The following is a 53,921-nucleotide window of genomic DNA, read 5'->3' as shown; positions in this document are numbered from 1 at the left end:
TTTCCGGTCCGCAGCCACGCCGCCGATGTTCTGGACGCTGAGATTTCCCTGCCGGTCGGTGACGATCGTGCCGCCCTGTTCCTTGGAGCGGCCGCCGGGGAAGCTCCGGCTCCATGAGACGTCGAACTGGCCTTGCAGCGTTGGCGAGAACTGGATCGCCCCTGGCGCATCGGCCGGTGTCTTCCGGGTGGCGAAGTCGGCGGCGGTGGCGACGTGGGTCAGTGTTTGCTGCGAAGTCTGATGTGGACCTGACGAAGGCTTAGCCGATTGAGCGGGAGGCCGGTCATGATGTGCGGCCGCGCCCATCTTCCCGTCGGCGAAGCGTCCATCCTGCGCGCGAGGTTGGCCATCATATTTCGCCAACACGTCATCCACGCGGGCGATGCGCGCGGCGCCGTCCGCGTCCAGTTCGGATAGTTTCAGGAACATCGCCGTCATCGCTGCCTTGGCCAGGTTCCCCGCGTTCAGGGCGTCGGCGATGGAGGCTAGGCTCAAGGACAGGAACGGCGCCTTGTCCGCGGGATAGGCGGCCTTCAGCAGCAGCTCGATCTCGTCGGCGGGGCGCGGAACGAAGGCGTGGCCACGCTTGTGCAGCAGGGCCACCCCCGCCAGCCGCAATCCGGCGGCGTCGCAGTCCACCCCCAGGCCGCCCAGCCGGTTGATCCGATGAACGCGGGAATCGGGCTGGTTCAAGGGGCGCCTCCATGGACAGGAGGGGAGCGTGCGTTCTCTTTACGTTCGCGTCAAGACCAAATGTGCATTCCGCACATTGGAGGCGTTCGCCCGCTTCAGAGCGCCAGCCGATAACCCCCTGCGTCGGTGAGCAGCAGGCGTGCGCCGCCGGCCTCGGGCTCGATCTTCTGGCGCAGGCGGTAGATGTGGGTCTCCAGCGTGTGGGTGGTGACGCCGGCGTTGTAGCCCCACACCTGGGTCAGCAGCTCCTCGCGCGAGACCGGCTTCTCGCCGGCGCGGTAGAGGTATTTCAGGATGTTGGCCTCTTTTTCCGTCAGCCGGATCTTCTTCTGCTTCTCGTCGATCAGCAGTTTCTGAGCCGGGCGGAACTCGTAGGGGCCGATGCGGAACACCGCGTGCTCGGACTGTTCGTGGCTGCGTAGCTGGGCGCGGATGCGCGCCAGCAGCACGGCGAAGCGGAACGGCTTGGTGACATAGTCGTCTGCGCCGGCGTCCAGGCCGCGCACGGTGTCGTCGTCGGTGGCGGCGCCGGTCAGCATGATCACGGGAGCCAGCACGCCGTCCTCGCGCATCTGCCGGCAAGCGTCGCGGCCGTCCATGTCGGGCAGATCGACGTCGAGCAGGATCAAGTCGGGGCGGACGGCCTTGGCCGTGGCGACGCCCTCGCCGCCGGTCCTGGCCTGGACGGTCTTGAAGTCGTCCTCCAGGTCGATCTGCTCGGCCAGCGCGCCCCGCAGGTCCTCGTCGTCGTCGACGATCAGTATCGTTCTCGTTTGGGCCATAGCCGACATATGGCCTTGCAAATGCGCCGGTGCAAAGGCTCTCAGGTGCAAAGCTTCAGCGGAATGGACGCCGCCCCATGATCTTCACCGCCTATGCCGACGGACGCTGCCGGATCGGGGACCGGGTCGTCTCCTGCGCGCTCGGCCGCTCGGGGGTGGTGGAGGCCGGCGACAAGCGCGAGGGGGACGGCGCGGCGCCGCTGGGGACCTGGGCCCTGCTGCGGGTGCTCTACCGGCCCGACCGGGGTGCAGCGCCCCGGACCCGGCTGCCGGTCGAGGCCATTGGGCTGGACGACGGTTGGTGCGACGCGCCGCAGGACCCGGCTTATAACCGCCCCGTGACGTTGCCCTACCCGGCCAGCTGCGAGCGGATGTGGCGGGAAGACGAGCTGTACGACATCGTCTGCATCCTGGCCCACAACGACAACCCGCCTATCCCCGGCATGGGGTCGGCGATCTTCCTGCACGTGGCCAAGCCTGGTTATCCGCCCACCGAGGGGTGCGTGGCCCTGGCGCGTGCGGACCTCGAAGCCTTGCTGGCGGTGGCGGGTCCGGGAGACGCCCTGGCGATCGAGCGGGCTTAGCGGGTGAGCGGCCCCCGCACCGTGGCGTTGAGGTCGGTGATCAGGCCGCTGCCGATCGAATAGCACCAGCCGTGGATGGTCAGGTCCTCGCCCGCCGCCCAGGCGTCCCTGACCAGGGTGGTGGCGGCGACATTGCGCACCTGGGCCAGGACGTTCAGCTCGCACAGCCGGTCGTGGCGGGCCTGATCGTCGGGCAGGGCGTCAAGTTCGGCTCGGCTTTCGAAGGCCAACTGGCGGATCGGGGTCAACCAACCCTCCACGGGCCCTTGAAGCGGCGGCTGCAGCGCGGCCAGCACGCCGCCGCAGCCGTAATGGCCCACGACTAGGACGTGGCGCACCTTCAGCACCTGCACTCCATACTGCAGCACCGACAGGTAGTTGGCGTCGTCCACCGGGGCCAGATTGCCGACGTTGCGATGGACGAACACCTCGCCGGGATCGAGGTCGACGATTTCCGTGGCCGGCACCCGGCTGTCGGAACAGCCGATCCACAGATAGGCCGGACTCTGCTGGGCCGTGAGGCGCTTGAAGAAGCCGGGATCGGCGCTGGTCTTGCGTTCGGCCCAGGCGCGGTTGCGGGTGAGCAGGGCCGCGATCGGCGCGTCGGGGCCGTGGGCGCAGGTCCCGTCCGGGGAGGGTGAATTGCAGTCGGATGTCATGACTGCGAGGTATCGCGTTACGACGCCGCTGTGAACGCCTGTGTGGCGCGGATGTTACATGGCTTTCACTTGCGTCTCCGCCTCGCCCCGTGCAGCGTCGCGGGACTATCGGGGCTGAAGATGCTGCAGATCAACGACCTGACCCATGTCTACTCCAATGGCGTGCGGGCGCTGGATGGCGTGACGCTGAACGTGCCGCGCGGCATGTATGGTCTGCTGGGTCCCAACGGGGCCGGCAAGTCGACCCTGATGCGATGCATCGCCACCCTGCAGACCCCGACCTCCGGCGCCATCCATTTCGACGACATCGACGTGCTCAAGACGCCGGAGCGGCTGCGCCAGACGCTCGGCTATCTCCCCCAGGACTTCGGGGTTTATCCCCGCGTGTCGGCCTACGAAATGCTGGACCACATGGCCGTGCTGAAGGGGATCGCCGATCCGAAGGCGCGCAAGGCCGAGGTCGAGCGCCTGTTGGAGCAGGTGAACCTCTACGGGGTGCGCAAGAAGGCGCTGGCGGGGTTTTCCGGCGGCATGCGCCAGCGTTTCGGCATCGCGCAGGCCCTGATCGGCGGCCCGGCCCTGATCATCGTCGACGAGCCCACCGCCGGCCTGGATCCGGAGGAACGCAACCGCTTCCTCAACCTGTTGGCCGAGATCGGCGAGAACGTGGTGGTGATCCTGTCCACCCACATCGTCGAGGACGTGTCGGACCTCTGCCAGGCCATGGCGGTGATCGCCGGCGGTCGCATCGTGCGCCAGGGTGCGCCGGGGAGCCTGACGGCTGAACTAGACGGCCGCATCTGGAGCAAGGCGGTGGATAAGGGCGACATCCCCACCCTGCGAGAGCGCTACGACCTGATCTCCACCCGGCTGTCGGGCGGGCGCACCGTGGTCCACGTGCTGAGCGACGCCGATCCCGGCGATGGGTTCGCGCGCCACTCGGGCGGTCTGGAGGACGTCTATTTCTCCAGCCTTCACGCCGCCCGCAAGGCGGCTTGAGGCGTCACGATGTTCCTGAAGATCGCAAGCTTCGAGCTGCGCTACCAGCTCAAGAACCCGGTGTTCTGGGTGGCGGCGGGACTGTTCTTCCTGCTGACCTTCGGCTCGGTGACCAGCGACACGATCCAGATCGGCGCCACGGCCAACGTGCACGTCAACTCGCCGAGCGCGATCGCCCAGACGTTCCTGATCTTCAGTCTGTTCTTCATGTTCGTCAGCACGGCGTTTGTAGCCAACGTGGTGGTGCGCGACGACGACACCGGCTTCGGCCCGATCCTGCGGGCCACCCGCCTGCGCAAGCTCGACTATCTGTACGGACGCTTCGTGGGCGCCTTCGCCGCGGTGCTGCTGTGCTTCCTGTCGATCCCGCTGGCGATGATGGTGGGCTCGGTGATGCCCTGGATCGATCCGGAGAAGCTGGGGGCTTTCCGGCCGGACGCCTACGCCTACGCCTATGTCGTGCTGGCGGTTCCCACCTTGTTCTTCATCTCGGCGGGGTTCTTCGCGCTGGCCACGGCCACCCGTTCGCTGATGGCGACCTATCTCGGCGTGGTCGGTTTCCTGATCCTGTATCTGGTCGCCATCGCCCTGGCCGCCAAGCCGCAGTTTCGCGTGGCGATGGCCTATCTGGAGCCGTTCGGTATCGGAGCGTTCGGCAACGCCAGCCGCTATTGGACCGCCACGGACCGCAACACCCTGCTGGCGCCGCTAGCCGGGCCCCTGTTGTGGAACCGCATCATCTGGACGGTGGTCGGCGCGGCGTTCCTCGCCGGCGCGTCGGTCCTGTTCCGGTTCGAAGTGCGCGGTAAGAAGCTGAGCCGCCGTGAAGCCGAACGCCAGGCCGCCGATATCGCCCCTGAGGCCGCCCAGCCGCTGACGCCGCCTGCGCCCGGCGCCTACGCCGACCCTGGCGGGGGTCGCGCCGTCTGGGCCCAGCTCGTCGCCCGCACCCGGCTCGACATGGGCCAGGTGTTCAAGAGCCCGGCCTTCTTCGTGCTGATGGCGCTCGGCCTGTTCAACAGCATGGCCGGCATGTGGTTCGGAACCACCAACGGCGTCTATGGCGTCAACGCCTATCCCGTCACGCGCAGCCTGATCACGGTGTTGCGCGGCGCGTTCGGGATCATCCCGCTGGTGGTGTCGATCTACTATGCGGGCGAGCTGGTCTGGCGCGAGCGGGACCGGCGCACCGAGGCCCTGGTGGACGCAACCCCCACGCCGGACTGGGTGTTCGCCGCGCCCAAGATCGTGGCCATCATCGGGGTGCTGTTCGCCATGCTGGCGATCAGCGTCGTGGGCGCGATGCTGATCCAGACCTTGAAGGGGTTCACCCACTACGAGCTCGGCAAGTATCTCGGCTGGTACCTGCTGCCCGAGACGGTGAATGCGGCGCTGATCGCGGTGCTGGCGGTGTTCCTCCAGACGCTCGTGCCCCACAAATTCTTCGGCTGGGGGCTGATGGTGATCTACATCATCGCCACCATCGTGCTGCCCAAGCTGGGCTTCGAGCACAACCTGTACATCTACGGCGGCTCGCCGGACGTGCCGTTGTCGGACATGAACAACCAGGGCCTGGCCGGCCTGGCGAGGAACTGGTTCCAGCTCTACTGGAGCCTGGTCGCGCTCGGGCTCGCGGTCCTGACCTACGGGTTGTGGCGGCGCGGCTCGGACGCGCGCCTGAGGCCTCGCTTCCGGCGGCTGCCGCATCGCCTGGCCGGACCGGCCGGAGGACTGCTGGGCGTGGCTGTCGTCGGAGCGCTGGCGGTCGGCGGCTATATCTATCTGAACACCAACGTCTGGAATCCCTACCGCACCCAGCTGGCCGACGATCGCTTCCAGGCGGACTACGAGAAGGCGCTGCTGCCTTTCGCCCGGGTTCCCCAGCCCAAGATCACCGATGTGAAGCTGGCGGTCGATCTCTATCCCGACGGTCCCCAGGCCCGGGCGCACGGCGTCTATGTCCTGCAGAACAAGACCTTGGCTCCGATCCGCACCTTGCACGTCCGCTTCGAGCGCGACCTGAAGGTGCTGGCCCTGTCGGTGGAAGGCGGGCGGCCGCTGAAGACCTACGATCGTTTCAACTATCGCATCTTCACCTTCGATACGCCGATGGCGCCGGGCGAGAAGCGCAGCCTGTCCTTCACCGTCCGCAGGGGCCAGCACGGCTTCAAGAACCGCGGCAACACCACTCGTATCGTCGACAACGGGAGCTTCCTCAACAGCTTCGAGATCGCGCCCATGATCGGCATGGACCGCACTGGCCTGCTGACCGACCGGGCCAAGCGGCGCAAATACCACCTGCCGGAGGACCTGCGCCCGCCCAAGCTCGAGGACGACAGCGCGCGGCAGTTCAACATGATCACCCACGGCGCGGACTGGGTGAACACCGACATCACCGTTTCCACCACAGCCGACCAGACACCCATGGCGCCGGGCTACCGGGTGGCCGACCGGATCGTCGGCGGTCGCCATATTGCGGAGTTCCGCACCGAGGCGCCGATCCTGGATTTCTTCTCTATCCAGTCCGCGCGCTATGCGGTCAGGCGCGTGCCTTACAAGGGCGTGAACCTGTCGGTCTACTACCACCCGGCGCACGCTTGGAACGTCGACCGGATGATCGCAGCGCTGAAGTTCGGGCTCGACTACGACCAGGCCAATTTCAGCCCCTACCAGTTCCGCCAGGTGCGCATCCTGGAGTTCCCCGACTACGCCCAGTTCGCCCAGTCCTTCGCCAACACCATCCCCTATTCCGAGGGGATCGGCTTCATCATGGACGAGCGGGACCGCTCCAAGATCGACTTCGTCACCTACGTCACCGCCCACGAGCTGGGCCACCAGTGGTGGGCGCACCAGGTGATCGGGGCGGACATGCAGGGCGCCTCGATGCTGGACGAGACCTTCGCCCAGTACAGCGCGCTGATGGCGATGAAGCACCTGTACGGCGACGACCAGATCCGTCGGTTCCTCAAATTCGAACTGGACAACTACCTGCGCTCGCGCGGCGGCGAGGCGGTCGAGGAGTTGCCCTTGGACCGGGTCGAGGACCAGGGTTACATCCATTACCGTAAGGGTTCGCTGGTGATGTACCGGCTGCAGGACGAGCTGGGCGAGGCGGCGGTGAACGCGGCGCTGCGCCACCTGCTGAAGGACTACGCCTTCAAGGGCGCGCCTTATCCGACCACGCGCGATTTCCTGGCCGACCTGCGCGCCGAGGCCCGGCCGGACCAGCAGCAGCTGATCACCGACCTGTTCGAGAAGATCACCCTGTACGACCTGCGCGCGGTCCACGCCTCGTCGAAGAAGCGTCCCGACGGGCGCTACGACGTCGCCTTGGAGGTGACGGGCAAGAAGCTCTACGCCACCGGCCAGGGCAAGGAGAGCGAGGCGCCGATGGACGAGGCCTTCGACGTCGGCCTGTTCACGCGCGAGCCCGGCAAGCCCGACTTTGCGGCCAAGGACGTCATCCTGCTGAAGCACCTGAAGGTGCGCAGTGGCAAGCAGGTGTTCCGGTTCGTGGTCGACCGGGCGCCCAGGTTCGCGGGCGTCGATCCCTACAACAAGGCCATCGACCGCAACTCCGACGACAATGTCACGGCGGTGGGCGGCTAGGGCGCGTCTACCCGCCGCGTGTCCTTCAGCTCATATGGCCACGGATGTCGCGCGCCATGGCCAGGTGACGCCGGACCACCGGGACGATCCGATTGGCCGTGCGTTGCAGGGCGAGGTTCTGACCGCCGCGGGCGTAGCCTGCGTGGACTTCGAGCGCCTTCATATGGGCCTGGACCTGCTGGTCGATATAGACGCGGTCGAAGTTCGGGCCTGACCCGCGCAGTGTGGCGATCATCTCTTGTTGGTCGGCGCCGAGCCCGGGCGGCGGAGGGACGGGGCGGCCGGTTTCGGTCAAGGCGGCCTTGATCATGGCGGTCGACTTGGAGTGGTCGCGGATCATCATCTGCGCGAAATCGCGGACGTGCGGGTTCGAGGTGCGGTGCAGGGCCATGCGCGCCTCGGCGATCTCGAACATGTCGCTGCGCGCGGCGGTGGCCACGTAGTCCGGCGTCGACAGCGCTGGGCCTCCCATCGACGGGCCGGCCATATCCGGCCGCATCGCTTGGGCGCTGACGACTCCAGCCGAACTCAGCGCCAGCGCCGCCGCCACGCCCAGGGTCAGAATACGGAGCATGCATTTCCTCCAGCGGCGCCGAGCGCGCCGTTCACGGACTCGCGTAACCGGAGGGGGCCGACCGGAGTTCCTGGCCCCCGCCGCAGCGATCGCTAAAGGTTCAGGTCGCGGGTGCGTGTCTCGGGCAGGAACAGCAGGGTGGCGACGATGCTGATCACGGTGCCGATGATCGGATACCAGAGGCCGAAATAACTGTCCCCGCTGGCCGCCACCATGGCGTAGGCGGTGGCCGGCAGGAAGCCGCCGACCCAGCCGGTGCCGATGTGATAGGGCAGCGACAGGGCGGTGTAACGGACCTTGCTGGGGAACAGCTCGACCAGGCACGCCGCCTGGGGCCCGTATAGGGCGGTGGCCCCTACGGCGAACACCAGCAACACGGCCAGGATCAGCGGTGCATTGGTCCGCGCGGGATCGGTGCGCAAGGGATAGCCGGCCTTGGACAGGGCCGCGGCCAGCCGCGCCGATACCGTCGCCCGCGCCGCCTTCAGCGCGGGGGCCGACAGCGTGCGGCCGTCCACCGAGGCGACCGTGGCGTCGCCGATCTTGGCCACCGGCGACGCGCCGGGCGCTGCCTTGACGTTGTGGTAGGAGACCCCGGCGTTGGTCAGGGCGCCCTTGAGGATGTCGCAGGCGGTGCGGAACTGCGCCTTGCCGACGGGATCGAACTGCAGCGTGCACTGGGCCGGATCGGCGATCACCGTCACCGGCGCGCGCTGGGCGGCTTCGGCGAGGGCGGGATTGGCGGCGCGGGTGATCAGGTGGAAGCCCGGCCACAGCGCGGCGGTGAACAGGATCATGCCGCCGGCCATCACCGCCTTGCGTCCGATCCGATCCGACAGGGCGCCGAACACGATGTAGAGCGGCGCCGACAGGACCACGAGCGCGATCATGATCGCGTTGACCGTGTTGGGCGCGACCTTGAGGATCTTCTCGATGAAGAACTGGGCGTAGAAGAAGGTCGTGTACCAGACCGTCCCCTGGGCCACCATGACCGCGAATAGGGCCAGCAGCACCCGCTTGAGGCTGTGCGGCTCCAGGAAGGCGTCGGCGTAGGGGCGGGTTGAGCGGCGGCCCTCGGCGTGCATCTTCTGGAACACCGGGCTTTCCGACAGCTTGAGCCGGAACCAGACCGACACCGCCAGCAGGATCACTGAGGCCAGGAACGGGATGCGCCAGCCCCAGGCGTTGAACGCCATGTCGCCCAGCACCGTTCGCGTGATCAGGGTGACGATCAGGGCCCCGCCCAGGCCGAACGCGGCCGCTGCCCCGATCCAGCTGGTGAAGAAGCCGCGCTTGTTGGGGGGGGAGTGCTCGGCGATGTAGATGGCCGCCCCGCCCCACTCGCCGCCCAGCGCGATCCCCTGGATGATGCGCAACAGGATGAACAGGCTGGGCGAGATCAGGCCAGCCTGGGCGTAGGTCGGCAACAGGCCGATGCAGAAGGTGGCCGAGCCCATCATGATCACGGTGATCAGGAAGGCGCCCTTGCGGCCCGCCCGATCGCCCACCCGACCGAAGATCAGCGCGCCGACGGGGCGGAAGGCGAACCCGGCCGCGAACGATCCGAGTGCGAAGACATAGGCGGCCGTATCGTTCAGCCCGGCGAAGAAGGTCTTGGAGATGATGGTGGCGAGCGGGACGAAGACGAAGAAGTCGTACCACTCGAACGCCGTGCCGGCCGATGACGCCGCCACCACGACGCGGATATCGCTCGGCGCGCTTGTCGCGCCGCCGGATGTCGAACCTGCCAAAAGCCGTCCCCCTAATCTTTAGGGGCAAGCTAGAGCGGATTGCTCGCGGCTAGAAGCCGTCCCGAGCGCTCCGGCGTGCAATCATGTTGCGCCCGATGGACCAAAACGAAAAGGCGCCCCGCGGACTGGCCGAAGGGCGCCTTTCCTGGAACCTGCAATAGGCCTTTCGGCTTAGTGCGGGGTCGCGTCCTTGGCGGTGCCGGTCACGGCGTTGCCAGTGGCGGAGACGTCCTTGCCGGCGCCCGCGATGGTGTTGCAGGCGGCGACCGAAACAGCGGCGGTGGCGGCCAGCAGGATAAGAAGCTTACGCATAAAGAGGTCTCCCCAGAAGAAACGGATAGAAAGGCGAAGCTTGAACGGTCAAGCCGCTATCGGGTTCCCGTCCGATCCGATTTGAGGTTCCGAGCTGGGCGGACGGGGTTTGGGGAAGGTCAGGCGCACGACCACGCCGCCCTCCTGGGCCGTGATCACTTCCAGTTCGCCGCGCAGTTGCCGGGCGAAGGCGCTCATCAGGGTGCGTCCGACGCCGGTGCTGTCCGGCGGTCCGGGATCGCCCTTGCCGTTGTCGGCGATCTCGAGCACGGCGTGGGTCTCGCCCACATGGAAGCGCACTTCGATCAGGCCGCCCCGCTCGTCGAAGGCGTGCTTGCGGGCGTTGGTGATCGCCTCCACCGCGAACAGGGCGAGCGGCGCCAGCTGATCGGGATCGATCTCCAGATCGTCGGCCTGGAGATCGGTGCGGATCTTGGAGACCCTGCCGCCCTCGCCGGCGCTCAGCTGGCCGACCAGCTCCTCCATGAACTGGCGCAGGTCCACGCGGCGCAGATCGGGGCTCTGGTACAGCGCCCGGTAGATCAGGGCCAGCGCGGTGATCCGCTGGCGGGTGTCGGACATGGCGGTGCGCGCCGCCGGATCGGTCAGGGCGCGCTGCTGCAGGTTCAGCAGGCTGTTGATGACCTGGAGATTGTTTTTCACCCGGTGATGGATTTCTCGCATCATGGTGTCTTTTTGCGCGAGGGAATCCTTCAGCCGCTGGTCGCGGGCCACCAGGCCGTCGGCCATGAGGTCCAGGGTGTGGGCCAGGTCGCGGATCTCGCGCGGCGCGCTTTCCGCCTGCACCGGGCGCACGGTGAAACGGCCCCGGGCGTAGATGCTGGCGATGCGGTCCAGATAGGCCAGCCAGCGGACCACGACCCGCTCGGTGACGATCCACACCGCCGTCCAGGCCGCCAACCACGCCAGGACGGGATAGACGATGGAGCTGAACGGGTTCAGCCGCGCCCAGTAGAACAGGTCCGGCGCCGGCGCGGAGAGCACGACATAGGCTTCGCTGCGCAACAGCGGGGCGACGGCGAAGTCTCGCACCGCGCCGGTCCCGTCCTTGGCCGTGAACCGGTCGATCTTGCGCCAGTCCTTCGGCAGGGGGGCGAAGGCGCGGGGATTGGTCTGGACCATGTATCGGCCATCCCCGCCCAGGACCGCGATGGCGGTGCCTGCGGGAAGGGTCGGGTCCGACAGGTCGGGTCTGAGGCCGTCGAGGTCGATGAAGGCGACCAGCGCGCCCTCGAAACGCCCGTCCCTCCCTTCTGCGCGGGTGGCGGCGATCAGGGTCGGGGCCGTGGAGGACAGGGATTTGGCGACCACGCTGGACGCGCCGTCCCGTAAGTGCGCGAACCAGGGCAGCTTGGTGCGATCCGCCACCACCGGCATGCTGGCCGCGGAGCACTGCACCCGCCCGTTCGCGTCGAGCCGCACGAGGTTGCGATAGTCACGAAGCTGCTGCAGGGCCGCCGCGAGCCGTGGGGTGCAATCCGCTCCCACCACCTGTGGGGTCAAGGTCTGCAACAGGGCGACGGCCGCCTGCATGCGCGCGCGTGCGGTGGTCGAGGCGCGGTCGGCGGCTTCGATCAGGGTTTCCTGACGGACGTGCGCGTCGCGATGGAACTCCGTCACCACCTGCAGCACGCCGAGCGCGAGCACCGGGCAAAGCGCCAAGGCTAGCGCCAGTCCCAGGCGGAAACGGATGGTCATGCCGCCATGGGGCCGCGGCATCAACGTGGTCCGCTCAGACGCTCCGCATCTGCCAGGATGGTCTTCATGGCTTCACCCGCCGGCGAGCCGTCCCGGTCGTAGGCGCCGCGCTCAAGGATGTTCAGCAGCGCACGGCGCGCGCGGCTGACCCGGCTTTTCACCGTCCCCACCGCGCAGCCGCAGATTTCCGCCGCTTCCTCGTAGGCGAAGCCGCCCGCGCCCACCAGGATCAGCGCCTCGCGCTGCTCGGAGGGCAGCATGCGCATGGCCAGCCGCATCTCGTCGAGCGCGACGGGCGCCTCGGGGTCGTCGGCGGCCACCAGCGTCCGCTCCGCCGCGTCCTGGTCGAGCTGGGTCTGCCGCCAGGAGCGCCGCTTTTCGGAATAGAACTGATTGCGCAGGATCATGAAGGTCCAGGCCTTCATGTTGGTGCCCATCTGGAAGCTGGAGCGCGCGTCCCAGGCTTTGAGGACCGCGTCTTGCGCGAGGTCGTCGGCCGCGGCGGCGTCGCCGCACAGGGTGCGTGCGAAGGCGCGCAGATGCGGGATCAATGCGACCAGGTCGCGCTTGAACACCGTCTCGGAGGCGGCATCGAGAATGTTACGTTGGACCATCAGTCCTGACCGGCGTCTTTATTCTTATCGTCGGCGCGCCTGAGTATATCAAGGAATTCCTCAGGAACGGGCTCGTTTACGATCTCGTCGAACAGATGCCTTAGCTTGGCGCCGATCGCCTGTTGGCGAAGACGCGCTTCCTCCAAGGCCGGTTCCGTATCGGGAGCTAGGTCCCGATGTGTTCGTTCGTTCATGACCAATGGGAGCGTCGCGCCGGGCGCGCCTTCAACGAATTCCAATCGCCGGAAACTCCGCTAAGCGTTGGCGGTTCCGTCCCTGCGGCCATATATCCGACGATATGCAACGACAAGCCCCCGGTTGTCGGAACCGGGGCGGTAGGCGTACGTTGCGCCCGCTGCGGCGCGTTGGGCGGTTGCAAGGCTCTTCGCGAGCTTCACGGAGGCAGTATGGGTCTGTTGGAGCGGCTTGCGCCGCATCTTCCGTATATGAGGCGCTATGCGCGCGCCCTGACCGGCGAGCAATCGGCGGGGGACGCCTATGTCCGCGCGGCGCTGGAAGCGCTGGCCGCCGGCGAGCGTTCTCTTCCGTCGCATCTCACCCCCCGGGTGGCGCTCTACCATGTGTTCCATGCCATTTGGGACAGCACCGGAGCGCGGCTGGAGACACGGGGTGAAGTCGATCCCGGCGTTGGGGACGATGCGTCCCGCCGGCTGATGCGCATCGCACCGCGATCGCGTCAGGCCTTCCTGCTGACCGCGCTCGAGGGCTTCAATCCCCAGGAGGCCGGCCAGATTCTCGGCGTGTCGCTGACCGAGATCGAAGCGCTGATCGCCGAAGCGCAGAGCGAGATCGATTCCGAGCTCGCGACGCAGGTGCTTATCATCGAGGACGAGCCGGTGATCGCCGCCGACATCGAGGCCTTGGTGAGGGAGCTGGGCCACGAGGTGCTCGAAGTGGCCGCCACCCGTCGCGAGGCGGTCGAGGCCGTCGCGCGCAATGCGCCGGGTCTGGTGCTGGCGGATATCCAACTCGCCGACGGCTCTTCGGGCATCGATGCGGTCAAGGATATCCTGGGCAGCCACGACGTGCCGGTGATCTTCATCACCGCCTTCCCCGAACGCCTGCTTACCGGCGAGCGGCCCGAGCCAACCTTCCTGATCACCAAGCCGTTCCAACCGGAAACGGTGAAGGCGGCGATCGGGCAGGCGCTGTTCTTCCACCCCGCACGACCCCGTAACCCGTCTTGAACCGAGCGCGTTGAGGCAAGGTCGGGCCGGTCGGGGAACTCCCGCACCGGCCCGACGTTCCCAGCGCGGCGAACCGTCCGAAAGAGAGCTGACCCGATGTCCGCCAAATCCACCCTCGATCCGGTGCTCGGCAAGGCCGACCGGGCGGCCGACAGCGTGCGCGAAACCGTACGCAACGCCCGCGACGCGGTCGAAGAGAGCCGCCGCGCCTTTCCCGAACTCGCGCGCAACGCCCAGAAGGTGTTCAGCGACGGTCTGGAGCAGCTTCGCGGTCAAGCGACCAGCGAGCAGCTCGACACCGCGCGTCTCTACGTGGTGGACCGGGTGCACGAGCGCCCGCTCACCGCCACCCTCGCAGCCCTTGGCGCGGGTTTCGTCCTGGGCCTTCTGTTCGCCGGCGGCCGTCGTTGATCCGCCGGCTCATCACCCTGATCGTCGCGGTGGTGGCCATGGCCACGGCGGCGGGCGTGGTCGTCGTGTCCGCATCCTTCGCGCTCTACGCTCTGGTGCGCACCTATATCGGCCCGGCGGGTGCTGCGGCCGTGGTCTGTGGCTCGGCGGCGGTGCTGATCCTGCTGATCGCCCTGGTGGCGTTCCGCAAGGCGAAGAAGCCCGCGTCCAAGGCGACGGCCGCGACGGGCAAGTCCGCCCTGGCCGACCGGCTCGCCGACGTCCTGCGGGAGCGCCCGGTGGCGGCGGCGGGGGCTGCGGCCGCGGCCGGCCTGCTGGCTTGGCGCAACCCCCAGCTCGCCACTATTTTGCTTCGCCTGTTCGACCCCGCCTCCGGGCGGAGCCGTCGCCCGTAACCGATCGAACCCCTTGAAGGTTTAGAGGATAGCCATGTTCAAACTGCCCGACCTGCCCTACCCGAGCGACGCCCTCGCCCCCGTGCTCTCCGACGTGCAGATGCGCACGCACCACGACAAGCACCACGCCAAGTACGTGGAGACGCTGAACACCCTGCTCGCCGCCGCCGGTGAAAAGCCCGCCACCCTCGAGGAGGTGGTCAAGTCCTCCACCAAGAAGGTGTTCAACAACTCCGCCCAGGCCTGGAACCACGGCTTCTTCTGGGAATGCATGACCCCCCAGCCGTCCCAGCCCTCCGGCGACCTGGCCGCAGCCATCGACAAGGCGTTCGGCGGTCTGGATGGTTTCAAGACCAAGTTCGTCGACGAAGGCGTGAACCACTTCGCCTCCGGCTGGGCCTGGCTGATCGCGCGTGGGCCGAACCTGGAGATCATCTCCACCCACGACGCCGCGACCGCGATCACCGAGGCTGGCGTCACCCCGCTGCTGGTCTGCGACGTGTGGGAGCACGCCTACTATCTCGACCACAAGCAGGACCGTAAGGGCTTCCTGGAACAGTGGTTCGACAAGCTGGTGAACTGGCGCTTCGTGGAGGCGCAGTATGCCGCCGCCAACGGCTCGGGTAAGGCCTATACCTTCCCCGCGCCGGACTGGAAGTAAGCTTTCGTCAAGGCTGGAACGCCCTTCTGCCGACGACGTTTGCAGAAGGGCGGACCGGATAGGTCGGACGAGAGTGTCCGGCCCGGCATCCGCCTTCATGGAGGGACGGTATGCTTAGGTGGGCATTGATCTTTTTAGTCGTCGCCCTCGTCGCAGGCCTCTTTGGCTTTGTCGGCATCGCCGGAGTGGCGGCGCAAATCGCACATATTCTTTTTGTGATCTTCCTGGTGCTGTTCCTGGTTTCCCTGGTGATGCACCTGGTGCGCGGGCGGGGCCTCTAGCGATCCATGCATTCGGTGATGGCGGCTTCAAATTCATCTGCGAAACACAGGCGGATGGGTTTGAAGCTGCTGTCGGAAGGGGAAGGACGATGGCTCAACTTGAGGCGGCGGTGTGCTGAAAAGCGCATCGCCTCATTCGCTTGCGAGCGCGCGTTCAGACCGGGCTTGGCAGACGCCGGCGGTCAAAGCATAGGATGGGTTGAGGACGGAGGACGCCGTATGGTCCGCAATGGGGTCTCCATCGGGTTGATCGCTGTGGCGCTATCGGGGTGTGCAGCCCGGCCGCCGCACTGGCAGGAGCGTCCGAACTGGGCGCGTCTCGGCAACACCTCCACGATGAAAGAGGACGGCCCGGCCTTTCATCGCGATCCCCATCATCAATATTATGACAAGGGGCGTAAGCGTTACTATTACTACGATCCCGCCCAGAAGCGTTTCTTCTGGGAAAACGGGGAGCCTAAGGCTTAGGGGTAGTTCGATGGGCAGGTGGGGCTTGAGCATTCGCGCAAGGGATTTCAACCTTGTATTTGGCCTCGGGGCCGCAGGCCTGATCGGCTTGGCTGTGGCGGGCTGCTCCACCATGGAGCCGGCACGGCCCGCTCCCAAGGTGGCGTCGACGTGCCAGGACGTGACCTTCCCGATTTATTTCGCCGAGGATTCCGATCAGCTTACGGGTGGCGCTCAACAGGTGCTGGCGACGGCGGCGGCCCAGGTCCACGGCTGCCATATCGGCTATGTCAGCGTGCTCGGCCTGACCGACGCCCAGGGGACGCCCGCGGATAACCTAGATCTGTCCCGTCGGCGCGCGGCGGTGGTGGCCGCGGCGCTTCAGGGCGCCGGCCTCCCCACGCCCAAGTTCGAGATTCGCGCGCTCGGCGAGGCCGGTGCGCTCACCCCAGGTGGCAAGTCGGTTCCCCTGCGCCGCAAGACCGAAGTCGCCATCCACGCTTCGCCCGCCTGACGACAAGAGTTGGCGACAAAGGAGACGGCGGAAAGCCGTCTCTACGCCAGATGTTTGCATTAAGGGGGTGCGGAGGCGGCAGACTGGCGAACCAGCCTGAAGTCGGGGGGGCGTGACCGCCTCCGCACTGCAATAACATCCAGCCTTTCGGATCGTTCCGGCGGCGATCCACGAAATTCGACTGTTTCGTCTTGCGAGAGCGAGACCCGGTGAGACCTCCTCGCGGAACGGCCGTTGCGGTCGGGGCGTTGGCTCGGAGGCATCCTCGATCCTTGCCGGAGGAATTCATGTCCACGACGCCGCCGACCCAAGACCCGTCTCGCGCCAACCGAGCCGGGGAGGGAATCGCTTCCAGCGTGACCGATGCGCGGGGCGCCGTGCGCACCGGGCGCAACATCTGGATCCTGGTGATTTCGCTGGCCCTCGCTGTGGTGGTGGTGATGGGCTACTGGCTGCTCTACGCGCCGCATTTCAACGCGCTCAACAATGCGCGGGCCGCGGGCGCTCGGAATGTCAGCGGGTATCCGGTGCAAAACGCCTCGCCTCGATCGTCGCCTGCGCCGGGCGAGCCGTCGAATACGGGCAATGCGCAGTAGGCTGAGGCGCACGCTTACCCTACGCCTGTCGGCCGAGAGACGAGGGCGGCTTGACCGCCCCCGTCCGTGACTAGACGACCGATCCGCCTCGAAACGCGCGGATCACGAAGCTTACGACAAGCAGAACCAGGAACACGAGGAACAGAATCTTGGCGATCGAAGCCGCCAAGCCAGCCAAGGCAAAAAAGCCGAAATAAAACGCCGCAAGCGCGACGATCGCAAATACGAGGGCCCAGCCAAGCATAACGGCGCTCCCTATTCGACGCCGCCAGGTGTGGCGGCGAAGGTTAGAACGTGATTAAACCTCTACTGTTCCTTAATACAGAATTTACTGGCTGATTTCAGCCTTGACCCCCGTCGCGACCAACGCCGCGCATTCGATCTGCGGATCGGTTGAGCAGATCCGCACCACCAGGCGCGCGTCCGATAGCCAGGCCCATGCGATCGACGGGTCGGATCGGACAGCCAAGGTCTCCCCCGGATCGAGCGTGGTCAGGGGGGCGTCGCGCCGGGCGAGACGCGCTAGAGCAGGGTCGACGTCGGCGTCGATGACGATGCGGTCGGCCTCGGAGAGCAGCCGCAGTGTCCTGAGCGTCATCAGGTCCGGCGCCTCGGGTGCGCGCACCAGCACGATCCCGGGCTCGGGCGGACGGGCGTCGGCGAGCGCCGCGCAGGCCAGCGCCTCGGCCTCGGCCATGCGGTCATCGAGCGCCGCCCCCCCCGCCGGTCCACGGATCAGGGCGCGCAGCACGCCGCGCCGCAAGGCGGGATCGGGCAGGTGGGTCCGCGCCTGGTCCTTTATCCGCTCCAGCAGCACCGCCAGTTGGCCCAGGGCCATGGGCCATTGCGCCTCCAGCGCCAACCTCAGCTCGGTGGACAACACCGGCGCCGCGCCTCCGGTCATGATGGCGCCGACGACGTCGCCACGATCGACGATGGCGGGCGTGTTGAAGTCGCAGAGCTCGGGGCGGTCGACGACATTGACCAGGGCCCCGGCGGAGCGCGCCACCGCCGCCGCCTCCACCGCCAGCTCTCCCGGCAGGGCGATGAAAGCCAGGCTGACCCCGGCGTAGCTGCGCGCATCCAGGGCGTCGTCGGCCGCAACCCTTACAAGCTGGGCGGGCGATCCCAGGAACAGCCGCGCCTTGGCCTCGGCCGCCTCGCCGTCCCCCACCACGGCCACGCGGCGTCCCTGAAGGGGAAAGCCGGCGGGGAAGACGTTCATTGGATTTGGCTTTCGGCCTGGGCCAGGGCGGCGGGCGTGTCGACGTCCAGCAGTACGTTCCGGTCAGCGGTGGGGACGCGCGCCAGCCGGTCGCCCAGACCTTCGAGCAGTTTGCGGGCGCCCCGATCGCCGGTCAGCGCCGCCACGAGGGGGAACAGCTCCGACCCCAGCAATACCGGATGGCCAAGCTCGCCCTCGACCTCAGGGATCGCGGCGGCGTGGCCTGGCGTCAGGGCGGCGGCCAGGGCGGGTGGAATATCGTCGGGGATCAGCGGCATGTCGGCGAGGAAGACGAAGGCGGCGCTGGTTTCGGCGGGCAGCGCCGCCACGGCGGCCTTCAGCGACGCGGACAGGCCGTCCTCCCAGGCTGCAACCTCCACCAGACGCAGACGTTCTTCACAGCCGTTTCGAACCGCGAACGCTTGCACAGTGCGGGCGACCTCTTGACCCCTCGCGCCGACAGCGACCACCACCTGCGAGGCTGGCGCGGCGAAGGCTGCGTGCAGCGCGCCCTCGATCAGGACGCCGCCCCGCCAGGGCGCGAGCAGCTTTCCCCCGCCGAAACGGCGGCCGGCGCCGGCCGCCAGGACGATAACTGCTATCGGACCTTTGACGCCCGCGCGCGTAATGGCCATCTAGGGGTCCTGGAACAACGAGTGCATGACACCTTACGACGCCACCGATGATTTCCTAACCGCCCGCAGCCTCAGCCCGGCCCGTGCGCCACTGGTGGACCCCTTCGGTCGCCGGATCGAATACGTGCGCGTATCGGTCACTGATCGCTGCGACCTGCGCTGCGCCTACTGCATGCCGGAGCGGATGCAGTTCCTGCCGCGCGCCGAGGTGCTGTCGCTGGAGGAGCTGAGCCGGGTCTGCACGGTGTTCGTGGGCCTGGGCACGCGAAAGCTGCGTCTCACGGGCGGCGAGCCCCTGGTGCGCAAGGGCTTCATGGAGCTGGTGGAGAGCATTTCGCGCCACCTGCGCAGGGGGGCGCTGGACGAGCTGACCCTGACCACCAACGGCACCAACCTGGATCGCTTCGCCGCCGACCTGGCGCGCTGCGGGGTGAAGCGGATCAACGTCTCGCTGGACACGCTGAACCCCGAGACCTTCCGCCGCCTGACCCGTGGCGGCGACCTGGACAAGGTGATGGCTGGGTTGGACGCCGCCGACGCCGCAGGCCTCAAGGTCAAGATCAACACGGTGGCCTTGAAGGCCGACAATCTGGCCGACATCCCCGACCTGGTCGCCTGGGCGCACGGGCGGGGCTTCGACCTGACCCTGATCGAAACCATGCCGTTGGGCGTGGTCGACGAGGACCGCACCGAGCAGTTCGTGTCACTGGACCAAGTGCGCCAGACCCTGGCCTCGATCTGGACCCTGGAGGGCGACGCCTACGCCACCGGCGGCCCCGCGCGCTACGTGCGGCTGGCGGAAACCGGCGGACGGGTCGGGTTCATCACCCCGATGAGCCATAACTTCTGCGACACCTGCAACCGGGTGCGGGTGACCTGTACCGGAACCCTGCACACCTGCCTGGGCCAGGACGACGCCACCGACCTGCGCGGCGCGCTGCGCTCCCATCCCGGCGACGACGCCCCGCTGGTCGAGGCGATCCGGGGCGCTATCGCCGTCAAGCCCAAGGGCCACGACTTCCACATCGCCCGCGATGCGCGGCCCTCGGTCGCCCGCCACATGTCCACCACGGGGGGCTGAGATGGCGCGGGTGCTGCTGTTCGGGATGCTGGGCGACGCGGCCGGCTGGCGCGAGCGGACCCTGGCGGAGGTCCCGGCCACCCTGTCGGCCCTGCGCGCCCTGCTGTCGGCGGAGACGCCGCGCCTGGCCGAGGCCCTGGCGCGCCCTGGCGTGCAGGCGGCGGTGGACAAGACCCTGGCGCGGGGCGACGTGGCGCTTACGCAGGGCTGCGAGGTCGCCTTCCTGCCGCCGATGAGCGGCGGCTGACCTTGGACATCCGGCTCCAGATCGAACCGTTCGACCCGGGCGCCCTGCTCACCGCCTTCAGCGAAGGCCGCCTGGAGACGGGCGCGGTGGTCAGCTTCACCGGCCTGATGCGCGCCGAGGGCGGCGAGGCGGACACGCTGGAACTGGACGCCTATCCCGGCTTCACCGAGGCGGAAATCGGCCGCACGGCCGCCGCGGCGGTGGCGCGTTTCGGGCTGCAGGACGTGTTGGTGGCGCATCGCTACGGGGTGATGGCGCCGGGCGAGCCGATCGTGTTCGTCGCCACCGCCGCCGCCCATCGCCGCGCCGCCTTTGAGGCGGCCGATCATCTGATGGACTACCTCAAGTCCCGCGCCCCGTTCTGGAAACGCTCGCGCGGCCCCTCCGGCGACCGCTGGATCGAGCCGACGACGCAGGATCGCCAGGACGCCGCGCGCTGGGACGCCCCTGAGCCCAAGGAGACGCCATGAACGCGCCTGTGACCCTGACCGCCCCCACCCCCAAGCTGCCGCTGGGCGCCGGCGGTCGCATCGACGAGGACAAGCCGTTCAAACCGGTGCGGATCGCGGTGCTCACCGTGTCCGACACCCGCGACGAGGAGAGCGACACCTCCGGTGACATCCTGGCGGGACGGATCGCCGGCGCGGGGCACGCCGTGGCCGAGCGCGCCATCGTCGCCGACGACAGGGTCGCCATCACCCAACGCATCATGGCCTGGGTGGAGAGCGGCGAGGTCGAGGCGATCATCACCACCGGCGGTACCGGCATCACCGGCCGCGACATCACCCCCGAAGCGGTCGAGCCCCTGTTCGACAAGCGGATGGAGGGCTTCTCGGTGGTGTTCCACATGATCAGCTACGCCGCCATCGGCCTGTCGACGCTGCAGTCGCGGGCGACGGCGGGCCTGATCAAGGGCGTGTTCGTCTTCTGCCTGCCGGGCTCCAACGGCGCGGTGAAGGACGGCTGGTCGGTGATCGCGCCCCAGCTCGACAGCCGCCATGGCCCCTGCAACATGGTCGACCTGATCCCGCGCTTGCTCGAGAAATGAGCGGCCTCACCCACATCGACGCTGAAGGCCGCGCGCGGATGGTCGACGTGTCCGACAAGGCCGTGACCACGCGCGAAGCCGTGGCCGAGGGGCGGGTGCGCATGGCCCCGGCCACCTTGGAACTGGCGCGCTCGGGCGGGGGCAAGAAGGGCGACGTGCGCGCTGTGGCCGAGATAGCAGGGGTGATGGCCGCCAAGCGGACCTCCGACCTGATCCCACTGTGCCATCCGCTCGCCCTGTCCTCGGTCAAGGTCGAGGTCGGTGAGGCCGAGGACGGTTCGGGTATGACCGTGGTCGCCCGGGTGCGTATGACCGGTCAGACCGGGGTGGAGATGGAGGCGCTGACGGCGGTGTCCGTGGCCTGCCTGACCCTGTACGACATGCTGAAGGCCGCCGACAAAGCCATGACCATCGACGGCGTGCGGCTGTTGACCAAGACCGGCGGCGCCTCGGGCGAATTCCGCCGGGATGACTGAGGTCCCGCCGCCTTCGAGGACGCGGGAGAGGGATGTTCGCCATGAATTTGAAGGACCTGCCCGTCGAAGAGGCGCGGGCGCGGATGCTGGCGGCCGTGACGCCGGGCGCGCTTGAGACAGTTGCGCTGGACCGCCACGCCGAGGGCCGCGTGCTGGCCGAACCGATCCGCGCGGTGCGCGATCAGCCGCCCTTCGACGCCTCGGCCATGGACGGCTACGCGCTGCAGCCGGGCGACGTGGCGGCGAGCTTCGCGGTCGTCGGCGAAAGCGCTGCGGGCCGTCCGTTTTCGCAAGGGGTGGGCGCGGGCGAGGCGGTTCGCATCTTCACCGGGGCCGAGGTCCCGCCCGGATGTGCGGTGGTGATCCAGGAACGGGCGACGCGTGAGGGCGAGCGGGTGCGCTTCGAGGGACCGCCGCCGCTGGAGCGAACCAATGTACGTCCGCGCGCCGGCGACTTCGCGGCTGGCGACGTGCTGCTGCCGGCAGGCGTGCGGCTGGACGCCTGGCGCTTGGCCCTGGCGGCCTCGGCCGGACGCGCGGAGGCGCAGGTCTATCCGCAGCCTCGGGTGGCGATCATCTCCACCGGCGAGGAAATCGTGCGGGCCGGGACGGTCGACATCCAGCCCGCGCAGATTTTCGACTCCAACGGGCCGTCGCTGGCGACCCTGACGGCCAGCTGGGGCGGTCGGCCGATCCGGCTGGAGCCCGCCCGCGACGACGAGGACGCCATCCTGGCTGCTATCCAGGGCGTTGAGGCCGAGCTGATCGTCACCGTCGGCGGGGCGTCGGTCGGCGACTACGACCTGGTGAAGCCGGCGCTGAAGCGCCTGGGGCTGGAACTGCTGGTGGAGACCATCCGCCTGCGGCCCGGCAAGCCGACCTGGTTCGGACGGCTGGCGGACGGGCGGTTCGTGCTGGGCCTGCCCGGCAATCCCGCCTCGGGCCTGGTGGCGGCGGAGCTGTTCCTGCGGCCGCTGCTGGCGGTGTGGCAGGGTGGCGACCCGACCTTGCGCATGGAGCACGCCCGCCTGACCCGACCCATGCGCGAAAGCGGCCCGCGCGAGCACTGGATGCGGGCGAAGCTCGAGAGCGCCGCGGACGGTTCGGTGCAGGTCACGCCATTCTCGGACCAGGACTCCTCGCTGGTCAGCGTGTTCGCCGCCGCCGACGCCCTGCTGCGCCGCCCCACCCATGCTCCTGCCGCCGAAGCCGGGGACGTGGTCGAAGTGATAAGGCTAGGGCGGCTTTAGCCATCCCTTAGTCGAAAGGCGTCCCCTCCTTGGGCCCGAACGACACGCCCTTCGCTTCCGGCCCGAACCAGGTGAGCACCGCCAGCGCCACCGCCGTCACACTGGCGACCGCGGCCAGGGCGAAGCCGTAATTGTTGTGGCGGGCCTCGGCCAGCTTGCCCTGCATGGGCACGGCGAAGGCGGCGATCAGGTTGCCGAACTGGTAGGCGGCGCCGGGGAAGGTGCCGCGCGCGTTCTCCGGCGACAGCTCGTTCAGGTGCACGGGCACCACGCCCCAGGCGCCCTGCACCGCGATCTGCAGCAGGAAGCCGCCGAGGCCCAGCAGGATCGGCGTCGGTGCGAAGGCCCATAGCGGGATGATCGGCAGGGCGAGCAGGGCGGCGATGACGATGGCCTTGCGCCGGCCAATCCGTTCCGACCAGGCGCCGAAGGTCAGGCCGCCGGTGATCGCGCCGAAGTTCATGACGATGGTGAGCAGACCCACCGTCTGCGGCGTGAAGCCATGCTGCACCTCCAGGAAGGTGGCGTAGTTGTCCTGGGTGCCGTGGCTGAAGAAGTTGAACGCCGCCATCAGCACCACGGCGTAGATCAAGAGCTTCCAGTTGGCCGCCAGCGTGCGGATCACGTCCATGCCGCGATGCGCCTTGCCCCGGTTCTGCTCGAAGGCCGGGCTCTCCTTCACGTTTCGACGGATGTAGAACACCAGCAGGGCGGGGATCACGCCGACCACGAATAGCACCCGCCAGCTCGCCACCTGCGGCAACCACTGGGAGAAGTGTGGATAGGCGAAGGCGAACACCAGCGCCCCCAGGAGCTGCCCGCACGCATAGCCCTCCTGCAGGATGCCCGAGACGACGCCACGCGAGCGCACCGGGATCGACTCCAGCGCCAAGGATGCGCCGATGCCCCACTCCCCGCCCATGACGAAGCCGAACAGGGTGCGCAGGACCAGCAGCACGATCAGGCTGGGAGCGAAGGCCGAGGCCAGCTCCAGCGCCGAATAGAGCAGCACGTCGATCATCAAGATCGGACGGCGCCCGAACTTGTCGGCCAGCCAGCCGAACGCCACCGCCCCGAACGGCCGGGCGACCAGGGTGAGGAAGACCGCGCCTTGCACCGCGCTGGGCTTGACGTGGAAGTCCTCGGCGATGGCCTTGATGACGAAGGTGAGCAGGAAGTAGTCGAACGCGTCCAGGGTCCAGCCCAGGAAGCTGGCCAGGAAGGCCGAACGCTGTTCGCCGTTCAGCGCCTTCAGGTCGTCGATCACACGCATCCGCTGTCCTCCCGCCCCAGTCCTAGGACCGGGACGGTAGCGGCAGGCGTTGCGTTAGAACAGCACCCGCACGCTGAAGCGGACATCGCCCTCGGCGAAATTGGTGCGTTGTTCGGCGCCGGCTTCGAAGTTCAGCTCGTAGAAGTCGGTGTCGGCCTTGACGTTGATGCGCGCTTCCGGCCCGCCGCCCCGGATGGAGGGCGCAGGCAGGGTGAAGGGTTGGCTGCCGGCCGTGGTGAAGGCGGCGGTGGTGTTGCCGGAGGTGCCAGTGAACACGTCGCGATAGCCCAGCTCGAATTCGGGACGCCATTTGAAGCCCGAGCCGAAGCTCATGCCGGTGACCAGCGCGGCGGTGCCGCTGGTCTGATCGCCGGTGCGCTGGTTCACCGCAAGGTCGAAGCCGGGGCCGCCGTCGTGCTCGGTGTAGGAGCCTTGATCCAGGCGGAAATAGTCGCCGTGGACCTGGGGCCGGAAATAGAACAGGCCGATCGGGTTGGTCTGGTAGCCCACGCCGAAGTGGCCGGTCGCGGTGTAGCCCGAGGAACTGGCCTTGGACTGTCGGTCCAGCGAGGTGGCGCCGGCGCTGTCGGTCTGGATCAGCTCGCGCCGGTCGGAGAACAGCACATAGCCGCCAGCCAAGCGCGCATCGGCGCGGAAACCGCCGAGCTGGGCCTGCCAATAGGCGCCGAACTCGCCCTCGGAGATGGTGGCGAGGTTGTCGCCGGGGGAATGGGCGGGCGTCAGGTCGCCGGTCAGGAAGGCGCCGGTGAGGCCGAAGGCGCCCAGGCCCGCGCCGCCGGTCTCAAGCCCGCCGACGAAGCCGTAACCGCCGCCCGAATAGCCGGCGGCCGAATTGCTGTTGAAGCGATCGACGCCGAAGGCGACCTCTTCGGCCCAGGCCCCTCGGGTGCCGCTGGGATTCTCGATGTCGTTGATGCGCGAGGTGGCGCGGGTCACCGCGTCCGACGCCGCCAGCGCCAGCTGGAACACGCCGCCGGAATAGTCCGGCAGCATCTGGTTATAAACGCCGAGGAAGCCGCTGCGGGTGAACTGGTCGAGGACGGCGCCCTCGATTCCCGCGTCGTTGGGCAGCGAAGTGTAGATCGCGTTGAGCGCCGCGCTCTGCGCCGGGTTCAGTCCGATCTCGGCGGCGGTGCGGCGGCGCAGGTCAACGCTGATGGTGCCGGCGGCGGTGTTGGTGGTGGCCGTGCCGACCAGCACGTAGGGCACCTGGGTCAGCACCACCGAGTCGGCGGAGTTGTTGGTCAGGCTGGTGGCCGAGATGATGGTGTAGGTGGTCTCGTTGAACAGCGGCGAGTTCAGGATGATCCCGAGCTGAGCGCCCTTGTCCAGCGTGGCTGCGCCGTTGACCTGGTACAGGGTGTTGGCGCTGTTGGCGGGGTCGATCGCGGCGAACAGCGTGCCGCTGGCGCCGATGTGCAGGCTGGACAGTTTCAGCGTGCCGGTCGCGGTGTTCTGCAGGATGCCGTTGTTGACGTTCAGCGCCAGGGCGGTGCCGCCATAGGTCAGGGCGCCAGAATAGGTCGCGCCATTGTCGATCAGCAGGGAGTCCACGCCGGTTCCCAGGCTGAGGGCTCCGACCATGCCGCCGCCGATAAGCTGGACGTTGTTGTTGCCGTTGCCGAGCAGCACGTCGCCGATGATCTCGGGCGTGGTCGGCGTGGTGGTGGTGGTGGTGGTGGTCACGCCCGAACCCGTCGTGGTGACGGTGGTGGTGGTGGTGGCCGTCGCGCTGGCGGTGGCGGTGACGGAGGTGAAGGCCGCCGTGGTGGAGACCGCGCCCGAGGCGTCGGTGGTGGTGGTGGTCTCGATAGCGATCGGGTTCGGATTGACCTGCTGGATCAGGTTCACGCCGCTGCTGTTGCTGCGCAGGTCGATGGCGATCGCTTCGCCATGGGTGGCGTCGCCGGTGTTTTCCGGATTGATGGTGGCGCTGATCACCCCTTCGTTGGTGATCGTGCCGATGCCGCCGGTGGTGTTCTTGTCGACGATGGTGGAGACCGACATGTTGTCGCCGGTCACCGACGCCTGGATGGTGCCGAGATTCTTGATCGCGCTCAGCGTACCGCCCGCTTCCACGACGATGGCGGAGGCGACAGCGGTGGACGGGTCGGGGCTGGTGACCAGCACCGAGTGGCTGACGCTCGCCTCGATGAAGTCTTCGTTCTGGATCGTCGGCACCGTGGCGCCGGCGAAGATGTGGATGGCGGTGGCGTTGGCCTCGAAGCTGTCGGCGGTCACGCTGCCGACTACCCGCACGCCGCCGTCGATGGTCACAGGGGCGGAGCCGGTGCCGATCTGCAGCCCGGTGGCCGACATGCCGTCGAATGTGCCGATGCCGGCGACGGAGCCGCGGATGATCAGGCCGAAATTGTTTGCGGGTTGAGGTACGGCCACCTCGCCATCCGCGGCGGTGCTGAACACGCCGATGGTGGTGGCGGTGGTGGCGGAGCCGATCACCAAGGCCGGGGCGCTGCCGATGTTGGTGATCGAGCCGGTGCCTTCGACGCTGTCGACGATGCCGTCGCCGTCGAGGTCGGCGGTGGAAGTGGTGGTGGTGCCTACTGGGGGCGCCCCGATGAAGATGCCACCGCCGACATTGCCGCCGATGATGACGGCGGCGGCCGACTGCTCAAGCTGACCCGGAACAATGGTATGCCCGCCGCCGCCCTCGAGGCTTTGCAAGGTGCCGGTGTCGGTCGGCCGGGTGGTGACCGCATAGGCCGTGCTGCTGATCGGCGCATAGATCGAGACCGCGCCGCCCACGTCGCCCTGGAGGTTGATCGCGCCGGAGCCGGCCCCCTGGGAGCTGATCGAGCCCGTAATCTGGAAGTTGCCGCCGACAGTGCTGCCGGCGGTGGAGCGGATCGCAAGTCCGTTGTCGCCGACCAGGGTGATGGTGCCGGCGTTGAGGAAGCTGCCGGTGATCGGGGCTTCGATCGACACGCCGTACGAGTTGTTGCCCTGGATGGTGATGGTGCCGTCGTTGGTGATCGACCCGTTCAGCGGTGCGCTGCCGGTCACCTGGATGCCGATGCGGCCGCTCCCCTGTGCGACCGGCTCCACGATGAAGCCGTTGCCGTTGGTCGCGGCGCTGAAGCTCTCGCTGTTGATGATGGTGCCGGTGTTGATGAAGCTGCCGGTGTTGCCGCCTTGGAGCTGCACCCCGGTGGAATTGTTCACCCCGTTGATCGAGACCGTGCCGTCGTTCTCGACGTTGTTGCTGCTGTTCAGCGTCACGGCGGGCGTGGTTCCGGTGACAGTCACCGACCCACCGCTCTCGATGGTGATGTCGCCTGGACCGGCGCTGGTGGCGGTCGCGGTGGCGATGGGGGCGTTCAGCCCGTTGGTCACGTCCTGCTGCGCGCGAGCTGGGGTCCGGCTCGCAACGAAGCAGAGGGGCGCCAGCGCGACGGCGGCGACAAGGGCTTTACGCATTCAGGGTCCGCTTTGCGGCGTTCGACGGGTCAGACTGACACGCACGCCCTTTTGCAGGCCGTTTTTAGGCGCGTCCAGTCGAGTCGCAAAACTGGTCGAATTCGCCGCAACGCTGTCGCTTCAGTCCCACGCAAACGAGTGATAGGGTGGCCTTCCGGTGCTTTTGACACGTTTTGGACACAGTCTGAACGTCTAAGGCGGCGTTAACGGTGGAGACGTGGTCCCGCCGGTCAGCATACGCCCACCCATGTTGCGGGTTGGAGCGATCTTTCGGGGGGCGAAGCGCCCTCGCCGAAGAGGACTTAGAAAGCTTTGTCTATATCTTCCCAGCCGCGCGCCGGAGACGTGCGCGCGCTGTTTGGCGCCATAGCTCTGGGCTCCGGAATGGGCCTGGCGATCGGCGCCGCATATCTCGTCGGCGGCCTCGACCGTATGTCGGGTGTGCGCACGGCGCCTGCAGCCACACCTGCAATGGAGGCTTCCGCCTTTCCGAATAGTAAACCGACGGCCCCCCGGATCGTTCCCGCGCGGGCCAATGTGGCGATCGCCGCGGGGGGGCTGCGCGATCGCTTCCGCGCCAGCGTTTCGGCCTCCGCGCCGATCATCGCTCGCCCGTTCCACCTCGCCGTCGGCTCGGCGGACAGTTCCGATCTCAGCTGCCTGACCCAGGTCGTCTATTACGAGGCGCGCGGCGAGTCCGAAGCCGGTCAGGAAGCGGTCGCCCAGGTGGTGTTGAACCGTGTCCGCCATCCGGCCTTCCCAAAGACCATCTGCGGCGTGGTGCACCAGCGTTCCAGCGCCGGCTGCCAATTCACCTTCGCCTGCAAGGGCCTCACCTCCAATCCGGTGGACGACGAGGCTTGGCGGCGGTCGCGCAAGGTCGCGGCCAGCGCCCTGCACGGCTCGGTGATGGCGGGCGTGGGCGAGGCGACCCACTTCCAGACCGCGCGAAGCGGCGCTTTCGCGGGCTTGCTGAAGGTGGCCCAGATCGGCGCGCACGTCTTCTATCGCTTCGCGGGCCACGCCGGCGCCGACGCCATGTTCCACCAGGCGGCGCATCCCTCCCAGCCGCCGACCCTGGTCGCTGCGGATTTCAAGACAGCGTCCAAGACCCCGGCCGGCCAGATGCTCATGGCCAGCCTGGTTCCCGCCGCCGGCGCCTACGGAGCGTCTCCTTCGACTTCGACGCCGCAAGCCGACCGCGCCGCTTCGACCCCCTCCGTCACGCCTAAGTCTACGGCTCCGTCCGCCATCCCATCGGTCGCGTCCAAGCCGGTCGCCCCGGCGGCGTCTTCGGCTCCGTCCACCACGGACAAGGCCGCCGCTGCGCCGGTCAAGACGGCCGAGGCGGTCTAGCGATCCCGACGGGCGAAGCTTGACAGTGCGCCGTCGCCGGGGTCCGAGCGGCGGTCATGGACAGTCTGGACGCCTTCGCCCGCGGGAAGCTCTCTAGCCTCGAGGCCGCGGCCCTGCGCCGCGACCTGGTTCCCACGCACCGCCTTCAGGGCGTGCGTGTGGAGCGGGGCGGTCGGGAGCTGATCTCCTTTTCCTGCAACGATTATCTCGGTCTGGCCCAGGACCCGCGCGTGAAGGCGGCCGCCATCGCGGCGGTGGAGCGCTATGGAACCGGCGCGGGCGCTTCGCGCCTGGTCACTGGAGACCATCCCCTGCTTGGCCAATTGGAGCGTGCGCTCGCCCGTCATAAGGGCGCCGAGGCCGGCCTGGTGTTCGGTAGCGGCTATCTGACCAATATCGGCGTCACTCCCGCGCTTGTCGGACGTGGAGACCTGGTGCTGCTCGACGCCCTGTCCCACGCCTGCATGTTCGCCGGCGCCAAGCTGTCGGGGGCCGAGGTGGGGATATTCCGCCACAACGACCTGGAGGACCTGGCCGGCAGGCTGGCCGGTCGCCATGCGGGGGTGGGGCGGACCCTGGTCCTGACCGAGCGGGTATTCAGCATGGACGGCGACCGCGCCCCGGTGGCGGAGATGAACGCGCTCGCCGCCTCTCACGACGCCTGGCTGATGGTGGACGACGCCCACGGGCTGGGCGTCATCGAGCCGGAAGCGCGCGCGCCGCTCGAGATGGGCACCTTGTCCAAGGCCCTGGGCAGTTACGGCGGCTATCTGTGCGCTTCCGCCCCGGTGGTGGACCTGTTGAAGAGCCGTGCGCGCAGCTTCGTCTACACCACCGGCCTGCCGCCGGCTTCGGCAGCCGCCGCCCTGGCTGCGCTGGAGATCCTGGAGGCTGAACCGGACCGTTGCTCGAGGCCCCTGGCCCTGGCGCGGCAGTTCACCGAGGCCATGGGCCTGCCGCTGGCCGAGAGCGCGATCGTCCCAGTGATCGTCGGAGCCTCGAGCCGGGCCCTGGCCTTGTCCCAGGCATTACAGGCTCATGGTTTCCTGGTGGTCGCGATTCGCCCGCCTACGGTGCCCGAGGGGCAGGCGCGGTTAAGGCTGGCCTTCTCCGCCGCCCACGCGGAAGCCGAGGTGGACGCGGTGGCGCACGCGCTGAAGCCGTTGCTGGAGACGATCCGGTGAGCGTCGTCTTCGTGACGGGGGCGGGAACGGACATCGGCAAGACCTACGTGTCGGCCGCGTTGATCCGCGCCCGCAGAGCCGCCGGGCGTTCGGTGCTCGCCTTGAAGCCCGTGGCCAGCGGCATGCCGGACGCTCCATCCGACCCGGCCTTCTCCGCCAGCGACACCGCCGTCCTGCTCGCCGCGCAAGGCCTGCCCATCACCCCGGAAACGGTGGCCGCCTGCACGCCCTGGCGGTTCGAGGCGCCTTTATCGCCGGACATGGCCGCCCGCGCCCAAGGCCGCTCGATCCGGCTGGGCGAGGTGGTGGACTGGTGCCGCGCGCGCTTGGCCGCCACGCCGCCGGAGACGGACGTGTTGATCGAAGGGGTCGGCGGGGTGATGAGCCCGGTGGCGGAAGACGGCGTCGTGCTCGACTGGATCGCTGCGCTGGGGGTTCCGGCCCTGCTGGTATGCGGGTCCTATCTGGGCGCGATCAGCCATGCCCTCACCGCCGTGGAGGCCCTGCGCGGCCGCGCTGTTCCGATCGCCGGCCTGATCCTGAACGAGAGCGTGGACGCCGGGGTGGACTTCGAGGCCACTGCCGAGACGCTGCACCGCTTTTCCCGGCTGCCGGTCACGCGGGTTCGCCGGAGCGGGGCGTTTGAGGGGGTGTCGCCTGGATGGGAGGGCGCAGCTTTCTCAAGCTTGGAAGAGTTCGGGGTGGCGTAGCTGCAGGGCCTGGGCGAGGGCGAGGATCTTCATGTCCTGGAGTTGGCCCTGTTCCAGCATCCGCTTCATGTCGTCGAGGCTCAGCTCCAGCACCTCGATCCCTTCGTGCTCGCCCTCGACCCCGCCGCCGCCAGTGAGGCGATCCGCCTGGGTGTAGGGCGCGAGGAACAGCGTCATCCGCTCGGTGGATATGCCCGGCGTGGCCCAATAGGTCCCGACCGGCTCCAACGCCTTCAGGCGAACCCCGACCTCTTCCATCGCCTCGCGCCGGGCGGCGTCCTCTGCCGTCTCGCCGGGATCGATCATGCCGGCGACCGCTTCGGTGACGGCTTGTAGGCCCTCGGCGTAGAGCGCCGGCGCCCGCAACAGGCGAACCATCAGCACCCGCCGGGCGATTGGATCATAAGGGAGAACGACGGCGGCGTGGCCGTGCGATACGATCTGGCGCGACACTTCAACGCCATCGTCCAGTCGAACGTCCGCCTTCAGGAAGGTGGCCCAGCTATCGTCCAGCACGGTGGTTCGAAGGATTTCAGCCATGTCTTCCCTCGTGCGCAATTCGATCGGCGCGCCGCCGCCCAGGATGTTGGGATCGGTGGGGAACCGTTTGCGTCCCGCGGAGGTTTTCCGCACGGACGTCGAATTGCGTGGTGGTGAGCCCGCTGGGATTCGAACCCAGGACCCCATGATTAAAAGTCACGTGCTCTACCAACTGAGCTACGGGCTCGGGGCTTGTCCGAAGCGGAGGGACCATAGAAAGGGCCGCCGCTTGGGCAAGGCGGGCAAAATGGTGAGGTTGGCCGTAAAAGCAATTGTTTAAATTGCAACAATGTGGATTTATTGGGGGCGTTGCGGGAGTTGCCGATGACGAGGGTGGCGGGGACTACGATTATCGTCGTTTCGCTCGGTGCGACCTGCGCCGCATGCGTCTCGGCGCCTGTCCAGCAGGCTAGCTCCTATGCGGACGCGGGGGCCAGCGCGACCTATCACGCCGCTGGGACCAGCGCCTACGTCGTCAAGACCACGGGCACCGTAATCTACCACGGCGCCGGCCAGGCGATTAAGGCGCCCCTCCACGACCTCAACATGATGCAGGACCAGATTCCGCCGGTGCTGATGCGGGCGGAGGAGAAGCCTTACGACATGGTCGGGCTGGATAGCTGCAACGACGTGCTGAACAAGGTGGCCGAACTCGATCTGGCGCTCGGCCCCGACGTCGACATGCCCAAGGAAGACAAGAAGCGCACGCGCGCCTCGCGCGGGGCGGACTTCGCCGGTGAGGCGGCGCTCGACGCCGCCGGCAGCGCGGTGGAGCATTTCATCCCCATGCGCGGCACGATCAAGCAGATCAGCGGCGCGACGCGTTACGAGAACCACGTCAAACACGCCATCCTCTCGGGCGAGGTCCGGCGTTCTTTCCTGAAGACGGTCGGGATGGCCCATAGCTGCAGCTGGCCGGCGGCGCCGTTGGGTTTCGAGCCGACGCAGGTGGCGGACGCTGCGGCGAGCTGGAATTCGGGCGCGCACCCCGCCGGTGATTCGCAGGTCGTCATGGTCGCGAGCGCGCAGGTTCCCGGCGTTGCGGCTTCGCAGCCCCTTCCGATTCAAATCGCTTCGCTGCAATCGCCCCCCGCATCGAAGCGTTCGCGGGCTCATGGAGGGACGGTCGCCGTTGCGAGCACGACGCCGGTCTCCGTGACGTCTTACAGCGTCCTGGTGCTTCCGCCGATCGCGCCGGCCGCCGATCCCGCGCAGACTTGGCGTCCGCCGACGACCGCGGTCGCCGTCACTGCGATTTCGGCGCCGATCTCCACGACCACAGCCGCCCCGTGGAGCAACGGCTTCGCGGCGGCCTCGGCGCACTGATCCGCCCCACCCTAGCGGCGTAGAGACTCAGGCCTCCGATCCCGCTCCGGTCCGATCCAGGAAGCTCTGTCGAAACGCAGCGAACCGGCCCTCCGCGATGGCCTCGCGCATGGCCGACATCAGGCCCTGGAAAAAGGCCACGTTGTGCCAGGACAACAGCACCTGGCCCAGGATCTCGTCCGACTTCACCAGATGATGCAGGTAGGCCTTGGAGTAGTCCCGGCTGGCCGGGCACGCGCTCGAGCCGTCCAGCGGTTCGGGGTCCTCGGCATAGCGGGCGTTCTTCAGGTTCATCGGGCCGTCCCAGGTCCAGGCCTGGCCGTGGCGGCCGGAGCGGGTCGGCAGCACGCAGTCGAACATGTCCACGCCGCGCGCCACCGCTTCGACGATGTCGATGGGCTTGCCCACCCCCATCAGGTAGCGCGGCCGCTCCGGCGGCAGCATGGCCGGTGCGTAGTCCAGCACCTCGCACATGGCCGCATGGCCCTCGCCCACCGCCAGCCCGCCGATGGCGTAGCCGTCGAAGCCGATCTCCTGCAGCCGATCGGCGGACTCCCGGCGCAGGGTCTCGAAGGTGGAGCCCTGCTGGATGCCGAACAGGGCCTGCGCATCACGGGTCCCGAACGCGGTCTTGCAGCGGGCGGCCCAACGGGCGGACAGGCGTAGCGCCTCGGCTGCGCGGGGCTCCTCCGCCGGCCAAGCCACGCACTCGTCCAGCTGCATGACGATGTCGGAACCCAGCAGGTCGGCCTGGATCTCGATGGAGCGTTCCGGCGACAGCACATGGCGGGAGCCGTCCAGGTGGCTCTGGAAGGTGACGGCGTCCTCCTTCACCTTGGCGATCTTGGACAGCGACATCACCTGGAAGCCGCCGCTGTCGGTCAGGATCGGCTTGTCCCACCGCATGAACTTGTGCAGGCCGCCGAGCCTGGCCACCCGCTCGGCGGTGGGGCGCAGCATCAGGTGATAGGTGTTGCCGAGCAGGATGTCGGCGCCGGTCTGGGCCACCTGATCCACCGTCAGCGCCTTCACCGTGCCGGCGGTGCCGACCGGCATGAAGGCGGGCGTGCGGATGTCGCCGCGCGAGGTGGACAGCACGCCGGTGCGCGCCGCGCCCTCGCGGGCGCTGATCGTGAAGGGAAAGGCGCTCATGCCGATGGTGTCTCCGCCCGGAACCACAGGCTGCTGTCGCCATAGGAGTAGAAACGGTAGCCGGTCTCCACCGCATGGGCGTAGGCCGCCCGCAGCGTGTCCAGGCCGCTGAACGCCGCCACCAGCATCAGCAGGGTGGAGCGCGGCAGGTGGAAGTTGCTCATCAACATGTCAGCCGCGCGCACCGGCTGGCCGGGATGGATGAAGATGTCGGTCTCGCCGGCGAAGGGGGCGTAGGCGCCGTCCGGCGTCAGGCAGGACTCCAGCAGGCGCAGGCTGGTGGTGCCGACGCAGACGATCCGCCCGCCCGCCGCCCGCGCCGTGTTCAAAGCCTGGGCGACGGCCTCGGACACCTCGCCGTACTCGGCGTGCATCTTGTGCGCTTCGATGGTGTCGGCCTTGACCGGCAGGAAGGTGCCCGCGCCCACGTGCAGGGTGACGAAGGCCGACCCCACGCCCTCGGCCGTCAGGGCGGCGAGCAGTTCGGGGGTGAAATGCAGGCCGGCGGTGGGGGCGGCGACCGACCCGTCGTGGGCGGCGTAGACGGTCTGGTAGTCGGTGCGGTCGGCGTCGTCCTCGCCCCGCTTGGCGGCGATATAGGGCGGTAGCGGCATGATCCCGTGCGCCATCACCGCCGCGTCGAGGGCGGGTCCCGACAGGTCGAAGGCGAGTTCGATCTCGCCGCCTTCGCCCTTGGCCTCGATCTTGGCCGTGATCTCGCCGTTGGGTCCGAACGCCACCGGGTCGCCTGGGTGCAGGCGCTTGCCGGGGCGCATGAAGGCGCTCCAGCGATTGGGCGCGCGGCGGCGATGCAGGGTCGCCTCCACCGCCACCTTCAACCCGTCGCGGGAACGGACGCCGGTCAGGCGGGCGGGGATCACGCGGGTGTCGTTGAACACCAGCACGTCGCCGGCTCGCAGCAGGTTGGGCAGATCGCTGACCACACGGTCCTCAATCGCGGCGCCGGGGCGCACCACCATCAGCCGCGCGCTGTCGCGCGGATGGGCGGGCCGCAGCGCGATGCGGTCCTCGGGCAGGGCGAAATCGAAGTCGGAAAGCTGAAGCGGCATCAGGCCCGCGCACTCGTCACAAGCGCGCCCCGCGGTCAAGGGCGACGTAGGGCCGGCGGGCGCTGGCTGACCAGAAATGGGGTCTCTATTCCCCTCCGCCCCTTCGCGGGGATGACCGGGTTAGAGGGGGCGGCTCCGCTGCCAATTGAGCGCGGGCGAGGGTTCAGGCGGCGGCGACAGGTTTCCCCTTGGCCATCGCCTCCGCTTCCCCGGCGACCGGTGCGGGCGTGCGCTGGGGGGCGGCCTGGGCCAGGGCGACGCCGGCCAGCGCCATCAGGCCGCCGACCGCTTGCAGAGGCCCGATCGCCTCATGGAAGATGAACCAGCTCAAGATCGCCGCCGTCGCCGGCTGCACCAGCACCACCACCGCCGTTAGGGGGGCCGGCAGCTTGCCAAGCGCCCAGGCGATGGAGCCCTGACCGGCGACATGGACCAGGCCCAGGCCGATACAGGCGGCCCATCCGATCGCCGCGGTCGGCAGGACCGGTTCATGGAAGGCGAGGGCGACGACCAGCATCACCGGCGCGCCGACCAAGCTGGAGCCCAGCATGATCTTGATCGCGCTCATGGATTTGCGGGCTTGGCGTACGGCGAGGAAGTAGCCGCCGTACCAGACGGTGGTGATCACGGCTAAGACGTTGCCCAGGTCCGGATTGGTCCCTCGCCCGCCGCCGCCCGCGCTCATCGCCATCGACGCCGCGCCGGCGAGCGCCAGGGACAGGCCGCATAGGAACAGGACGGTGGGCCGCTCCTTGAAGAACAGCCAGCCCACCAGGGTCAGCAACACCGGCGTCAGGTTGCCAAGCACCGTGGCGTTGGCCACCGAGGTCATATGCAGGCTGTAGTGCCAGCAGACCATGTCGGCGGCGAACATCAGCCCGGCGATGACGATGATCTTCAGGTGCGCCCTGGTGGTCATCCGGGCCGCCGGAGAGGCGGCGGGACCCTCGCGCAACGCCAGCAGCGCCAGCAGCGGCATGGCGCAGGTCAACCGCCAAAACCCGGCGGCCGCCGGACCCGTGTGGGTTAGCCGCACCAGGATCCCGGACAGGGCCAGAACGCTGGCCCCGACGATCAGGATGAGCAGGGGCTTGCGGTTGGAAGCGGAGGCCATGCCCGGCTTTGAAGTCCCTCGGCCAGGAGGGCAAGGGCGCAAACGCAACATCCTTGATCTGTGGCGCCTAGGCCGTGGATAGATCCAACCTTGCCCGCACCGTTTCCGGGGTCGCGCCGTCCAGACGCAGATCGCGTAGCGACGGCGCGCCGTTGCGCTTGGCCAGCCGCTTGCCGTCCGGCCCCAGCAAGAGGCGGTGATGGCCATAGGTGGGGGTCGGCAGTCCGAGCAAGGCCTGCAGCAGCACCTGGATGTGGGTGGCGTGGAACAGGTCCTCGCCCCGGATCACGTGGCTGACGCCTTGCAGCGCGTCGTCCACCACCACGGCCAGGTGATAGGCCACGCCCACGTCCTTGCGGGCCAGGATCACGTCGCCTTCCCGCATTGGATCGACGGCCACGACGCCGGTCTCGTCCAGCGGCCCGCGGCCCTGCTCGACGAAACGGAGGCGGTCGAAGCCGTTCAGGGCCTCGCGCGCCCGGTCCAGCGACAGCCGCCAGGCATAGGGCTGGCCCGAGGCCAACAGTTCGGCTTCCCGATCGCCTGGGAGCGGTTCGCCGCGAAACACCGCGCCCTTGGCGTCCTCGCCCAACCCGCCATCGCCTGGGCCGTGGGGCGCGCGGGCGATCTCGTCCAGCACCTCGCGCCGGGTGCGGAAGCAGCGGTAGAGCAGCCCCCGCGCCTTCAGGCGATCCAGCGCCGCCTGGTAGTCGGCCATGTGTTCGGACTGGCGGCGCACGGGCCTTTCCCAGGCGAGGCCGAGCCATTCCAGGTCTTCCAGGAGGGCGGCGTCGAACTCGGGACGGACCCGGGTGCGGTCGATGTCCTCGATGCGCAGCACGAACCGCCCGCCGGCCGCCCGCGCCGCCTCGAAGGCGGTCAGCGCGGAAAAGGCGTGGCCGAGATGCAGCAGGCCGGTCGGCGAGGGGGCGAAACGGGTCGCAAAGGCGCTCACCTTTCCTCCATACCGGTCCCGCGACCTTCGCGCGACAGGTTCGCGGCGCCGGATGGGCGCCCTAGACTGGCGTCGATGGACATCCCCGCTTCCAGCCCGATCGATCCCGCCCGTATCGCCGAGGCGCGGCTGTGGCTGGCGGCGCGCGATCCCCTGCTGGCGCGGGCCCATGCGCGGACGCCGGAGTTCGCCTGGCGCGTTCGGCCGGGCGGGTTCGCCGGCCTGATCCAGCTCATCACCCAGCAACAGGTTTCCACCGCCTCAGCAGCCGCCATCTGGGCGCGGCTGGAGGCCGGGCTGGGCGGGGTCGGCGCGGAGGCGGTGCTCGGCCACGACGAGGCCGGGCTGAAGGCGTTCGGCCTATCCGCACCCAAGGCGCGCTACGCCCTGGCCATCGCCCGCGCCCATGTGGACAAGGTGGTGGACCTGACAGGGCTGGGCGCCTTGGACGACGAGGCGGCCATCGCGGCCCTGGTCTCGCTGAAGGGCGTGGGGCGGTGGACGGCGGAGGTCTATCTGATGTTCTGCGAAGGCCGGCTGGACGTCTTCCCGGCCGGAGACCTGGCGCTGCAGGAGGCCTTCCGCGCGTTGGAAAATGTCCCTGAAAGGTTGAGTGAAAAAGCGCTCTATGCGCGAAGTGAGGCGTGGCGCCCCTTTCGGGGTGTGGCTGCGCACCTGCTGTGGGGCTACTACAAGCCTCGACGGCGGGGCGTGGCTTTGCCGGACGTGGACAGCGAGGCGATCTGATGGCGGCGATCGACGGACCCCGGGTCGGACCGGCCAGCGGCGGCAAGGCGCGCCAACTCGTGATCTTCGCTCATGGCTACGGCTCCAACGGCGAAGACCTGATCGGACTCGCCCCCTACCTGGCCCAAATCCTGCCCGATGCGGCCTTCGTCGCCCCCAACGCGCCCGAGGGCGTGCCAGGCTATCCTTCCGGCAGCGCCTACCAGTGGTTCCCCCTCAGCGGCACGGACCTGCACAAGCTGGCCGCCGGCGTGCGTGCGGCGGCGCCGTCGTTGAACACCTTCATCGATACGGAGCTCGTTCGTCACGGCCTGCCTCCAAGCGCCTGCGCCCTGGTGGGCTTCAGCCAGGGGACCATGATGTCGCTGCATGTCGGGCCGCGCCGGGCGCAGACGCTGGGGGCGGTGGTCGGGCTTTCGGGACTGCTGGCCGGGGCCGAGACCTTGCCGCGTGAAATCCTCAGCCGTCCGCCCATCCTGCTCTGTCATGGCGATCGCGACGACCGGGTGCCGCCGCAGTCCCTGTTCATGGCCCTGTCGGCCCTTGCCGACGTCGGCGCGCCGGCGCTGTGGCGGTTGTGCGGGGGGGCGGGTCATTCCATCCCGGAAGAGGCGCTGTCGCTGACGGCCGAATTCCTGCACGACGCCCTGGCCGGAGGTTTTGCAGGCTGGAGCGGGCCGGAGCGCAGGGTCTAGCGGGTCAAATCCGGGATCGAGATCGTCGCGCCATCGGCTTTCAGCCGATCCAGGATGCCGTTCGGACGCAGCAGGAAGTTGAGATCGATCACCGCCACCGACTTGCCGGGGGTGATCATGGCGGTCTCGATGGTCGTGACGCCTTGCTGCGTGCCCTTTTCCAGCAGGCCCTGTACGCTTGGGAGCTGGAGCAGGCAGCGGTCCAGCACCGAGACCTTGTAGGTCTCGCCCACCGTCTTCAGATCGGCGTTGGCCCAGGCCGAGGCGGCCTCGCGCCCATGCGCGGATTCCTGGTCGATATCGTCCATCGCGGCGTCGAAACAGGCCAGGTTCGCCGCCTGCGACAGGGTGGCGGCGGTCTTGATGTACGGTCCCAGGTCGAAGTCCCCAACGTAACGCACCGGGACATGGGCGTCGTTGGCCATATGCATCACGGTGGTTCCGGGCTTGCCGTCGGACAGCCCCGCCGCCCTGCGGAAATCCGCGATCAGCAACAGGCCGGCGATGGCGGGTTTCCAGCGCGCATAGTCGGCCGGCTTCTTATGGATATTGGCCAGCAGGTTCAGCAGCCGCGCCCGCTCCTTGGGCGGCAGGCTCTTGTCCAGGGTCTGTCCGCGGGGAAGTTGCAGCGCCCCCTTGTTGAACGCCAGGCCGATCACCTCCATCGCGCCCAGCTTGGGACGAGGCTGCAGATACAGCGCGTCCGCTCCGTTCAGCGCATGCTCCATTCGCAGGGTGTTCCATTCCAGCATATGCGGCAGGGGCGTCAGCCCGCCGAGGATGATCACTTCGGACGGCCCCTTGGTGACACGCCAGAGGGCGGGACCGGGCAGGCGTTTCACCACTTCGACGGGGGCGACCGTGACGCCGCCGGACGGCGTCGGCCCCGTGTCCCAGGGCGCGGGACCGCTGGGCGCCCACGGCGCTGCGGGCGGCGTGGTCTGGGCGGCCGCGGACCCGGCCAGCGCCAGGGCGACGGTGGCCAGGACGAGCAGACGGATGGGCGCCGGCATGGAGTCGATCGAACCGCCTTTGAACATGATCCGCATTTAGGTGGAGACACCGGCCGTTTCGAGGCGCCGTTCGTATCGAGCGGCCCTGGCCGTGGACGCCGACGCCCGTTAGACAGGGGCGAGCGAGAGGCGAGGCGTGAGCAGGGTCGAGACCGCGCAACTTTTCCTGGCCATAGCCCTGACGGTGATCGCCGGCTGGGTCGACGCCGTCGGTTTCCTGAGGCTGGGCGGCCTGTTCGTCTCCTTCATGAGCGGCAACACCACCCAGATGTCGGCCGCCTTCGTCCAGGGACACAGCCTAGAGGCCTGGGCCGCGGCGGGGATCATCGCCCTGTTCGTCATGGGCGTGTTCGCCGGCCGCCTGGTGGCCGAGGCGTCGGGGATCTGGCGGCAGGCCGCCGTGCTGATCCTGACGGCCTCGCTGCTGAGCGTGGCGGTGCTGCTGACGCTGGTCGCCGGCCAGACGGCGACGGTGACGGCCACGGCCGCCATGGTGCTGGCGATGGGCGTGCAGAACGCCACCATGACCCATATCGGCGGGGCCAAGGCCAGCCTGACCTATGTCACCGGGACCCTGGTCAAGATCGGGGAAAAGCTCGCCGACTCGGTTGCTGGGACCGGCCAGCTGCGTGCGGTGCTGCCCTATCTCGCCATGTGGATCGGGCTGGCCGGGGGCGCGGTCGGGGGCGCCGCCAGCTATGGGCGCGTCGACACGGCGGCCCTGTTGGCGCCGGCGGCGGCGGCGGCCTTGCTCGCGCTGGTGCTCGGTGGTCTGGTCCGCCACGCAATACAAACCACCGACAACAGCGGCGACGATAACGCCGAAGGTCGCGCCTCGGGCGCAGGGAGAAGCTCATGATCCGCGTCCGTCGCGCCCGCATTGTCGCCACGCTCGGACCGGCGAGCCGGGGCCCGGAAAAGGTGCTGGAGCTGGCGCGGACCGGCGTGGACGTATTCCGCCTGAACTTCAGCCACGGCTCTCATGAGGATCACGCGGCGAACCTGAAGGCGGTGCGCGAGGCCGAGGCGATCGTGGACCGGCCGCTGGGCGTGCTGGCGGACCTACAGGGCCCCAAGCTCAGGCTTGGGCAGTTCAAGGACGGGTCGGTCGAGATCGTGCGGGGCAAGACCTTCCGCCTCGACCTGGACCCCAAGCCCGGCGACGCCAAGCGGGTCTCCACCCCCCATCCCGAACTGTTCGCCGCCATGAGCCCCGGGGCGATCCTGCTGATCGACGACGGCAAGGTGCGGCTCAAGGTCAAGAAGTGCGGCAAGGACTTCGCCGACACCGAGGTGGTGCAGGGGACCAAGCTGTCGGATCGCAAGGGCGTGGCCCTGCCTGGCGCGATCATCCCGGTCAGCGCCATGACCGACAAGGACCACAAGGACCTGACCTTCGCGCTGAAGATCGGCGTCGACTGGGTGGCCCTGTCCTTCGTCCAGCGCGCCGCCGACATGGCCGAGCTGAAGAAGCTGGTCCAGGGCCGCGCCGCGATCATGGCCAAGATCGAGAAGCCTCAGGCCCTGGAGCAGATCGAGGAGATCCTGGATTTCTGCGACGGGGTGATGGTGGCGCGCGGCGATCTGGGCGTGGAACTGGAGCCCGAGGAGGTGCCGGTCGCGCAGAAGGCCCTGATCCGCGCCGCCCGCAGGCGTGGCGTGCCGGTGATCGTGGCCACCCAGATGCTGGAGTCGATGATCAACTCCGCCACGCCGACCCGCGCCGAGGCCACCGACGTCGCCAATGCGGCCTATGAAGGGGCCGACGCCCTGATGCTGTCGGCCGAGACCGCGTCGGGCGCCTATCCGGTGGAGGCGGTCACCATGATGGGCCGCATCATCGAACGGGTGGAGCGCGATCCGCGCTGGCCCGAGCTGATGGACGCCGAACACAGCCCGCCCGAGGACATCGACGCCGACGCCCTGGTCGCCGCCGCCCGTCGCGCGGCGGATGCGGGCTCCACCGCCTGCCTGGTCGCCTTCACCACTACCGGCGGCACGGCGCGGCGCCTGGCGCGGGAGCGGCCGTTGCAGCCCGTGGTGGCCTTGACGCCCACGCCCCAGGTGGCGCGGCGGCTGGCCCTGGTCTGGGGTCTGGAGCCGCGGGCGGGCTCCGACCCGAAGACGCTGGAGGACGTCACCGACGACGCGGTGCGCTACGCCGTCGACCTGGGCCTGGCCAAGCCGGGGGAACGGATTCTGATCCTGGCCGGCACGCCGTTCGGAGCGCCCGGCGCCGCCAACCTGCTCCGCTTCGCCCACGCGCCGTTCAAGTTCTGACATGGCGCAGGGACCGTTCGGGCATCTCAGGATGCAGCGTACGCGTTCACAGGTGGCCCATCAGGTCCGGAGTTCCATGACACAAGCCGCCTTCCTCGCCCTCGACTGGGGCACCACCAACCTGCGGGCCTGGACCGTGGACGCCGACGGCGCGCCCTTGGCGCATCGGGAGTTTCCTCTAGGCGTCTCGCGGCTCAAGCCCGGCGAGGCGGCCGCGATCTTCCGCGACACGGTGCGCCCGGCCTTGGAGGCCCAGCGCCTGCCGGCCCTGATCACCGGGATGGCCGGCTCCAACATCGGCTGGAAGGAGGTCGCGTATGTGGATTGCCCCGCCGACGCCAAGGCCCTGGCCGCCCGGATCAGCCTGATCGATGGCGAGGACCCTAGGGTCGGGATCGTTCCGGGGCTGCGCGGGCAGGGGATCGGCGGTCCCGACGTGATGCGGGGCGAGGAGACCCAGTTGATCGGCTGGCTGGCCCAGGACGCTGCCCGCCGTCAGGGAACCCATTTGGTCTGCCACCCCGGCACCCACGCCAAGTGGGCCGTGGTGACGGATGGGCGGATAGAGCGCTTCGTCACCGCCATGACCGGCGAGCTATTCGCCGTCCTCACCCAGCACAGCGTGTTGAAAGGCGCCGAGGGCGATGCGGATGGACCGGCCTTCGAGCAGGGGCTGGAGGCGGCCGGCGACGGCGGGGCCCTGGCGGCGCGCCTGTTCACCGCGCGGGCGCGGGTCGTGGGCGGCGGTGGGCTCAAGCCCGAAGAGGTGCGCGCCTATCTGTCGGGCCTGCTGATCGGCGCCGACGTGGCGACGACGCCGGGCCTTCTGGGAGTGAAATCGGACACGCCCATCGCCCTGGTCGGCGACGGCAGGCTCTGCGCCCAGTACAAGCGGGCTCTGGACCATGCCGGCGTTGCGGCCGAGGTCTATGACGGCGAGGCCGCCGTGCTCGCCGGGCTGCACGCCCTGTTCAAGGAAGGCGCCTTGCAATGACCCTCGAAGAAGCCCTGGCCCAGGTCCCCATCGTCGCCATCATCCGCGGCGTGCGTCCCGACGAGGTCGAGGCGGTGGCCGAGGCGCTCTACAGCGGCGGCGTGCGGGTGATCGAGGTGCCGATGAACTCGCCCGATCCGCTTGTCAGTATCAAAAAGCTCGCCGCCTGGAGCGATCGTCTGGTCTGCGGCGCCGGCACGGTGCTGAGCCCGGAGGTCGTGGACCAGGTGGTCGAGGCGGGCGGCCAGATCATCGTCTCCCCCAACACCAACGCCACGGTGATCCGGCGCACGGTCGAGCGCGGCCTGAAGTCCATGCCGGGCTTCGGCAGCGCCAGCGAGGCGTTCGTCGCCTGCGAGGCCGGCGCGCGCCATCTGAAATTGTTCCCGGCCGGCAGCTATGGGCCCGGCCACGTCAAGGCGTTGCTGGACGTGCTGCCCAAGGACGCGACGGTGATGCCGGTCGGCGGCGTGAAGCCCGACACCATGGCCGACTGGTGGGCCGCCGGCGCGCGCGGCTTCGGCATGGGCGGCGATCTCTACAAGCCCGGCTTCACCCCGGAAGAGGTGCATGTACGGGCCAAGGCGGCGGTGGCGGCCGTCAACCGTCTGATGCAATCGAAATGATCTCGACAACCCGGAGCGCAGTATGAGCCACCAAAGACTGGATTACGTTTCCGCCTCGCCCGACGGGATGAAGGCGCTTGGCGGCGTGCACGCCCATGTCGCCCAATCGGGATTGCCTTCGACCCTGATCGATCTGGTCTATCTCCGTGTCTCCCAGATCAACGGCTGCGCCTACTGCATCGACATGCATTCCCGCGACCTGCTCAAGGCCGGCGTATCGGTCGAGAAGCTGGTGCTGACGCCGGTCTGGCGAGAAGGCGGCGCCCTGTTCGATACGCGGGAGCGGGCTGCCTTGACCTGGGCCGAGACGCTTACCCGGGTCGCCGACGCAAGCGTGTCCGATGACGCGTATCATGCCGCCATCGCCGTCTTCAACGCGCACGAATTGACCAATCTCAGCATCGCGATCGGGCTGATGAACGCCTACAACCGCATCGCCATCGGGTTCAGGGCGACGCCGGACGCGGTCAAGGCGGCGGGTTAGCGGCGCGGGCCGTTCCTTTCCCTGTCATTCCGGCTTTCCGCTTCGCTGCGGCCGGGATGACAGGAGGGGAAATGCGCTTTTGACGTCGCCTTCGCCCTCTACAACCCCAACCGCCGCGCCCGTCCGGCGATGGACAGGGCCAGCCGCTCGACGATCAGGTGGTCGGGACTGCCGGCGGACTTGCAGGCGCGATCCGCGTCCAGCACGTCGCCTTGCAGCGCGTCGAGATCGTCCATGCGCCAGCTCTTCATCTGGCGCAGGAATTCGCGTTCCTGTTTCCAGAATACGCCGACCGACTTGGCGGCCTCCTGCGCGCCGGCCCCTGCGTTTGTGAGGATCTGCGCCTTGCGCAGGCGGTTGAGGTGGTTGCCGATGGCGCGCACGGCGGCGGGTCCGCCTTCGCCCTCGGCCCGCGCCCGGCGCAGCGCCGCGTGCGCCAGGGCCGCACGGCCGCCAAAGGCGTCGGCGGCGGCGTCGGAGAGCGAGGCTTCCGGCTCCACGCCCAGATAGGGGACGAGGTCGGCGGCCGAGGCGGTCGTCCCGCTGCCGGGACCGATGTAGAGGATCAGCCGCTCGATCTCCTGGCGGGCGACGCCGCGTTCCTTGGGCAGGCGCGAGACGAACAGCTCCAGCGCTTCGGGCGTCATGCCGACCTTGTCGGCGGCCAGGGCCTCGCGCACGAAGCGGGCCACGTCGCCGGTCTCGTCCTCGTAGACGGGGATGGAGACGGCGCCGGCCTTGGCGCCCTCGGCGGCCTTGCGTAACGCGGACGACCGCTCCAGCGCGCCCGCCTCCACAATCATGAAGGCGTCGGGGTTGTAGCGGCCCTCGGCGTGGGCGGTCAGCGCCTCGGCCGTAGCGCGGTCGACCGTGGGTTTCTCCCCGGTCAGGCGCAGGCGGACCATGCGCCGACCGCCGAGCATGGAAATGGCTGACAGCTCATCGGCCAGCCGCGCTCCGTCGGAGTCGACGTCGGCCTCGGTCAGCAACGCGGCGTCAAAGGGATCGTTCGGGCGGTCGCAGACCTTGCTCGCCAGCAGGTCCGCCCGCTCGTGCACGCCGCCCCGGTCGCGGCCCCAGATCACCGCGGCGCGCACGCCGGCGGTGGGGTGGGACAGGAAGCGTTCGACGTCGGCCCGCTTGGACAGGATCATGGCTTCAGGCTTTCAGACCCCGGACGACGCTCTCAGGGAACCGCCTGGCGCTCGAAGTAGCGGGCGAGGTCCAGGCGGATGCGGATGGCGGCTTCCTTGGCCACGCGCTGCTCCCCGTCCTGGTTGGCGACGACGCCGGCATAGGGCGGGTCGGCGGAGTCGTAGGAGACTTCGGAAGCGACTGAGCCGGAATGCAGGATCTTACCGGTGGTGGCGTCGGCCAGGGTGAAGGTGACCGACAGATCGAGTTCGTAGCGGCTGGCCACGTTGTTCACCCGTACACCCTGCGGTCCGCGGGTTTCATGCAGGGTGATCGACAGGCGGTAGTGGGCGGGCTCGTCCGGGTCGTGGGAAAGCTCCTGCCGGAGCTGTTCTTTGAGCAGGAAGCCCGTGCGCGAGGTGCCGGGCAGGACCACGTCCACCGAAGCCAGGGCGGGGCTGAGCGCCGGCGTCGCATAGAGGGGCGTGAAACCGCATCCGGCCAGGGGCGTGCAGGCCAGCAGGGCGAAGACGGCGAGCGGGATACGCATCGGCTCAGCCCACCACGATGTTGACGATACGGTCCTGCACCACGATCACCTTGCGCACGGTCAGACCCTCAAGGTGACGCTGGACATCGATGTCGTCCAGGGCGATGCGGCGGACCTCCTCCTCGGCGGCGCCGGCGGGCGCGCGGATCTCGCCTCGACGCTTGCCGTTGATCTGGATCGGCAGGGTAAGTTCCTCGTCGGTCGCGAGCCTGGGATCGAACGCCGGCCAGGGCTGGTCCACCGCCATGCCCTCGCCGCCGAGCCGTTCCCAACAGGCTTCGGCCAGGTGCGGGACGAAGGGGGAGATCAGCACCACCAGGGTTCGCAGCGCCGCCCTGCGGTCGGCCCCCTCGGCCTTCTTGAGCGTGTTCAGGAAGGCGTAGAACTGGGCCACCGCCGAATTGAACCGGAAGCCTTCCAGCCCTTCGGTCGCCGCCTTGATCAGCTTATGCGTCGCCCGCAGCAGCTCTTCGCTTTCGACGCCGCCGCTCTCGGTGCCGCCGTCGACCTCGGCCCAGACCCGGTTGACGAAGCGCCAGGCGCCCTCGACCCCGGAATTGGTCCACTGCACGTCCCGCTCAGGCGGGCTGTCGGAGAGCACGAACAGGCGGGCGGCGTCCACGCCGTACTGGTCGAAGATGTCCTCGGGCGCGACCACGTTCTTCTTGGACTTGGACATCTTCTCGACGCCGCCGACCGTGACCGACTGGCCGCTGGCGGTCTCGAAGAAGCCCTTGGTTGCGCCCTCGGTGCGATAGTCCACCTCAGCCGGGGCCAGCCAGCGCCCGTCGGCGCCCTTGAAGGTCTCGTGGGTGACCATGCCCTGGGTGAACAGGCCGGCGAACGGCTCGGCCACGCCGACCATGCGCTCGTCCTTCAGCGCGCGGGTGATGAAGCGGGCGTAGAGCAGGTGCAGCACCGCGTGCTCCACCCCGCCGATATACTGGTCCACCGCCATCCAGTAGTCGGCCGCCTCCCGGTCGATGGGCGAGGCGGCGTGGGGGTTGGTGAAGCGGGCGAAGTACCAGGAGCTGTCGACGAAGGTGTCCAGCGTGTCGGTCTCGCGCTCGGCCGGGCCGCCGCATTGCGGGCAGGTGGTCTGCTTCCAGGTGGGGTGGTGGGCGAGCGGATTGCCCGGCTTGTCGAAGGTCACGTCGTCGGGCAGCACGACGGGGAGCTGGTCCTCGGCGACGGCGACCGGCCCGCACTTGGCGCAGTGGACCACCGGGATCGGGCAACCCCAGTAGCGCTGGCGCGAGACGCCCCAGTCGCGCAGGCGATAGACCGTCGAGCCGTGGCCCCGGCCCGCCGCTTCGATCCGCGTGATGGCTTCCGCCTTGGCCGCCTCGATCGAGAGGCCGTCCAGGAAGCGCGAATTGTAGATCCGGCCTGGGCCCGTATAGGCCTCCGCATCCACCTTGAAGCTGTCCGCCGTGCCGTCGGGCGGCAACACCACCGGTAGGACCGGCAGGTCGTACTTGCGGGCGAAGTCCAAGTCGCGCTGGTCGTGGGCGGGACAGCCGAACACCGCGCCCGTGCCGTAGTCCATCAGCACGAAGTTGGCGATCACCACCGGCAGCTTCCATGCGGGATCGAACGGATGGGCGACCTCGAGCCCGGTGAACAGGCCCTTCTTCTCGGCGGTCTCGATCTCGGCCTCGGTAGCGGCGCCGCGCCGGCATTCCTCGGCGAAGACGGCGATCTCGGGATTGGATTTCGCCAGTTGCTCGGCCAGCGGATGGTCGGCCGCGATGGCGACGAAGCTGGCGCCGAACAGGGTGTCGGGGCGGGTGGTGTAGACCTCGATCCCCTCGAACCCCTCCGGGGGGTGTCCGGTCAGGTCGAAGGTGAAGCGCAGGCCCTGGCTGCGGCCGATCCAGTTCTCCTGCATCAGCCGGACTTTGTCGGGCCAGCGATCGAGCGTCTTCAGCCCCTCGATCAGGTCGTCGGCGTATTGGGTGATGCGCAGGAACCACTGGGTTAGCTTGCGCTTCTCGACCAGGGCGCCGGAGCGCCAGCCGCGCCCGTCGATCACCTGCTCGTTGGCCAGCACGGTGTTGTCCACCGGGTCCCAGTTGACCGTGGCCTCCTTGCGGTAGACCAGGCCGCGCCGGAACAGCTCGGCGAACCACTTCTGCTGCTGGCCGTAATATTCCGGGTCGCAGGTGGCGAACTCGCGCGACCAGTCCAGGCTCAGGCCCAACTGATCGAACTGGACCCGCATGGCGGCGATGTTGTCGTAGGTCCAGCCCTTGGGGTGGACGCCCTTTTCGATGGCGGCGTTCTCGGCGGGCATGCCGAAGGCGTCCCAGCCCATCGGGTGCAGCACGTTGAAGCCCCGCGCCCGCTTATAGCGCGCCACCACGTCGCCCATGGTGTAGTTGCGCACGTGGCCCATGTGGAGCCGCCCCGACGGATAGGGGAACATCTCCAGCACGTAGTATTTGGGCCGGCCCTGGGCCTGCTCGGGCGTCTTGGTCAGGAAGGTGTCCGCATCGCGCCAGGCGGCGCGCCAACGGGGTTCCTGTTCCTTGGGATTGTAACGGCTCATCGCGCGCGTTGGACCTGACGGCGACTGCACCGTCAAGCCCGAGCGCGACGCCATACCTCTATCGGGCGCTCAGGTTCGACAGACGGAGCTGGCGGGCGCGGGTCAGGATGGAGTTCTCGATGTCGATGTCGGTCTGGCCGGCCACTGGCGCGTCCACCCAGGCGCCGGCGGCGTCCTTGGTCTGCTTGAACACGGTCACGTTCAGGCCGTCCGCGCGCAGGCGGGTGTCGAGGATGTAGACCGTGGCCTTCAACCGCTCGTCCGGCTTTTCCGGATTGACGTACCACTCGGTGATCACCGTCCCGCCGTAGGGGTCGGCCGAGGCCAGCGGCATAAAGGCCAGGGTGTCGAGCGTGGCGCGCCACAGATAGCTGTTCACGCCGATGCCGGCGGTGGACTGCGCCAGGGCGCGGGCGCGGGTCGTGCCCGCCAGAGAAGAATTCCCATGCCCGCATCCCGCCAGCAGGGTGCTCGCGGTCAGAACCAGGACCGTGTTTCTAACGACCGACATATCGATGACCCGTCTCACTCGATCTTGGAGCTTGGGTCTGCGCCTGTGGCGGCAATGAGACCCTAGCGCACGGCTTCGCCGCGCGGGGGAACCTGCAGCGTGGAGGCTCGCTCTATACCAGCGGTCCCAGAGGGCCAACAGGTTTCACGTGGCCCGGCGGCCACACGTCGCAGCGGAGGTGTGGCGCGACGTGACGGGGGATTGACCCTTTCCGCGCCGGGACGTTTAAAAAATGTATATGTTACTATGACTAGACAGGTTCCTGGGATGGGGATGCCCAGGACGATCGATAGGGCGATGACGGGCTGGACGGGTGGGATCAGGGCGGCGACCGCAGCGCTCCTCCTTATGGGGGTGGCTAGCGGTGCGCGTGCGGCCGACGGCGCCCAGACCCAGAACCCCAACGCCTTCACGGGCATCGACGCCTACTCGACCCCTCACAAGAGCCTGGAGCTCGACGCCAAGGGGCGTTGGGGCCTACGCCTGGATATCGATCCTCCCGTGGGTCACGATCAGAATGTGGACGTGAAGGACGTTTCCGCCGGGGCCTTCTTCCACATCACGCCCTCGATGCGGATTGGCGGCATGGTGGGTCTGGGCGACCGTCTGGCCGACCCGCAGAAGATTTTGCCGCAGGACGCCAACCTGCCGCGCGTCCACCTGGAAACCAAGTTCAAGTTCTAGGCTCCGTCAGGCGCCTCAATCCCAGGCGAACTGGCGGTTTGACCGCTTTCCGGATGAAGGCGACTCCGTTTGATATTCATCAATTTCGTCGGCTATCTCGCCGCGCGCATGTAGCTGTTCGCTTGATCATATAAGGACAGCTTTATATGGTGCCGCCCGCTGGCGCCCATCGAAACCGCCGCCTGCCTACGCGGAGTGTCCCCCTTGAGCCGACCGTCCTACATCTTCACCAGCGAGAGCGTGTCCGAAGGCCATCCCGACAAGGTCGCGGATCGCATTTCCGACACGGTCGTGGACGCGTTCCTGGGAGCCGATCCCTATGCGCGCGTCGCCTGCGAGACCCTGGTCACCACCAACCGCATCGTGCTGGCCGGCGAAGTCCGCGGGCCGGAGGGCATCGTCGAGAGCCTGGAAGAGAAGGTCCGCGCCGCGATCAAGGACATCGGCTACGAGCAGGAAGGCTTCCACTGGAAGACCGCCGATTACGCCTGCCACCTGCACGCCCAGTCCGCCGACATCGCCATGGGCGTCGACGCCTCGGGCAACAAGGACGAGGGCGCGGGCGACCAAGGCATCATGTTCGGCTACGCGACCAACGAGACGCCCGAGCTGATGCCGGCCACGCTCCAGTACTCGCACAACATCCTCAAGCGCCTAGCCGAGGTGCGCCACTCCGGCCAGGAGCCGGGCCTGGAGCCCGACGCCAAGAGCCAGGTCACCCTGCTCTATGAGAACGGCCGCCCGGTGCGCGCCACCTCCATCGTGCTGTCCACCCAGCATAAGGAAGGCCTGACGCCCAAGGACGTCCACGCTATCGTCGAGCCCTATATCCGCCAGGTGCTGCCGGAGGGCTTCATCACCGCGGAGACCGAGTGGCACGTGAACCCCACGGGCAACTTCGTCATCGGCGGGCCGGACGGCGACGCGGGCCTGACCGGCCGCAAGATCATCGTCGACACCTACGGCGGGGCCTCGCCGCACGGCGGCGGCGCCTTCTCGGGCAAGGACCCGACCAAGGTGGACCGCTCGGCGGCCTATATCTGCCGCTACCTGGCCAAGAACGTCGTGGCCGCAGGCCTGTCGGACAAGTGCACGATCCAGATCAGCTACGCCATCGGCGTGGCCAAGCCGCTCAGCTTCTACGTCGACCTGCACGGCGGCGGGCACGTCGACCCGGTTCAGCTGGAGAAGCTGCTGCCCGAGCTGATCGGCGGCGCCACGCCCCGGGCCATCCGCGAACACCTCAAGCTGAACCGCGCCATCTACGCCCGCACCTCCGCCTACGGCCACTTCGGCCGCGAGCCGGACGCGGACGGCGGCTTCTCCTGGGAGAAGACCGACCTGGTGGATGAGCTGAAGCGCCTGGCCTAAGCGTTATCGGCCATCACGGCCGACGCTAAATCCGTCTTGTAACAAGGTTGGGGCTGGGGGCATTGATCGCCTCCAGCCCCATTTTGCATTCCCATGGCCCAGCAACCTCACGGTCCGCTCCGCAGCTTCGGCCGCATCAAGTCGCGCCCGATCAAGGCTCGCCAAGCCGGGCTGCTCGACACCCTGCTGCCCAGCATCGCGCTCGATCTGGGCGCGCCGCTCGATCCGACTCGTCTCAAGCCGGACGCCGTCGAGACCTGGCTGGAGATCGGCTTCGGCGGTGGGGAGCACTTGGCGGCCCAGGCCGCGAAGCGCCCTGAGGTGCTGTTCCTGGGGGCCGAGCCGTTCCTGAACGGGGCCGCCAGCGCGCTGCGCCATATCGAAGAGCAGGTCCTGGCCAATGTGCGCCTGCACGTGGGCGATGTGCGCGACCTGCTCGTCCTGCTGCCGGACGCCTGCCTGGACCGGGTGTTCATCATGTTCCCCGATCCGTGGCCCAAGGCCCGTCACCACAAGCGCCGGCTGGTGCAGCCGGAGTTCGTCGCCGAGATCGTCCGGGTGCTGAAGCCGGGCGGTCGCCTGCGCTTCGCCACCGACTGGGCCGACTACGCCAACTGGGCTTTGGAGCGCTGGCTGCAGGCCCCGCAGGTGTCATGGACCGCCGAGCGCGCCGACGACTGGCGCGTCCCGCCCGCCGACCACGTCACCACTCGCTACGAAGAGAAGAAGCTCGGCGACATCGCGCCGGTATTCCTGGATTTCGTGCGGGGGTGAGGGGAAAACGACTAGGGTCTTCGCCAATAGGCTTGATCGTCGTCGAACAAGGGAAACGGGAATGCCCCAGGAAAAGATCGGCGCCGAGGCGGCCCTGTCCGGCCTGCCAGGCTGGCGGGCCGCCGAGGGGCGCGACGCCCTGACGCGCACCTTCCGGTTCAAGGACTTCAACGCCGCCTTCGGCTTCATGACCCGCGTCGCGCTGCTGGCCGAAAAACTCGACCATCACCCGGAATGGTCCAACGTCTACAACCGGGTCGAGGTGCTGCTGGCCACCCACGACGCGGACGGCGTCACCGGGCTGGACGTCAAGATGGCCCGCTTCATGGACGAGATCTACGGCGGCGACTGAGCCCCCTCAGTTGACCATCACGGTGCCGAGCAGGAAGTGAGCGCCGGGCCGTCCCAGCACCCTATCGGTGGCGCGCTGGAGCTGCTGGCCCATCTGGTCGATGTTGGGCGAGGCCCCCGGCGCGAGCCCCGCCGCATAGAGGTTGAGGGTCCGCACGTAGGCGTCGCGCAGCCGGGGCACCGACTGGGTCGCCAGCTTGCGCAGCTTGGCGTCCGGTACGTCCAGCCCCGCCTGGATCGACAGCACTCCGCGCGACTCGTCGGCATGGCGGACGGTGGCGGTCAGCGTCGGCAGGGCCGAATAGCTGGCGGTGTCGCTTTTCGCCGAGCCCTCGGCGGCGAGGGCCGGCGCGGCGATCGCGAGCAGCAGGACGGCGGCGAGGGTCGATCGCAGGCGCCTGTTCATCCGCGCGCCTTGGCGTCTTTCTGCGCCCAGTTCCAGGCGCTCTGGACGATCTCATCGACCGAGGACTGGGTCGGCTCCCAGCCTAACTTGGCCTTGGCCTTGGCGTTGGACGCCACCAGCACCGCCGGATCGCCCGCCCGGCGCGGCCCGATCTTGCGCGGCAGGGGCTTGCCCGAGACCTTCTCGATGGCGTCGGCGATCTCCTTGACCGTGGTGCCTTCGCCAGTGCCGAGGTTGAAGAACTCCGCCGCTCCGCCGTCCATCAGGTACTTGGCCGCCGCCGCGTGCGCACGGCCCAGGTCGCAGACATGGATGTAGTCGCGCACGCAGGTGCCGTCGCGGGTGTCGAAGTCGTCGCCGAAGATGGTGAAGGCGTAGTCGCTGCTCAGCGCGCCCTTGGCCGCCAGGGGGATCACATGGGTCTCCGGTTCGTGCCGCTCGCCGATCTCCCCGTCCGGGCTGGCGCCGGCGGCGTTGAAGTATCGCAGCGAGGCGAAGCGCAGGCCATAGGCGCGGGCGTAGTCGTCCATCATCCGCTCGACCATCAGCTTGGACCAGCCATAGGGGTTGATCGGCTGCTGGGGGTGGTCCTCGGGCATGGGGACCTGGTGGGGAACGCCGTAGGTGGCGGCGGTGGAGGAGAAGATCATCTTGTCCACGCCGACCGCGCGCATGGATTCCAGGATGTTGAACGTTCCCAGCGTGTTGTTGCGATAATAGAGCGCCGGGTCTTCCACCGACTCGCCGACATAGGTCAGGGCGGCGAAGTGGGCCAGCACGTCCGGCTTGGCGGCGGTGAGCGCGGACTGCAGGGCGTCGCGGTCCAGGATGTCGCCCTCGACCAGCTCGCCCCACCGCGCCAGATCGCGCCAGCCGCGGCTGAGGTTGTCGTAGACCACCACGTTCCAGCCCTGGGCGGCGAACTCCTTGCTGCAATGGCTACCGACATAGCCGGCGCCGCCGGTGACGAAGATGGTCTTCACGCGGGCGATATCTCCGAGGGGGTGTGGGACTTATGGCCGCGCCAGCGCAGCCGCTCAAGCTTGGGGGTGCGGATAATGGAGGCGATGGGGAGGAACAGGCTCTAGAAGCACAACGACATGTCCCCGCCCACAGCCACCGTCGTCATCGTCGCCTACGAGAGCGGCGCCTTCCTGCAGCCCTGCGTCGACGCGCTGGCGGCCCAGACCTTTGCGGACTTCGAAGCGGTGATCGTCGACAACGCCTCGTCCGACGGCTCGGTGGAACGGCTGACCTTGCCGGACGCACGGTTCCGGGTGCGCCCCATGGGGTACAATTCCGGCTTCGCGGTCGCCAACAATGTCGCGGCCCGGGAGTCTGCGAGCGAATTCCTGGTGCTGCTGAACCCCGACGCCGTGGCCGATTCCGCCTGGCTGGAGCGCTTCATCGCCGCCGCCCGCGCGCGACCCGAGGCGGCGAGCTTCGGGGCGACCCAGCTCCGCCTGGACGAGCCGGGCGTGCTGGACGGGATCGGCGACGTCTGGCATGCGGCGGGCCTAGCGTGGCGGGCGGGCGAGGGGTGGCCGGTGTCGCGCGCGGCCGGCGACGGCGAGATCTTCGGCCCATGTGGCGCTGCGGCCCTGTACCGGCGCGACCTGTTCCTGGTGTCCGGCGGATTCGACGAACGGTTCTTCTGCTACTGCGAGGACGTGGACCTGGCTGCGCGGCTGCGGGGCATGGGCGCGCGCTCGTATCGGGTGGCCGATGCGGTGGTTCGCCACGCCGGCTCGGGTATTTCGGGGCGGCGGTCGGACTTCACCTTGTTCCACGGCCATCGCAACCGCATCTGGGTGTTTGTGAAGAACACCCCCGGCCCGTG

At 68.5% G+C, this 53,921-nt stretch carries 59 protein-coding genes and 1 tRNA gene (1 of these 60 only partly in view); 33 read left to right on the top strand and 27 right to left on the bottom strand.

The features are described from left to right. Together GSQ87_RS02950 and GSQ87_RS02945 are read right to left on the bottom strand one after the other, a co-directional pair. Positions 1-693, bottom strand: the 5' portion of a protein-coding gene (locus GSQ87_RS02950) for a hypothetical protein (RefSeq protein ID WP_158913087.1). The gene continues 393 nt to the left of window position 1, outside the view; 693 of the gene's 1,086 nt are visible here — the first part of the coding sequence; its start codon is at positions 691-693; the stop codon falls past the left edge of the window. A 95-nt stretch (positions 694-788) separates the two neighbouring features. Further along, positions 789-1,475 carry a response regulator transcription factor gene (locus tag GSQ87_RS02945; protein WP_158913086.1) on the bottom strand — a complete coding sequence of 229 codons (687 nt, stop codon included), beginning with the start codon at positions 1,473-1,475 and terminating at the stop codon, positions 789-791. Between the two features lie 77 nt (positions 1,476-1,552). On the opposite strand from GSQ87_RS02945, the gene GSQ87_RS02940 reads away from it, so the two are divergent. Beyond that, positions 1,553-2,059, top strand: coding sequence for a L,D-transpeptidase (locus GSQ87_RS02940; RefSeq protein WP_158913085.1), 507 nt, complete (start codon positions 1,553-1,555; stop codon positions 2,057-2,059). On the opposite strand, the gene GSQ87_RS02935 is transcribed toward GSQ87_RS02940, so the two are convergent. After that, on the bottom strand, positions 2,056-2,718 hold the full coding sequence (locus GSQ87_RS02935; RefSeq protein ID WP_158913084.1) for a carbonic anhydrase: 663 nt from the start codon (positions 2,716-2,718) through the stop codon (positions 2,056-2,058). The two genes, GSQ87_RS02940 and GSQ87_RS02935, sit on opposite strands and share 4 nt — an antisense overlap. 120 nt (positions 2,719-2,838) lie before the next feature. On the opposite strand from GSQ87_RS02935, the gene GSQ87_RS02930 reads away from it, so the two are divergent. Continuing rightward, on the top strand, positions 2,839-3,717 hold the full coding sequence (locus tag GSQ87_RS02930) for an ABC transporter ATP-binding protein (RefSeq protein WP_158913118.1): 879 nt from the start codon (positions 2,839-2,841) through the stop codon (positions 3,715-3,717). A gap of 9 nt (positions 3,718-3,726) precedes the next feature. After that, a complete protein-coding gene (locus tag GSQ87_RS02925) occupies positions 3,727-7,326 on the top strand; it encodes a M1 family aminopeptidase (RefSeq protein WP_158913083.1) in 3,600 nt (1,199 codons plus the stop codon). Between the two features lie 25 nt (positions 7,327-7,351). Here GSQ87_RS02925 and GSQ87_RS02920 read toward each other — a convergent pair whose 3' ends face one another. The 6 genes from GSQ87_RS02920 to GSQ87_RS02895 all read right to left on the bottom strand — a co-directional run bounded on the left by GSQ87_RS02920 (position 7,352) and on the right by GSQ87_RS02895 (position 12,490). Continuing rightward, complete coding sequence (locus GSQ87_RS02920; RefSeq protein ID WP_158913082.1) at positions 7,352-7,900, bottom strand: DUF4142 domain-containing protein; 549 nt, start codon at positions 7,898-7,900, stop codon at positions 7,352-7,354. Between the two features lie 92 nt (positions 7,901-7,992). Beyond that, entirely contained in the window at positions 7,993-9,651 is a 1,659-nt protein-coding gene (locus GSQ87_RS02915; protein WP_254062718.1) for an MFS transporter, read from the bottom strand. Between the two features lie 171 nt (positions 9,652-9,822). Continuing rightward, positions 9,823-9,963 carry an entericidin A/B family lipoprotein gene (locus GSQ87_RS02910; RefSeq protein WP_158913081.1) on the bottom strand — a complete coding sequence of 47 codons (141 nt, stop codon included), beginning with the start codon at positions 9,961-9,963 and terminating at the stop codon, positions 9,823-9,825. Between the two features lie 48 nt (positions 9,964-10,011). After that, positions 10,012-11,703: a sensor histidine kinase gene (locus GSQ87_RS02905; RefSeq protein WP_158913080.1), complete on the bottom strand. Its 1,692-nt coding sequence runs from the start codon at positions 11,701-11,703 to the stop codon at positions 10,012-10,014. Next, complete coding sequence (locus GSQ87_RS02900) at positions 11,703-12,296, bottom strand: sigma-70 family RNA polymerase sigma factor (RefSeq protein WP_158913079.1); 594 nt, start codon at positions 12,294-12,296, stop codon at positions 11,703-11,705. The genes GSQ87_RS02905 and GSQ87_RS02900 overlap by 1 nt, the downstream gene beginning before the upstream one ends. Further along, positions 12,296-12,490, bottom strand: a complete 195-nt coding sequence (locus GSQ87_RS02895) for a NepR family anti-sigma factor (RefSeq protein WP_158913116.1) — start codon at positions 12,488-12,490, stop codon at positions 12,296-12,298. The genes GSQ87_RS02900 and GSQ87_RS02895 overlap by 1 nt, the downstream gene beginning before the upstream one ends. A gap of 213 nt (positions 12,491-12,703) precedes the next feature. On the opposite strand from GSQ87_RS02895, the gene GSQ87_RS02890 reads away from it, so the two are divergent. The 8 genes from GSQ87_RS02890 to GSQ87_RS02855 all read left to right on the top strand — a co-directional run bounded on the left by GSQ87_RS02890 (position 12,704) and on the right by GSQ87_RS02855 (position 16,809). After that, positions 12,704-13,504 carry a response regulator gene (locus GSQ87_RS02890; RefSeq protein ID WP_158913078.1) on the top strand — a complete coding sequence of 267 codons (801 nt, stop codon included), beginning with the start codon at positions 12,704-12,706 and terminating at the stop codon, positions 13,502-13,504. A gap of 96 nt (positions 13,505-13,600) precedes the next feature. Continuing rightward, the gene (locus GSQ87_RS02885) at positions 13,601-13,915 is read left to right on the top strand and encodes a DUF883 domain-containing protein (RefSeq protein WP_158913077.1); all 315 of its coding nucleotides are present in this window, start codon (positions 13,601-13,603) and stop codon (positions 13,913-13,915) included. Next, the gene (locus GSQ87_RS02880; protein WP_158913076.1) at positions 13,912-14,310 is read left to right on the top strand and encodes a hypothetical protein; all 399 of its coding nucleotides are present in this window, start codon (positions 13,912-13,914) and stop codon (positions 14,308-14,310) included. The genes GSQ87_RS02885 and GSQ87_RS02880 overlap by 4 nt, the downstream gene beginning before the upstream one ends. Before the next feature lie 34 nt (positions 14,311-14,344). Beyond that, complete coding sequence (locus tag GSQ87_RS02875) at positions 14,345-14,971, top strand: superoxide dismutase (RefSeq protein ID WP_158913075.1); 627 nt, start codon at positions 14,345-14,347, stop codon at positions 14,969-14,971. A gap of 110 nt (positions 14,972-15,081) precedes the next feature. After that, positions 15,082-15,252 (top strand): DUF1328 domain-containing protein, encoded by a 171-nt coding sequence (locus tag GSQ87_RS02870; RefSeq protein WP_158913074.1) that lies wholly within the window; start codon positions 15,082-15,084, stop codon positions 15,250-15,252. Positions 15,253-15,306: 54 nt separating this feature from the next. Further along, the gene (locus tag GSQ87_RS22385) at positions 15,307-15,720 is read left to right on the top strand and encodes a hypothetical protein (RefSeq protein ID WP_216838938.1); all 414 of its coding nucleotides are present in this window, start codon (positions 15,307-15,309) and stop codon (positions 15,718-15,720) included. 25 nt (positions 15,721-15,745) lie between these two features. After that, complete coding sequence (locus GSQ87_RS02860; protein ID WP_158913072.1) at positions 15,746-16,213, top strand: OmpA family protein; 468 nt, start codon at positions 15,746-15,748, stop codon at positions 16,211-16,213. Positions 16,214-16,500: 287 nt separating this feature from the next. Next, on the top strand, positions 16,501-16,809 hold the full coding sequence (locus tag GSQ87_RS02855; protein ID WP_158913071.1) for a hypothetical protein: 309 nt from the start codon (positions 16,501-16,503) through the stop codon (positions 16,807-16,809). A gap of 70 nt (positions 16,810-16,879) precedes the next feature. Here GSQ87_RS02855 and GSQ87_RS02850 read toward each other — a convergent pair whose 3' ends face one another. The 3 genes from GSQ87_RS02850 to GSQ87_RS02840 all read right to left on the bottom strand — a co-directional run bounded on the left by GSQ87_RS02850 (position 16,880) and on the right by GSQ87_RS02840 (position 18,669). Beyond that, complete coding sequence (locus tag GSQ87_RS02850; RefSeq protein ID WP_158913070.1) at positions 16,880-17,053, bottom strand: DUF1328 domain-containing protein; 174 nt, start codon at positions 17,051-17,053, stop codon at positions 16,880-16,882. An 84-nt stretch (positions 17,054-17,137) separates the two neighbouring features. Then, positions 17,138-18,034, bottom strand: coding sequence for a bifunctional precorrin-2 dehydrogenase/sirohydrochlorin ferrochelatase (locus tag GSQ87_RS02845; RefSeq protein WP_158913069.1), 897 nt, complete (start codon positions 18,032-18,034; stop codon positions 17,138-17,140). After that, complete coding sequence (locus GSQ87_RS02840; protein ID WP_158913068.1) at positions 18,031-18,669, bottom strand: NTP transferase domain-containing protein; 639 nt, start codon at positions 18,667-18,669, stop codon at positions 18,031-18,033. The genes GSQ87_RS02845 and GSQ87_RS02840 overlap by 4 nt, the downstream gene beginning before the upstream one ends. 25 nt (positions 18,670-18,694) lie before the next feature. Here GSQ87_RS02840 and moaA point away from each other — a divergent pair, with 25 nt between their 5' ends. Genes moaA through glp form a run of 6 tightly spaced genes read left to right on the top strand, consistent with a single transcriptional unit; the run spans position 18,695 to position 22,771 of the window. Further along, entirely contained in the window at positions 18,695-19,750 is a 1,056-nt protein-coding gene (gene moaA / locus GSQ87_RS02835; RefSeq protein ID WP_158913067.1) for a GTP 3',8-cyclase MoaA, read from the top strand. 1 nt (position 19,751) lies between these two features. Continuing rightward, entirely contained in the window at positions 19,752-19,997 is a 246-nt protein-coding gene (locus tag GSQ87_RS02830; protein WP_158913066.1) for a MoaD/ThiS family protein, read from the top strand. Positions 19,998-19,999: 2 nt separating this feature from the next. Further along, entirely contained in the window at positions 20,000-20,467 is a 468-nt protein-coding gene (locus tag GSQ87_RS02825) for a molybdenum cofactor biosynthesis protein MoaE (protein ID WP_254062717.1), read from the top strand. Then, positions 20,464-21,045, top strand: a complete 582-nt coding sequence (gene moaB, locus GSQ87_RS02820) for a molybdenum cofactor biosynthesis protein B (protein ID WP_158913065.1) — start codon at positions 20,464-20,466, stop codon at positions 21,043-21,045. The genes GSQ87_RS02825 and moaB overlap by 4 nt, the downstream gene beginning before the upstream one ends. Continuing rightward, positions 21,042-21,521, top strand: coding sequence for a cyclic pyranopterin monophosphate synthase MoaC (moaC, locus tag GSQ87_RS02815; RefSeq protein ID WP_158913064.1), 480 nt, complete (start codon positions 21,042-21,044; stop codon positions 21,519-21,521). The genes moaB and moaC overlap by 4 nt, the downstream gene beginning before the upstream one ends. A gap of 41 nt (positions 21,522-21,562) precedes the next feature. Next, entirely contained in the window at positions 21,563-22,771 is a 1,209-nt protein-coding gene (gene glp, locus GSQ87_RS02810) for a gephyrin-like molybdotransferase Glp (protein ID WP_371416641.1), read from the top strand. Positions 22,772-22,778: 7 nt separating this feature from the next. Here the strand turns inward: glp and GSQ87_RS02805 are convergent, their stop codons facing one another. Continuing rightward, positions 22,779-24,044: an MFS transporter gene (locus GSQ87_RS02805; protein WP_158913062.1), complete on the bottom strand. Its 1,266-nt coding sequence runs from the start codon at positions 24,042-24,044 to the stop codon at positions 22,779-22,781. A 54-nt stretch (positions 24,045-24,098) separates the two neighbouring features. Beyond that, positions 24,099-27,503 carry an autotransporter domain-containing protein gene (locus GSQ87_RS02800; RefSeq protein WP_158913061.1) on the bottom strand — a complete coding sequence of 1,135 codons (3,405 nt, stop codon included), beginning with the start codon at positions 27,501-27,503 and terminating at the stop codon, positions 24,099-24,101. 312 nt (positions 27,504-27,815) lie between these two features. Here GSQ87_RS02800 and GSQ87_RS02795 point away from each other — a divergent pair, with 312 nt between their 5' ends. Genes GSQ87_RS02795 through bioD form a run of 3 tightly spaced genes read left to right on the top strand, consistent with a single transcriptional unit; the run spans position 27,816 to position 30,753 of the window. Continuing rightward, a complete protein-coding gene (locus GSQ87_RS02795; protein ID WP_216838937.1) occupies positions 27,816-28,859 on the top strand; it encodes a cell wall hydrolase in 1,044 nt (347 codons plus the stop codon). 56 nt (positions 28,860-28,915) lie between these two features. Then, positions 28,916-30,043, top strand: coding sequence for an 8-amino-7-oxononanoate synthase (locus GSQ87_RS02790; RefSeq protein WP_158913059.1), 1,128 nt, complete (start codon positions 28,916-28,918; stop codon positions 30,041-30,043). Next, the gene (gene bioD / locus GSQ87_RS02785; RefSeq protein WP_158913058.1) at positions 30,040-30,753 is read left to right on the top strand and encodes a dethiobiotin synthase; all 714 of its coding nucleotides are present in this window, start codon (positions 30,040-30,042) and stop codon (positions 30,751-30,753) included. Before GSQ87_RS02790 ends, bioD begins: the two co-directional genes overlap by 4 nt. Here bioD and GSQ87_RS02780 read toward each other — a convergent pair. Beyond that, on the bottom strand, positions 30,724-31,386 hold the full coding sequence (locus tag GSQ87_RS02780; protein WP_216838935.1) for an NUDIX domain-containing protein: 663 nt from the start codon (positions 31,384-31,386) through the stop codon (positions 30,724-30,726). The genes bioD and GSQ87_RS02780 overlap by 30 nt on opposite strands. A gap of 18 nt (positions 31,387-31,404) precedes the next feature. Further along, positions 31,405-31,480 (bottom strand) — tRNA-Lys (locus GSQ87_RS02775). 137 nt (positions 31,481-31,617) lie between these two features. Between GSQ87_RS02775 and GSQ87_RS02770 the strand changes: the two genes are divergently transcribed. After that, positions 31,618-32,619, top strand: coding sequence for a hypothetical protein (locus GSQ87_RS02770; protein WP_158913057.1), 1,002 nt, complete (start codon positions 31,618-31,620; stop codon positions 32,617-32,619). Positions 32,620-32,646: 27 nt separating this feature from the next. Here the strand turns inward: GSQ87_RS02770 and tgt are convergent, their stop codons facing one another. The 4 genes from tgt to gluQRS form a co-directional block, all read right to left on the bottom strand. Beyond that, positions 32,647-33,771: a tRNA guanosine(34) transglycosylase Tgt gene (gene tgt / locus GSQ87_RS02765; protein WP_158913056.1), complete on the bottom strand. Its 1,125-nt coding sequence runs from the start codon at positions 33,769-33,771 to the stop codon at positions 32,647-32,649. After that, a complete protein-coding gene (queA, locus tag GSQ87_RS02760) occupies positions 33,768-34,841 on the bottom strand; it encodes a tRNA preQ1(34) S-adenosylmethionine ribosyltransferase-isomerase QueA (protein ID WP_158913055.1) in 1,074 nt (357 codons plus the stop codon). The genes tgt and queA overlap by 4 nt, the downstream gene beginning before the upstream one ends. 163 nt (positions 34,842-35,004) lie before the next feature. After that, positions 35,005-35,955: a DMT family transporter gene (locus GSQ87_RS02755; protein ID WP_158913054.1), complete on the bottom strand. Its 951-nt coding sequence runs from the start codon at positions 35,953-35,955 to the stop codon at positions 35,005-35,007. A gap of 67 nt (positions 35,956-36,022) precedes the next feature. Then, positions 36,023-36,910 carry a tRNA glutamyl-Q(34) synthetase GluQRS gene (gene gluQRS, locus GSQ87_RS02750; RefSeq protein ID WP_254062716.1) on the bottom strand — a complete coding sequence of 296 codons (888 nt, stop codon included), beginning with the start codon at positions 36,908-36,910 and terminating at the stop codon, positions 36,023-36,025. A 75-nt stretch (positions 36,911-36,985) separates the two neighbouring features. Between gluQRS and GSQ87_RS02745 the strand changes: the two genes are divergently transcribed. Both GSQ87_RS02745 and GSQ87_RS02740 read left to right on the top strand, forming a co-directional pair. Continuing rightward, entirely contained in the window at positions 36,986-37,657 is a 672-nt protein-coding gene (locus GSQ87_RS02745) for a DNA-3-methyladenine glycosylase (protein ID WP_158913052.1), read from the top strand. Further along, entirely contained in the window at positions 37,657-38,352 is a 696-nt protein-coding gene (locus tag GSQ87_RS02740; protein ID WP_158913051.1) for an alpha/beta hydrolase, read from the top strand. Before GSQ87_RS02745 ends, GSQ87_RS02740 begins: the two co-directional genes overlap by 1 nt. Here the strand turns inward: GSQ87_RS02740 and GSQ87_RS02735 are convergent. Continuing rightward, complete coding sequence (locus GSQ87_RS02735; protein WP_158913050.1) at positions 38,349-39,365, bottom strand: TraB/GumN family protein; 1,017 nt, start codon at positions 39,363-39,365, stop codon at positions 38,349-38,351. The genes GSQ87_RS02740 and GSQ87_RS02735 overlap by 4 nt on opposite strands. Before the next feature lie 136 nt (positions 39,366-39,501). Here GSQ87_RS02735 and GSQ87_RS02730 point away from each other — a divergent pair, with 136 nt between their 5' ends. From GSQ87_RS02730 to GSQ87_RS02710, 5 genes are all read left to right on the top strand, one after another. Continuing rightward, on the top strand, positions 39,502-40,224 hold the full coding sequence (locus tag GSQ87_RS02730; protein WP_158913049.1) for a YoaK family protein: 723 nt from the start codon (positions 39,502-39,504) through the stop codon (positions 40,222-40,224). Beyond that, positions 40,221-41,645, top strand: coding sequence for a pyruvate kinase (gene pyk / locus GSQ87_RS02725; protein WP_158913048.1), 1,425 nt, complete (start codon positions 40,221-40,223; stop codon positions 41,643-41,645). The genes GSQ87_RS02730 and pyk overlap by 4 nt, the downstream gene beginning before the upstream one ends. Positions 41,646-41,721: 76 nt before the next feature. Then, positions 41,722-42,639 (top strand): 2-dehydro-3-deoxygalactonokinase, encoded by a 918-nt coding sequence (locus GSQ87_RS02720; RefSeq protein WP_158913047.1) that lies wholly within the window; start codon positions 41,722-41,724, stop codon positions 42,637-42,639. Further along, on the top strand, positions 42,636-43,265 hold the full coding sequence (locus tag GSQ87_RS02715) for a 2-dehydro-3-deoxy-6-phosphogalactonate aldolase (RefSeq protein WP_158913046.1): 630 nt from the start codon (positions 42,636-42,638) through the stop codon (positions 43,263-43,265). Before GSQ87_RS02720 ends, GSQ87_RS02715 begins: the two co-directional genes overlap by 4 nt. A gap of 22 nt (positions 43,266-43,287) precedes the next feature. After that, positions 43,288-43,749, top strand: a complete 462-nt coding sequence (locus tag GSQ87_RS02710; protein WP_158913045.1) for a carboxymuconolactone decarboxylase family protein — start codon at positions 43,288-43,290, stop codon at positions 43,747-43,749. 98 nt (positions 43,750-43,847) lie between these two features. Here GSQ87_RS02710 and holA read toward each other — a convergent pair whose 3' ends face one another. From holA to GSQ87_RS02690, 4 genes are read right to left on the bottom strand one after another with little or no spacing between them, the layout of a single operon-like run. Beyond that, positions 43,848-44,903 (bottom strand): DNA polymerase III subunit delta, encoded by a 1,056-nt coding sequence (gene holA / locus GSQ87_RS02705; protein WP_158913044.1) that lies wholly within the window; start codon positions 44,901-44,903, stop codon positions 43,848-43,850. A gap of 32 nt (positions 44,904-44,935) precedes the next feature. Next, entirely contained in the window at positions 44,936-45,433 is a 498-nt protein-coding gene (gene lptE / locus GSQ87_RS02700) for an LPS assembly lipoprotein LptE (protein ID WP_158913043.1), read from the bottom strand. A gap of 4 nt (positions 45,434-45,437) precedes the next feature. Further along, entirely contained in the window at positions 45,438-47,984 is a 2,547-nt protein-coding gene (gene leuS / locus GSQ87_RS02695) for a leucine--tRNA ligase (protein WP_158913113.1), read from the bottom strand. A 58-nt stretch (positions 47,985-48,042) separates the two neighbouring features. Next, positions 48,043-48,495, bottom strand: a complete 453-nt coding sequence (locus GSQ87_RS02690; RefSeq protein WP_158913042.1) for a DUF3576 domain-containing protein — start codon at positions 48,493-48,495, stop codon at positions 48,043-48,045. Positions 48,496-48,792: 297 nt separating this feature from the next. On the opposite strand from GSQ87_RS02690, the gene GSQ87_RS02685 reads away from it, so the two are divergent. The 4 genes from GSQ87_RS02685 (at position 48,793) to GSQ87_RS02670 (ending at position 51,676) form a co-directional block, all read left to right on the top strand. Beyond that, positions 48,793-49,179 (top strand): NtrZ family periplasmic regulatory protein, encoded by a 387-nt coding sequence (locus GSQ87_RS02685; protein WP_158913041.1) that lies wholly within the window; start codon positions 48,793-48,795, stop codon positions 49,177-49,179. A 204-nt stretch (positions 49,180-49,383) separates the two neighbouring features. After that, positions 49,384-50,550: a methionine adenosyltransferase gene (gene metK / locus GSQ87_RS02680; RefSeq protein ID WP_158913040.1), complete on the top strand. Its 1,167-nt coding sequence runs from the start codon at positions 49,384-49,386 to the stop codon at positions 50,548-50,550. Between the two features lie 93 nt (positions 50,551-50,643). Next, a complete protein-coding gene (gene trmB / locus GSQ87_RS02675; protein WP_371416639.1) occupies positions 50,644-51,324 on the top strand; it encodes a tRNA (guanosine(46)-N7)-methyltransferase TrmB in 681 nt (226 codons plus the stop codon). 61 nt (positions 51,325-51,385) lie between these two features. Next, positions 51,386-51,676, top strand: a complete 291-nt coding sequence (locus GSQ87_RS02670; RefSeq protein ID WP_158913039.1) for a 4a-hydroxytetrahydrobiopterin dehydratase — start codon at positions 51,386-51,388, stop codon at positions 51,674-51,676. A 6-nt stretch (positions 51,677-51,682) separates the two neighbouring features. On the opposite strand, the gene GSQ87_RS02665 is transcribed toward GSQ87_RS02670, so the two are convergent. Both GSQ87_RS02665 and galE read right to left on the bottom strand, forming a co-directional pair. Then, the gene (locus tag GSQ87_RS02665; protein WP_158913038.1) at positions 51,683-52,081 is read right to left on the bottom strand and encodes a Tat pathway signal protein; all 399 of its coding nucleotides are present in this window, start codon (positions 52,079-52,081) and stop codon (positions 51,683-51,685) included. Continuing rightward, complete coding sequence (gene galE / locus GSQ87_RS02660) at positions 52,078-53,064, bottom strand: UDP-glucose 4-epimerase GalE (RefSeq protein WP_158913037.1); 987 nt, start codon at positions 53,062-53,064, stop codon at positions 52,078-52,080. Before galE ends, GSQ87_RS02665 begins: the two co-directional genes overlap by 4 nt. Positions 53,065-53,181: 117 nt before the next feature. Between galE and GSQ87_RS02655 the strand changes: the two genes are divergently transcribed. Further along, positions 53,182-53,921, top strand: a 740-nt coding sequence (locus GSQ87_RS02655; protein WP_158913036.1) for a glycosyltransferase family 2 protein, incomplete at its 3' end; no start/stop codon positions are given.

The organism is Caulobacter sp. S45, from assembly GCF_009765965.1.
Lineage (GTDB): Bacteria > Pseudomonadota > Alphaproteobacteria > Caulobacterales > Caulobacteraceae > CAHJWH01.
The sequence above is the reverse complement of the archived record's forward strand: the minus strand, read 5'-3'. Positions and strand labels throughout refer to the sequence as shown.

Excerpts from the sequence above, each read along its gene's own strand:
- GSQ87_RS02940 (WP_158913085.1), top strand. The coding sequence starts at position 1,553 with ATGATCTTCACCGCCTATGCCGACGGACGCTGCCGGATCGGGGACCGG.
- GSQ87_RS02665 (WP_158913038.1), bottom strand. The coding sequence starts at position 52,081 with ATGAACAGGCGCCTGCGATCGACCCTCGCCGCCGTCCTGCTGCTCGCG.
- moaA (WP_158913067.1), top strand. The coding sequence starts at position 18,695 with ATGACACCTTACGACGCCACCGATGATTTCCTAACCGCCCGCAGCCTC.
- GSQ87_RS02855 (WP_158913071.1), top strand. The coding sequence starts at position 16,501 with ATGTCCACGACGCCGCCGACCCAAGACCCGTCTCGCGCCAACCGAGCC.
- pyk (WP_158913048.1), top strand. The coding sequence starts at position 40,221 with ATGATCCGCGTCCGTCGCGCCCGCATTGTCGCCACGCTCGGACCGGCG.
- GSQ87_RS02735 (WP_158913050.1), bottom strand. The coding sequence starts at position 39,365 with ATGCCGGCGCCCATCCGTCTGCTCGTCCTGGCCACCGTCGCCCTGGCG.
- GSQ87_RS02875 (WP_158913075.1), top strand. The coding sequence starts at position 14,345 with ATGTTCAAACTGCCCGACCTGCCCTACCCGAGCGACGCCCTCGCCCCC.
- GSQ87_RS02850 (WP_158913070.1), bottom strand. The coding sequence starts at position 17,053 with ATGCTTGGCTGGGCCCTCGTATTTGCGATCGTCGCGCTTGCGGCGTTT.
- tgt (WP_158913056.1), bottom strand. The coding sequence starts at position 33,771 with ATGAGCGCCTTTCCCTTCACGATCAGCGCCCGCGAGGGCGCGGCGCGC.
- GSQ87_RS02805 (WP_158913062.1), bottom strand. The coding sequence starts at position 24,044 with ATGCGTGTGATCGACGACCTGAAGGCGCTGAACGGCGAACAGCGTTCG.
- GSQ87_RS02945 (WP_158913086.1), bottom strand. The coding sequence starts at position 1,475 with ATGGCCCAAACGAGAACGATACTGATCGTCGACGACGACGAGGACCTG.
- moaC (WP_158913064.1), top strand. The coding sequence starts at position 21,042 with ATGAGCGGCCTCACCCACATCGACGCTGAAGGCCGCGCGCGGATGGTC.
- GSQ87_RS02870 (WP_158913074.1), top strand. The coding sequence starts at position 15,082 with ATGCTTAGGTGGGCATTGATCTTTTTAGTCGTCGCCCTCGTCGCAGGC.
- GSQ87_RS02670 (WP_158913039.1), top strand. The coding sequence starts at position 51,386 with ATGCCCCAGGAAAAGATCGGCGCCGAGGCGGCCCTGTCCGGCCTGCCA.
- GSQ87_RS02685 (WP_158913041.1), top strand. The coding sequence starts at position 48,793 with ATGACGGGCTGGACGGGTGGGATCAGGGCGGCGACCGCAGCGCTCCTC.
- GSQ87_RS02930 (WP_158913118.1), top strand. The coding sequence starts at position 2,839 with ATGCTGCAGATCAACGACCTGACCCATGTCTACTCCAATGGCGTGCGG.
- GSQ87_RS02715 (WP_158913046.1), top strand. The coding sequence starts at position 42,636 with ATGACCCTCGAAGAAGCCCTGGCCCAGGTCCCCATCGTCGCCATCATC.
- holA (WP_158913044.1), bottom strand. The coding sequence starts at position 44,903 with ATGATCCTGTCCAAGCGGGCCGACGTCGAACGCTTCCTGTCCCACCCC.
- GSQ87_RS02845 (WP_158913069.1), bottom strand. The coding sequence starts at position 18,034 with ATGAACGTCTTCCCCGCCGGCTTTCCCCTTCAGGGACGCCGCGTGGCC.
- GSQ87_RS02710 (WP_158913045.1), top strand. The coding sequence starts at position 43,288 with ATGAGCCACCAAAGACTGGATTACGTTTCCGCCTCGCCCGACGGGATG.
- GSQ87_RS02910 (WP_158913081.1), bottom strand. The coding sequence starts at position 9,963 with ATGCGTAAGCTTCTTATCCTGCTGGCCGCCACCGCCGCTGTTTCGGTC.
- GSQ87_RS02925 (WP_158913083.1), top strand. The coding sequence starts at position 3,727 with ATGTTCCTGAAGATCGCAAGCTTCGAGCTGCGCTACCAGCTCAAGAAC.
- glp (WP_371416641.1), top strand. The coding sequence starts at position 21,563 with ATGAATTTGAAGGACCTGCCCGTCGAAGAGGCGCGGGCGCGGATGCTG.
- GSQ87_RS02890 (WP_158913078.1), top strand. The coding sequence starts at position 12,704 with ATGGGTCTGTTGGAGCGGCTTGCGCCGCATCTTCCGTATATGAGGCGC.
- GSQ87_RS02690 (WP_158913042.1), bottom strand. The coding sequence starts at position 48,495 with ATGTCGGTCGTTAGAAACACGGTCCTGGTTCTGACCGCGAGCACCCTG.
- GSQ87_RS02790 (WP_158913059.1), top strand. The coding sequence starts at position 28,916 with ATGGACAGTCTGGACGCCTTCGCCCGCGGGAAGCTCTCTAGCCTCGAG.
- moaB (WP_158913065.1), top strand. The coding sequence starts at position 20,464 with ATGAACGCGCCTGTGACCCTGACCGCCCCCACCCCCAAGCTGCCGCTG.
- GSQ87_RS02920 (WP_158913082.1), bottom strand. The coding sequence starts at position 7,900 with ATGCTCCGTATTCTGACCCTGGGCGTGGCGGCGGCGCTGGCGCTGAGT.
- GSQ87_RS02900 (WP_158913079.1), bottom strand. The coding sequence starts at position 12,296 with ATGGTCCAACGTAACATTCTCGATGCCGCCTCCGAGACGGTGTTCAAG.
- GSQ87_RS02895 (WP_158913116.1), bottom strand. The coding sequence starts at position 12,490 with ATGAACGAACGAACACATCGGGACCTAGCTCCCGATACGGAACCGGCC.
- leuS (WP_158913113.1), bottom strand. The coding sequence starts at position 47,984 with ATGAGCCGTTACAATCCCAAGGAACAGGAACCCCGTTGGCGCGCCGCC.
- GSQ87_RS02830 (WP_158913066.1), top strand. The coding sequence starts at position 19,752 with ATGGCGCGGGTGCTGCTGTTCGGGATGCTGGGCGACGCGGCCGGCTGG.
- trmB (WP_371416639.1), top strand. The coding sequence starts at position 50,644 with ATGGCCCAGCAACCTCACGGTCCGCTCCGCAGCTTCGGCCGCATCAAG.
- GSQ87_RS02740 (WP_158913051.1), top strand. The coding sequence starts at position 37,657 with ATGGCGGCGATCGACGGACCCCGGGTCGGACCGGCCAGCGGCGGCAAG.
- GSQ87_RS02935 (WP_158913084.1), bottom strand. The coding sequence starts at position 2,718 with ATGACATCCGACTGCAATTCACCCTCCCCGGACGGGACCTGCGCCCAC.
- queA (WP_158913055.1), bottom strand. The coding sequence starts at position 34,841 with ATGCCGCTTCAGCTTTCCGACTTCGATTTCGCCCTGCCCGAGGACCGC.
- GSQ87_RS02800 (WP_158913061.1), bottom strand. The coding sequence starts at position 27,503 with ATGCGTAAAGCCCTTGTCGCCGCCGTCGCGCTGGCGCCCCTCTGCTTC.
- GSQ87_RS02720 (WP_158913047.1), top strand. The coding sequence starts at position 41,722 with ATGACACAAGCCGCCTTCCTCGCCCTCGACTGGGGCACCACCAACCTG.
- GSQ87_RS22385 (WP_216838938.1), top strand. The coding sequence starts at position 15,307 with ATGGGTTTGAAGCTGCTGTCGGAAGGGGAAGGACGATGGCTCAACTTG.
- GSQ87_RS02905 (WP_158913080.1), bottom strand. The coding sequence starts at position 11,703 with ATGCCGCGGCCCCATGGCGGCATGACCATCCGTTTCCGCCTGGGACTG.
- GSQ87_RS02745 (WP_158913052.1), top strand. The coding sequence starts at position 36,986 with ATGGACATCCCCGCTTCCAGCCCGATCGATCCCGCCCGTATCGCCGAG.
- GSQ87_RS02770 (WP_158913057.1), top strand. The coding sequence starts at position 31,618 with ATGACGAGGGTGGCGGGGACTACGATTATCGTCGTTTCGCTCGGTGCG.
- GSQ87_RS02755 (WP_158913054.1), bottom strand. The coding sequence starts at position 35,955 with ATGGCCTCCGCTTCCAACCGCAAGCCCCTGCTCATCCTGATCGTCGGG.
- GSQ87_RS02885 (WP_158913077.1), top strand. The coding sequence starts at position 13,601 with ATGTCCGCCAAATCCACCCTCGATCCGGTGCTCGGCAAGGCCGACCGG.
- GSQ87_RS02840 (WP_158913068.1), bottom strand. The coding sequence starts at position 18,669 with ATGGCCATTACGCGCGCGGGCGTCAAAGGTCCGATAGCAGTTATCGTC.
- lptE (WP_158913043.1), bottom strand. The coding sequence starts at position 45,433 with ATGCGTATCCCGCTCGCCGTCTTCGCCCTGCTGGCCTGCACGCCCCTG.